The organism is Paraliobacillus salinarum, from assembly GCF_014083865.1.
Classification (GTDB): Bacteria; Bacillota; Bacilli; order Bacillales; family Amphibacillaceae; genus Paraliobacillus; species Paraliobacillus salinarum.
The window spans coordinates 1-57,671 of record NZ_JACEFA010000013.1 but is presented as its reverse complement, the minus strand read 5'-3'; the positions used below and the strand labels follow the sequence as shown (position 1 = coordinate 57,671).

At 35.5% G+C, this 57,671-nt stretch carries 56 protein-coding genes, 9 tRNA genes, 2 rRNA genes and 1 riboswitch (1 of these 68 running past the window's edge); of the genes, 13 read left to right on the top strand and 54 right to left on the bottom strand.

The window, feature by feature from the left end; translation table 11 throughout:
- A protein-coding gene (locus tag HP569_RS11735; protein WP_182201363.1) for a hypothetical protein crosses the window boundary here: on the bottom strand, positions 1-183 show its 5' portion. Its footprint begins 69 nt before the window's first position; 183 of the gene's 252 nt are visible here — the first part of the coding sequence; the start codon lies at positions 181-183; its stop codon lies beyond the left edge, outside the window.
- A gap of 257 nt (positions 184-440) precedes the next feature.
- Here HP569_RS11735 and pdxK point away from each other — a divergent pair, with 257 nt between their 5' ends.
- A complete protein-coding gene (gene pdxK, locus HP569_RS11730; RefSeq protein ID WP_182201362.1) occupies positions 441-1,235 on the top strand; it encodes a pyridoxine/pyridoxal/pyridoxamine kinase in 795 nt (264 codons plus the stop codon).
- Positions 1,236-1,332: 97 nt separating this feature from the next.
- Positions 1,333-1,788 (top strand): DUF2188 domain-containing protein, encoded by a 456-nt coding sequence (locus tag HP569_RS11725; RefSeq protein WP_182201361.1) that lies wholly within the window; start codon positions 1,333-1,335, stop codon positions 1,786-1,788.
- Between the two features lie 107 nt (positions 1,789-1,895).
- Here the strand turns inward: HP569_RS11725 and deoC are convergent, their stop codons facing one another.
- The 8 genes from deoC to HP569_RS11685 all read right to left on the bottom strand — a co-directional run bounded on the left by deoC (position 1,896) and on the right by HP569_RS11685 (position 8,802).
- Positions 1,896-2,567, bottom strand: coding sequence for a deoxyribose-phosphate aldolase (gene deoC, locus HP569_RS11720; RefSeq protein WP_182201360.1), 672 nt, complete (start codon positions 2,565-2,567; stop codon positions 1,896-1,898).
- Between the two features lie 41 nt (positions 2,568-2,608).
- Complete coding sequence (cdd, locus tag HP569_RS11715; protein ID WP_182201359.1) at positions 2,609-3,016, bottom strand: cytidine deaminase; 408 nt, start codon at positions 3,014-3,016, stop codon at positions 2,609-2,611.
- 25 nt (positions 3,017-3,041) lie between these two features.
- Positions 3,042-3,860: a purine-nucleoside phosphorylase gene (locus HP569_RS11710; RefSeq protein WP_182201358.1), complete on the bottom strand. Its 819-nt coding sequence runs from the start codon at positions 3,858-3,860 to the stop codon at positions 3,042-3,044.
- 13 nt (positions 3,861-3,873) lie between these two features.
- Positions 3,874-5,055, bottom strand: coding sequence for a phosphopentomutase (gene deoB / locus HP569_RS11705; RefSeq protein ID WP_182201357.1), 1,182 nt, complete (start codon positions 5,053-5,055; stop codon positions 3,874-3,876).
- A gap of 21 nt (positions 5,056-5,076) precedes the next feature.
- Positions 5,077-5,241, bottom strand: a complete 165-nt coding sequence (locus HP569_RS11700) for a XapX domain-containing protein (protein WP_182201356.1) — start codon at positions 5,239-5,241, stop codon at positions 5,077-5,079.
- Between the two features lie 67 nt (positions 5,242-5,308).
- Positions 5,309-6,613 (bottom strand): pyrimidine-nucleoside phosphorylase, encoded by a 1,305-nt coding sequence (locus HP569_RS11695; RefSeq protein ID WP_182201355.1) that lies wholly within the window; start codon positions 6,611-6,613, stop codon positions 5,309-5,311.
- 42 nt (positions 6,614-6,655) lie between these two features.
- Positions 6,656-7,852, bottom strand: a complete 1,197-nt coding sequence (locus tag HP569_RS11690; protein WP_182201354.1) for a NupC/NupG family nucleoside CNT transporter — start codon at positions 7,850-7,852, stop codon at positions 6,656-6,658.
- 224 nt (positions 7,853-8,076) lie between these two features.
- A complete protein-coding gene (locus HP569_RS11685; RefSeq protein ID WP_182201353.1) occupies positions 8,077-8,802 on the bottom strand; it encodes a GntR family transcriptional regulator in 726 nt (241 codons plus the stop codon).
- A gap of 194 nt (positions 8,803-8,996) precedes the next feature.
- Between HP569_RS11685 and HP569_RS11680 the strand changes: the two genes are divergently transcribed.
- From HP569_RS11680 to HP569_RS11670, 3 genes are all read left to right on the top strand, one after another.
- Complete coding sequence (locus tag HP569_RS11680; RefSeq protein WP_182201352.1) at positions 8,997-9,089, top strand: YjcZ family sporulation protein; 93 nt, start codon at positions 8,997-8,999, stop codon at positions 9,087-9,089.
- A 157-nt stretch (positions 9,090-9,246) separates the two neighbouring features.
- On the top strand, positions 9,247-9,531 hold the full coding sequence (locus tag HP569_RS11675) for a spore coat protein (RefSeq protein ID WP_182201351.1): 285 nt from the start codon (positions 9,247-9,249) through the stop codon (positions 9,529-9,531).
- 170 nt (positions 9,532-9,701) lie between these two features.
- Positions 9,702-10,160 carry a hypothetical protein gene (locus HP569_RS11670; RefSeq protein WP_246367123.1) on the top strand — a complete coding sequence of 153 codons (459 nt, stop codon included), beginning with the start codon at positions 9,702-9,704 and terminating at the stop codon, positions 10,158-10,160.
- Between the two features lie 51 nt (positions 10,161-10,211).
- Here HP569_RS11670 and HP569_RS11665 read toward each other — a convergent pair whose 3' ends face one another.
- Positions 10,212-10,406, bottom strand: a complete 195-nt coding sequence (locus HP569_RS11665; RefSeq protein WP_182201350.1) for a CsbD family protein — start codon at positions 10,404-10,406, stop codon at positions 10,212-10,214.
- 131 nt (positions 10,407-10,537) lie between these two features.
- Between HP569_RS11665 and HP569_RS11660 the strand changes: the two genes are divergently transcribed.
- Both HP569_RS11660 and HP569_RS11655 read left to right on the top strand, forming a co-directional pair.
- Positions 10,538-10,825 carry a hypothetical protein gene (locus HP569_RS11660; RefSeq protein ID WP_182201349.1) on the top strand — a complete coding sequence of 96 codons (288 nt, stop codon included), beginning with the start codon at positions 10,538-10,540 and terminating at the stop codon, positions 10,823-10,825.
- A gap of 86 nt (positions 10,826-10,911) precedes the next feature.
- Positions 10,912-11,406, top strand: a complete 495-nt coding sequence (locus tag HP569_RS11655) for a ferritin (protein ID WP_182201348.1) — start codon at positions 10,912-10,914, stop codon at positions 11,404-11,406.
- A 173-nt stretch (positions 11,407-11,579) separates the two neighbouring features.
- On the opposite strand, the gene HP569_RS11650 is transcribed toward HP569_RS11655, so the two are convergent.
- The 11 genes from HP569_RS11650 to HP569_RS11600 all read right to left on the bottom strand — a co-directional run bounded on the left by HP569_RS11650 (position 11,580) and on the right by HP569_RS11600 (position 25,152).
- Entirely contained in the window at positions 11,580-12,203 is a 624-nt protein-coding gene (locus tag HP569_RS11650) for a DsbA family protein (protein WP_182201347.1), read from the bottom strand.
- Between the two features lie 117 nt (positions 12,204-12,320).
- Positions 12,321-14,243: a family 16 glycosylhydrolase gene (locus HP569_RS11645; RefSeq protein WP_182201346.1), complete on the bottom strand. Its 1,923-nt coding sequence runs from the start codon at positions 14,241-14,243 to the stop codon at positions 12,321-12,323.
- Between the two features lie 78 nt (positions 14,244-14,321).
- Positions 14,322-15,152 (bottom strand): carbohydrate ABC transporter permease, encoded by an 831-nt coding sequence (locus HP569_RS11640; protein ID WP_220464468.1) that lies wholly within the window; start codon positions 15,150-15,152, stop codon positions 14,322-14,324.
- Positions 15,149-16,030 carry a carbohydrate ABC transporter permease gene (locus HP569_RS11635; protein WP_182201344.1) on the bottom strand — a complete coding sequence of 294 codons (882 nt, stop codon included), beginning with the start codon at positions 16,028-16,030 and terminating at the stop codon, positions 15,149-15,151. The genes HP569_RS11640 and HP569_RS11635 overlap by 4 nt, the downstream gene beginning before the upstream one ends.
- 98 nt (positions 16,031-16,128) lie before the next feature.
- Entirely contained in the window at positions 16,129-17,406 is a 1,278-nt protein-coding gene (locus HP569_RS11630) for an ABC transporter substrate-binding protein (protein ID WP_182201343.1), read from the bottom strand.
- Between the two features lie 151 nt (positions 17,407-17,557).
- A complete protein-coding gene (locus tag HP569_RS11625) occupies positions 17,558-19,072 on the bottom strand; it encodes a glycoside hydrolase family 31 protein (protein WP_182201342.1) in 1,515 nt (504 codons plus the stop codon).
- A gap of 157 nt (positions 19,073-19,229) precedes the next feature.
- Entirely contained in the window at positions 19,230-20,798 is a 1,569-nt protein-coding gene (locus HP569_RS11620; RefSeq protein WP_182201341.1) for a response regulator transcription factor, read from the bottom strand.
- A 12-nt stretch (positions 20,799-20,810) separates the two neighbouring features.
- Positions 20,811-22,586, bottom strand: a complete 1,776-nt coding sequence (locus HP569_RS11615) for a cache domain-containing sensor histidine kinase (RefSeq protein ID WP_220464467.1) — start codon at positions 22,584-22,586, stop codon at positions 20,811-20,813.
- A gap of 90 nt (positions 22,587-22,676) precedes the next feature.
- Positions 22,677-23,753, bottom strand: a complete 1,077-nt coding sequence (locus HP569_RS11610; protein WP_182201339.1) for a DUF5667 domain-containing protein — start codon at positions 23,751-23,753, stop codon at positions 22,677-22,679.
- A 16-nt stretch (positions 23,754-23,769) separates the two neighbouring features.
- Positions 23,770-24,270, bottom strand: coding sequence for a hypothetical protein (locus HP569_RS11605; RefSeq protein ID WP_182201338.1), 501 nt, complete (start codon positions 24,268-24,270; stop codon positions 23,770-23,772).
- 58 nt (positions 24,271-24,328) lie between these two features.
- A riboswitch (cyclic di-GMP riboswitch) is annotated at positions 24,329-24,412 on the bottom strand.
- Positions 24,413-24,597: 185 nt separating this feature from the next.
- Entirely contained in the window at positions 24,598-25,152 is a 555-nt protein-coding gene (locus HP569_RS11600; protein WP_182201337.1) for a TetR/AcrR family transcriptional regulator, read from the bottom strand.
- 331 nt (positions 25,153-25,483) lie between these two features.
- On the opposite strand from HP569_RS11600, the gene HP569_RS11595 reads away from it, so the two are divergent.
- The gene (locus HP569_RS11595) at positions 25,484-26,968 is read left to right on the top strand and encodes a glycine betaine uptake BCCT transporter (RefSeq protein ID WP_182201336.1); all 1,485 of its coding nucleotides are present in this window, start codon (positions 25,484-25,486) and stop codon (positions 26,966-26,968) included.
- Between the two features lie 92 nt (positions 26,969-27,060).
- Here the strand turns inward: HP569_RS11595 and HP569_RS11590 are convergent, their stop codons facing one another.
- On the bottom strand, positions 27,061-27,465 hold the full coding sequence (locus tag HP569_RS11590) for a hypothetical protein (RefSeq protein WP_182201335.1): 405 nt from the start codon (positions 27,463-27,465) through the stop codon (positions 27,061-27,063).
- Positions 27,466-27,683: 218 nt separating this feature from the next.
- Between HP569_RS11590 and HP569_RS11585 the strand changes: the two genes are divergently transcribed.
- Positions 27,684-27,977: an ArsR/SmtB family transcription factor gene (locus HP569_RS11585; protein WP_246367138.1), complete on the top strand. Its 294-nt coding sequence runs from the start codon at positions 27,684-27,686 to the stop codon at positions 27,975-27,977.
- Positions 27,978-27,990: 13 nt separating this feature from the next.
- Positions 27,991-30,198 (top strand): heavy metal translocating P-type ATPase, encoded by a 2,208-nt coding sequence (locus tag HP569_RS11580; protein ID WP_182201333.1) that lies wholly within the window; start codon positions 27,991-27,993, stop codon positions 30,196-30,198.
- A 118-nt stretch (positions 30,199-30,316) separates the two neighbouring features.
- On the opposite strand, the gene rsgA is transcribed toward HP569_RS11580, so the two are convergent.
- Together rsgA and HP569_RS11570 are read right to left on the bottom strand one after the other, a co-directional pair.
- Positions 30,317-31,399 (bottom strand): ribosome small subunit-dependent GTPase A, encoded by a 1,083-nt coding sequence (rsgA, locus tag HP569_RS11575; protein ID WP_182201332.1) that lies wholly within the window; start codon positions 31,397-31,399, stop codon positions 30,317-30,319.
- Positions 31,400-31,626: 227 nt separating this feature from the next.
- The gene (locus HP569_RS11570; RefSeq protein WP_182201331.1) at positions 31,627-32,448 is read right to left on the bottom strand and encodes a MerR family transcriptional regulator; all 822 of its coding nucleotides are present in this window, start codon (positions 32,446-32,448) and stop codon (positions 31,627-31,629) included.
- Between the two features lie 94 nt (positions 32,449-32,542).
- Between HP569_RS11570 and HP569_RS11565 the strand changes: the two genes are divergently transcribed.
- Positions 32,543-33,175 (top strand): GNAT family N-acetyltransferase, encoded by a 633-nt coding sequence (locus HP569_RS11565; RefSeq protein ID WP_182201330.1) that lies wholly within the window; start codon positions 32,543-32,545, stop codon positions 33,173-33,175.
- 77 nt (positions 33,176-33,252) lie between these two features.
- Here HP569_RS11565 and HP569_RS11560 read toward each other — a convergent pair whose 3' ends face one another.
- The 11 genes from HP569_RS11560 to HP569_RS11510 all read right to left on the bottom strand — a co-directional run bounded on the left by HP569_RS11560 (position 33,253) and on the right by HP569_RS11510 (position 44,252).
- On the bottom strand, positions 33,253-34,821 hold the full coding sequence (locus HP569_RS11560; protein WP_182201329.1) for a Vga family ABC-F type ribosomal protection protein: 1,569 nt from the start codon (positions 34,819-34,821) through the stop codon (positions 33,253-33,255).
- 339 nt (positions 34,822-35,160) lie between these two features.
- Positions 35,161-35,649 carry a MepB family protein gene (locus tag HP569_RS11555; RefSeq protein ID WP_425501867.1) on the bottom strand — a complete coding sequence of 163 codons (489 nt, stop codon included), beginning with the start codon at positions 35,647-35,649 and terminating at the stop codon, positions 35,161-35,163.
- A 74-nt stretch (positions 35,650-35,723) separates the two neighbouring features.
- Positions 35,724-36,251 carry a GNAT family N-acetyltransferase gene (locus HP569_RS11550; protein ID WP_182201327.1) on the bottom strand — a complete coding sequence of 176 codons (528 nt, stop codon included), beginning with the start codon at positions 36,249-36,251 and terminating at the stop codon, positions 35,724-35,726.
- A 26-nt stretch (positions 36,252-36,277) separates the two neighbouring features.
- On the bottom strand, positions 36,278-37,561 hold the full coding sequence (locus HP569_RS11545) for a histidine--tRNA ligase (RefSeq protein WP_281366461.1): 1,284 nt from the start codon (positions 37,559-37,561) through the stop codon (positions 36,278-36,280).
- Between the two features lie 349 nt (positions 37,562-37,910).
- Positions 37,911-38,891 (bottom strand): tRNA dihydrouridine synthase, encoded by a 981-nt coding sequence (locus tag HP569_RS11540; RefSeq protein ID WP_182201326.1) that lies wholly within the window; start codon positions 38,889-38,891, stop codon positions 37,911-37,913.
- 183 nt (positions 38,892-39,074) lie between these two features.
- A complete protein-coding gene (locus tag HP569_RS11535) occupies positions 39,075-40,088 on the bottom strand; it encodes a C45 family autoproteolytic acyltransferase/hydrolase (RefSeq protein WP_182201325.1) in 1,014 nt (337 codons plus the stop codon).
- A gap of 93 nt (positions 40,089-40,181) precedes the next feature.
- Positions 40,182-40,607, bottom strand: coding sequence for an N-acetyltransferase (locus HP569_RS11530; RefSeq protein WP_182201324.1), 426 nt, complete (start codon positions 40,605-40,607; stop codon positions 40,182-40,184).
- Between the two features lie 106 nt (positions 40,608-40,713).
- A complete protein-coding gene (gene phnE, locus HP569_RS11525; RefSeq protein WP_182201323.1) occupies positions 40,714-41,526 on the bottom strand; it encodes a phosphonate ABC transporter, permease protein PhnE in 813 nt (270 codons plus the stop codon).
- A 12-nt stretch (positions 41,527-41,538) separates the two neighbouring features.
- Entirely contained in the window at positions 41,539-42,354 is an 816-nt protein-coding gene (phnE, locus tag HP569_RS11520; protein ID WP_182201322.1) for a phosphonate ABC transporter, permease protein PhnE, read from the bottom strand.
- Positions 42,344-43,129, bottom strand: coding sequence for a phosphonate ABC transporter ATP-binding protein (phnC, locus tag HP569_RS11515; protein ID WP_182201321.1), 786 nt, complete (start codon positions 43,127-43,129; stop codon positions 42,344-42,346). The genes phnE (HP569_RS11520) and phnC overlap by 11 nt, the downstream gene beginning before the upstream one ends.
- 112 nt (positions 43,130-43,241) lie before the next feature.
- Positions 43,242-44,252, bottom strand: a complete 1,011-nt coding sequence (locus HP569_RS11510) for a phosphate/phosphite/phosphonate ABC transporter substrate-binding protein (protein WP_182201377.1) — start codon at positions 44,250-44,252, stop codon at positions 43,242-43,244.
- Positions 44,253-44,476: 224 nt separating this feature from the next.
- Here HP569_RS11510 and HP569_RS11505 point away from each other — a divergent pair, with 224 nt between their 5' ends.
- A complete protein-coding gene (locus tag HP569_RS11505; RefSeq protein WP_182201320.1) occupies positions 44,477-46,051 on the top strand; it encodes a bifunctional metallophosphatase/5'-nucleotidase in 1,575 nt (524 codons plus the stop codon).
- Positions 46,052-46,229: 178 nt separating this feature from the next.
- On the opposite strand, the gene HP569_RS11500 is transcribed toward HP569_RS11505, so the two are convergent.
- The 3 genes from HP569_RS11500 to glmS all read right to left on the bottom strand — a co-directional run bounded on the left by HP569_RS11500 (position 46,230) and on the right by glmS (position 49,495).
- A complete protein-coding gene (locus HP569_RS11500) occupies positions 46,230-46,718 on the bottom strand; it encodes a DinB family protein (protein WP_182201319.1) in 489 nt (162 codons plus the stop codon).
- A 66-nt stretch (positions 46,719-46,784) separates the two neighbouring features.
- Entirely contained in the window at positions 46,785-47,363 is a 579-nt protein-coding gene (locus HP569_RS11495; protein WP_182201318.1) for a hypothetical protein, read from the bottom strand.
- 329 nt (positions 47,364-47,692) lie between these two features.
- Positions 47,693-49,495 (bottom strand): glutamine--fructose-6-phosphate transaminase (isomerizing), encoded by a 1,803-nt coding sequence (gene glmS / locus HP569_RS11490; protein WP_182201317.1) that lies wholly within the window; start codon positions 49,493-49,495, stop codon positions 47,693-47,695.
- Positions 49,496-50,090: 595 nt separating this feature from the next.
- Between glmS and HP569_RS11485 the strand changes: the two genes are divergently transcribed.
- Positions 50,091-50,957 (top strand): SDR family oxidoreductase, encoded by an 867-nt coding sequence (locus HP569_RS11485; protein ID WP_182201316.1) that lies wholly within the window; start codon positions 50,091-50,093, stop codon positions 50,955-50,957.
- Between the two features lie 75 nt (positions 50,958-51,032).
- Here the strand turns inward: HP569_RS11485 and glmM are convergent, their stop codons facing one another.
- The 16 genes from glmM to HP569_RS11405 all read right to left on the bottom strand — a co-directional run.
- Positions 51,033-52,382, bottom strand: coding sequence for a phosphoglucosamine mutase (gene glmM, locus HP569_RS11480; RefSeq protein WP_182201315.1), 1,350 nt, complete (start codon positions 52,380-52,382; stop codon positions 51,033-51,035).
- A gap of 92 nt (positions 52,383-52,474) precedes the next feature.
- Positions 52,475-53,710 carry a CdaR family protein gene (locus HP569_RS11475; RefSeq protein ID WP_182201314.1) on the bottom strand — a complete coding sequence of 412 codons (1,236 nt, stop codon included), beginning with the start codon at positions 53,708-53,710 and terminating at the stop codon, positions 52,475-52,477.
- Positions 53,703-54,527, bottom strand: coding sequence for a diadenylate cyclase CdaA (cdaA, locus tag HP569_RS11470; RefSeq protein WP_182201313.1), 825 nt, complete (start codon positions 54,525-54,527; stop codon positions 53,703-53,705). The genes HP569_RS11475 and cdaA overlap by 8 nt, the downstream gene beginning before the upstream one ends.
- A 211-nt stretch (positions 54,528-54,738) precedes the next feature.
- The gene (locus tag HP569_RS11465; protein WP_182201312.1) at positions 54,739-55,350 is read right to left on the bottom strand and encodes a zf-HC2 domain-containing protein; all 612 of its coding nucleotides are present in this window, start codon (positions 55,348-55,350) and stop codon (positions 54,739-54,741) included.
- Between the two features lie 15 nt (positions 55,351-55,365).
- Entirely contained in the window at positions 55,366-55,929 is a 564-nt protein-coding gene (gene sigW, locus HP569_RS11460; protein WP_182201311.1) for an RNA polymerase sigma factor SigW, read from the bottom strand.
- A gap of 557 nt (positions 55,930-56,486) precedes the next feature.
- Positions 56,487-56,562, bottom strand: a tRNA-Ala gene (locus HP569_RS11455).
- A gap of 35 nt (positions 56,563-56,597) precedes the next feature.
- A tRNA-Lys gene (locus tag HP569_RS11450) sits at positions 56,598-56,673 on the bottom strand.
- A 6-nt stretch (positions 56,674-56,679) separates the two neighbouring features.
- A tRNA-Gln gene (locus tag HP569_RS11445) sits at positions 56,680-56,754 on the bottom strand.
- Between the two features lie 45 nt (positions 56,755-56,799).
- Positions 56,800-56,885, bottom strand: a tRNA-Tyr gene (locus HP569_RS11440).
- Positions 56,886-56,904: 19 nt separating this feature from the next.
- Positions 56,905-56,980, bottom strand: a tRNA-Thr gene (locus HP569_RS11435).
- A 3-nt stretch (positions 56,981-56,983) separates the two neighbouring features.
- A tRNA-Val gene (locus HP569_RS11430) sits at positions 56,984-57,059 on the bottom strand.
- 3 nt (positions 57,060-57,062) lie between these two features.
- Positions 57,063-57,137 (bottom strand) — tRNA-Glu (locus tag HP569_RS11425).
- Between the two features lie 19 nt (positions 57,138-57,156).
- Positions 57,157-57,228: transfer RNA gene (locus tag HP569_RS11420), tRNA-Thr, on the bottom strand.
- Positions 57,229-57,231: 3 nt separating this feature from the next.
- Positions 57,232-57,306: transfer RNA gene (locus HP569_RS11415), tRNA-Asn, on the bottom strand.
- 61 nt (positions 57,307-57,367) lie between these two features.
- Positions 57,368-57,483 (bottom strand): 5S ribosomal RNA (rrf, locus tag HP569_RS11410).
- Between the two features lie 65 nt (positions 57,484-57,548).
- Positions 57,549-57,671 (bottom strand): 23S ribosomal RNA (locus HP569_RS11405); the annotation flags it as partial.

Here is a 57,671-nt window from a genome sequence, read left to right as displayed (position 1 = left end):
TCCGACTATTGATCCAATTAAGCCAAAGTATAATGGTTTTGGGGGTTCATTCGGCGCAATAAAATATGCACCTAAAGTAAAAACACTAGTAATAATTAATGCTAAGACTAAATCCTTAATATTTACTAAATCTGCCCATACTTCAATATTTTCTTCTTGTATAGGTTGGTTTTTTTCTTCCATTTCCTTCACCCCTCTATTTGAAAAATAATAAGAACAAACTGAAGTTTTATTATAATGTTATTAGTTAGTGCAAGCAAATATAATTGAGTGATATCGATCACAATTTTACCATGACATAGCCTCATTCTTGAAATGGTTTGCACTTTTACTTTTATATTTAAAAGCAAAGCTAATAGTTATTCTAATTTTTCATCTTCTCTCTAGTGTGATAAAGTATATTTAAATATAAATTTCTGTTCGATTTGGAGGGCACTATTTTGAAAAAAACACTAACACTAGCTGGTTCTGATTCTAGTGGAGGAGCTGGCATTCAAGCAGATTTAAAAACATTTCAAGAGCATCAAGTTTATGGCATGACTGCACTAACTTCTATCGTTTCTATGGCACCAGAGAATTGGAGCCATCAAGTAACACCTATAGAAGTAGCAACAGTTGAAAAGCAACTGAAAACGATCCTATCTGTTGGCATTGACGCTATGAAAACAGGTATGCTTGGATCAGTTGATATTATAGAACTCGGTGCAAGAGAAATCAAAGCACATGGCATTGATAAAGTCGTTATTGATCCAGTGATGGTTTGTAAAGGTGACGATGAAGTATTACAACCAGAAAATACAGATGCGATGCGCGAGCTGTTATTACCATTGGCAACTATTACAACACCTAACTTATTTGAGGCAGGTCAATTAGCACAGACAGGGCCACTAAAAACAATTGATGATATGAAACACGCTGCTGAAAAAATTATTGCATTAGGTGCACAAAACGTAGTAATCAAAGGCGGTAAAGCATTAGATCACGATAAAGCCATTGATTTGTTTTATGACGGTAAAGAACATACAATTCTGGAGCATGAAAAAATCCATACAAATTATAATCATGGCGCTGGTTGTACATTTGCTGCTTCAATTACTGCTAATCTAGCAAATGGGAAAACAGTTAAAGAAGCTGTCATTTCTGCAAAAGATTTTGTTCACGAGGCTATTAAGCACGGTTGGAAATTAAATCAATTCGTCGGTCCAGTAAAGCATGGCGCATACAATGATAAATAAATTTTCTGAAAACGAAGTCGATTGGCTTCGTTTTTTCAATAAAGTATAGTTTATCAATAGTGTTTAAGGGTAAATCCTCTAAAAAGGAGGAATTATAATGCCTTGGGACACTACCGATTATCCAAGCTCTTTAAAACATTTAGATACTGCCGTTAGAAAAAAGGCCATATCTATAGCAAACGCCATGGTGAACGAAGGTTACAGTGAATCACAAGCAATTCCAATCGCTACAGCCCAAGCAAAAGAATGGCATAAAAACGCTAGCGAAAAAGAAAGAAACAGTGTCTTACAATCGAGTGATGAATCCTTAATAGAACGAGATCGCGAACCAGAAAATGCCCGTCCTGAATTAATGAAAAAAGGAGAGCATGTCGTTCCGCACAAAGATGGCTGGGCTGTAAAGACTCAGGCAGCAAAAGTACCATCAAATGTTTATACAAACAAAAACGATGCGATTAATAGAGCAAAAGAAATTGCTAAAAATAAAAAAACAAGTGTAATTGTACATTTTAAAAATGGACAATTAGAATATAGACATGATTACTCAAAATAATTTAAAAATAGTTAATAATATAGCAAGGTACCGTTGTAGAAGGATTAACAAGACCAATCCACCTCTAAAACGGTACCTTTTGTACTTTTTAACTTTATAATTGAAGTTTAATAATCACTTGTTGATGTTTTCCCTTGTACGATTGCAACACTTGCACTAGCACCAATACGAGAAGCTCCCGCTTGTACCATTGCTTCTGCAGTTTCTTGATCACGTACTCCACCAGAAGCTTTTACTCCAATATCTTTTCCAACAGTTTGACGCATTAAGCGAATATCCTCTACCGTTGCGCCACCCGTGGAGAAGCCAGTGGATGTTTTTACATAATCTGTACCTGCTTCAACAGCTAATTTGCACGCTGTTTCTTTTTCTTCATCGGTTAATAAGCATGTTTCGATGATCACTTTGACTAGCGCTCGACCTTTAGCAGCCTCAACGACAGCTTGGATATCCGATTTAACTAGCTCTTTGTTACCATCTTTTAATGCGCCGATATTAATAACCATATCAACCTCTGTTGCACCATTATCGATCGCATCTTTCGTTTCTAATGCTTTCACATTAGATGTAGATGCCCCTAAAGGAAAACCGATAACCGTACACACAGCTACATCTGAACCAGCCAACAAATTAGCCGCTTCCTTCACCCATGTTGGATTTACACACACAGAATAGAAACCATGTTCTCTGGCTTCCTGACATAAGGTTGTAATTTGTTGTTTTGATGTATCTGGTTTAAGTGCAGTGTGATCAATTTTATTTGCTAATTGATTTGCCATTTTAATCTCTCCTGATATTAGATTTACTTTATTATTATTAGTTATTTAGCATTGGATAGGTCATCTGATACAAAAGCACCTGGTAATAACTCACTTACTGTTGTCTCTTGGATGTCGCCATGTAAATTTGTTAAAACGACCTTCATATCAGGTGCACATAATTCCGCCAGCACTTGACGACAGGCACCACAAGGGGATACAGGTCGATCGGTATCAGCAACAACGACAAGCAAATCAAATGAACGAGCACCTGAAGCATATGCATGGAATAAAGCTGTTCGCTCTGCACAATTCGCTAAGGAATAAGCAGCATTTTCAATGTTACAGCCATGAAAAATTTCACCATCAGTCGTTCGTAATGACGCACCTACTTTAAATTTTGAATAGGGTGTATAAGCCATTTCCCTAGCCTTCTTTGCTTCTTCAACTAGCTTTTCTTGGATTGCCATTGTATTTCCTCCTCAGCTTAGCATTTTAACTCATACGAGCTAACACATCTTTAACAAAACGTAAAAAAGAATCTCTTACTTTCTCTGTTGTTTCAATTACTTCATCGTGTGATAGTGGTTGGTCTAAAATACCTGCTGCCATGTTTGAAATACAAGAAACACCTAAACAATTCATTCCTGCATGTCGTGCCACAATAACCTCTGGGACTGTCGACATACCTACTGCATCTCCGCCAACTTTTTGGAGCATACGAATTTCTGCTGGCGTTTCATAGCTTGGGCCAGTATTCCATACATAAACGCCTTCTTTTAAGTCTAAGTTCATTTCTTTAGCTACATCACGTGCAACTTCTTGTAATGCTCTATCATACGCTGTAGACATATCTGGGAATCGAACACCTAACTTAGATTCGTTTGGTCCAATTAGCGGATCCTGTCCTGTATTATTTATATGATCAGTAATTAACATTAAGTCACCTGGATTTAAAGCTGGGTTTACACCACCAGCTGCGTTTGTTACAACAAGCTTTTCTACGCCTAATGCTTTCATTACTCTTACAGGGAAAGTTACTGCCTCTAATCCATAGCCTTCATAATAATGAAAACGGCCTTGCATTGCAACAACCGGTACACCCATTAAAGTACCACTTACAAGTTGTCCAGCATGTCCTTCAACAGTCGAAACTGGAAATCCTGGTATAGTTTCGTATTTAATTTTTACTGGATTTTCAATTTCATCAGCAAGCATTCCTAAACCAGAACCTAAAATCAAACCTACTTTTGGTGAGATACTTAATTTTTCAGTTATATAAGAAGCTGCTTCTTGAATGTTTTGTATATTCATTTGTTGATCCTCCTTATTTAATGTCTTTTAAAAAGCTAACACCATGTTCTGGCATTTTTATTTCAAAGTTATCTGCAATCGTTGCACCTATATCTGCAAATGTTTTTCTTATTGGAAGCTCTTTTCCTTCCGTAATCCCTTTATGGTGAACAAGCAATGGTACATACTCACGAGTGTGATCTGTTCCATGATGAACAGGGTCGTTCCCATGATCTGCAGTTATGATTAATAAGTCATCTTCTCTTAATTTCTCTAACACTTCTGGTAGTCTTTCGTCAAATGTTTCCAACGCCTTTCCATAACCTTCTGGATCTCTACGGTGACCATATTTCGCATCAAAATCTACTAAGTTAAGGAAATTTAACCCTTTAAAATCTTTGTCAATAGATTGAATGAATTTCTCCATGCCATCATCATTATCTTTTGTACGAATAGCTTCCGTTACTCCTTCTCCGTCATATATATCTGAAATTTTCCCAAGAGCAACGACATCATAATTATTATCCTTCATCTCATTCATTACTGTACGTCCAAACGGTTTAAGTGCATAGTCATGACGATTAGAAGTTCGTTCAAAAGCGCCTGGTTCACCAACAAATGGACGAGCGATAATGCGACCGATCATATATTTGTCATTCTTAGTCAAAGCACGCGCGATTTCGCATATTTCATATTGTTCCTCGATTGGAATTATATCCTCATGAGCAGCAATTTGTAATACAGAATCGGCTGATGTATAAACAATTAATGCACCAGTTTCCATATGCTCTGGACCTAATTCATCAACAATCTCTGTACCAGATGCAGGCTTATTCCCTATAATTTTACGACCTGTTTTCTCCTCCAACTGTTGTAATAAATCATCTGGGAATCCATCTGGGAATGTTTGGAATGGTTGATCGATATGAAGGCCCATGATCTCCCAATGACCGGTCATCGTATCTTTTCCATTTGATGCTTCTTGCATTTTTGTGAAATGTGCAAGCGGCTTCGCTGCCTTATCAATCCCTTTAATTTCCCGAATATTACTTAAGCCTAATTCTCCTATAGTCGGCATATTAAGTCCCTTCATTGCTTCAGCAATATGACCAAGTGTGTCCGCACCAATATCATTAAAGTCTGCTGCATCAGGTGCTTCCCCTATTCCCACTGAGTCCATAACTACTAGAAAAACTCGATTAAAAGGTTTATTCATTCTTATGACTTCCTTTCTATTTTAAATTAAAGTTCGTATCCAATCTCCAATAAAGCCACCTAGATATATCCCTACAATCCCCAGCACTCCTGTTAAAACAGGTGGTGCTGGTAATGGTAACTTTAAAAATTTGAATAAAACACCTACAATAATACCAGCAACTATACTTAAAATAAGTTCTTTCATCGGCACTCTCCTACCTTATTATATTGTACCTACAGCATGGTGCGATGTCCAACCTTTCTAGATGTCTTTACGAATGAATGACGCTATAGATCAATTCATTTGTTATAGGTGATTTTCCATCAATTGTATATGCTTGTTGAATCTTCTCTATCACTTCATCTACATTCTCTTGATTGCTGTGAATCGTAACAATTGTTTCGCCCTCTTGCACTGCATCACCAATTTTTTTCTTCAACACAAGACCAACTGCCAAATCAATTTCAGAATCTTTTGTCATACGTCCTGCACCAAGCATACTAGCAGCGACACCAATTTCATCTGCAATAATTTCAGTTACATACCCAGATTTCTTAGCTTTAACCTCAATTTGATTAGCGGCTGTCGGTAGTCTACTTGGATCATCAACTATGGATGCATCTCCACCTTGTGAAGCAATAAATGTTTTAAACTTTTCAATAGCTTTACCTGAACGCATAACATCTTCTAACAACTCACGTGCATGTTCAATAGAGTCTGCTTTATCAGCTAAATAAACCATTTGACTGCCTAATGTTAAGCAAAGCTCATGTAAATCAGCTGGACCATTTCCTTGAAGCGTATCAATTGCTTCTTTTACTTCAAGTGCGTTTCCAATTGCTAATCCAAGTGGTTGATTCATATCAGAGATAACAGCAATTGTATTACGGCCAGCACCATTACCTATCTCAACCATTGCTTTTGCTAAAGCTTTTGCATCATCCAAATCTTTCATAAATGCTCCAGAGCCTGTTTTTACATCCAATACAATTGCATCCGCTCCAGAAGCAATTTTTTTACTCATAATCGAGCTTGCAATTAAAGGTATAGAGTTAACAGTTGCAGTAACATCGCGCAAGCTATATAGTTTCTTATCAGCTGGCGTTAAATTTCCGCTTTGACCAACAACAGCAATTTTGTTCTCGTTGACCAATTTATTAAACGTTGGACCATCTAGTTCAACTTGAAATCCTTCAATCGATTCTAATTTATCTATTGTTCCACCTGTATGACCAAGTCCTCGACCAGACATCTTAGCCACTGGAACACCTAACGCTGCGACTAGTGGTGCTAAGATTAATGTTGTAGTATCTCCAACACCGCCTGTACTGTGCTTATCTACCTTAATCCCATCAATATCGGATAGATCAATCTGGTCACCCGACTCTACCATTGCCATCGTTAAATTTACGCGTTCATCTTTTGTCATATCTTGAAAATACAATGCCATCGCTAAAGCTGAAACTTGATAATCTGGTATTTCATCGTTTGTGTATCCTTCAACAACAAAATCGATCTCTTCTTTTGTTAATGCTTTTCCATCTCTCTTTTTTGCAATAATATCTACCATTCTCATGTTTATCTTCCTCTCTTATAAAGAAAATATTTTATTTAAAGTTTAAAAAAACATACCAGCGACAGCTGCACTTAATAACGAAGCTAACATACCAGCAGCTACAGCACGAAGACCTAGAGTAGCAATATCTTTACGACGATTTGGAGCTAAACCTCCCAAACCACCTAGCAAAATGGCCATCGAGCTTAAATTAGCAAATCCACATAATGCAAAGCTCACTATTAAATTCGTCTTTTCAGATAGTGAACCCATCTCAGAAGTAAAAGAAGCATAAGCAACAAATTCATTTAAAACCAACTTTTGTCCAATAAAACTTCCAGCAGTTATTGCTTCAGACCAAGGAACACCTATTGCAAATGCAACTGGAGAGAAGATATAACCTAGGATTCCTTCTAAAGTTATACCGCCAAATATACCTAAGATACCGTTTACTAAAGCAATTAAAGCTATAAACGCTAGAAGCATTGCCCCTACATTTAGGGCTAACTTTAACCCATCACTGGCACCTTTGGCAGCAGCATCAATCACATTAACCGTTTCTGTGTCTTTTTCTAGCTCAACTTCATCTGTCGTTTGTGATGTTTCCGTTTCAGGCATCATCATTTTAGCCATAACTAACCCTGAAGGTGCAGCCATAAAACTAGCAGCTAATAAATATTCAAGCGGCACACCTAATAATGAATAACCAACTAATACAGACCCAGCTACAGAAGCAAGACCACCTGTCATTACTGCAAAAAGTTCTGACTTAGTCATTTTTTCCAAAAATGGACGAACAACTAACGGTGCCTCTGTTTGCCCAACAAAAATATTAGATGCTGCAGAAATTGACTCGGCTTTACTAGTCCCCAATAGCTTAGATAATCCACCACCTAATATCTTAATAAACTGTTGCATGATCCCTAAGTAATACAAAACTGATATAAGCGCTGAAAAGAATATAATAATTGGTAACACATGAAAAGCAAATATCGTTCCAAATTCATCGCTATCTGCTAATGAACCAAATAAGAAACTAATTCCTTCATTTGCATAATTTATTATATCCTGCACGCGTAAAGTAAACCATTCTAATCCTTCTTTTCCTTTTTCCCACTTTAATACAATAAAAGCAAAAGCGATTTGAATGGATAAACCACCAATGATCGTTCGCAATCGTATTGACTTTTTATTTGTTGAAAAAAGAAACGCAATGGATAACACTACAGCTATCCCGAAAATACCCCATATTAAATTCATGCTGTACACTCTCTTTCTCTCTGTAATTTCGACATCTTCATTTATTTTATCCCTTTTATATGCAAGTAAAACATCCAAACAAACCCCTTGATGTAATCCCTTACAAGCTATCTACTCTTATGATAAAGGTTAGACGTCCAACAAGTCAATTGTTTTCATGAAAAATTAAAACTTTTATAACAAAAAAACCTGATAACATTTTTTATGTCAACAGGTTTTTATAATTATAGAACTCTTTTCCGAAATACGTTAAAGCTCACTTGATCAGATCTAAAAAAGTTTAAAGAATATAAAATTGGTTTATCACTTGTATCAAAATGAATTTGTTTTAGAACCAATAAAGGAATACCTGACTCACACTTTAGTATACGCGAGATTTCTTTGTGATAACCAACCGTTTTTATATCCGCTTTAGCATAACTAATTGTAATTCCTGCATTACGGTGTAAAGAATCAAAAATAGACTCTCCTTCTAACTCAAATCCATCTTCTAATAGTTTGGCGGGAATTTTATCTATACAATAAACCAAAGGATCTTGATTAGCTGTTCTAACACGTTTGACGAGCATTACTTTTTCATTTGAGTCCATTTGCAATTCAGTAACATCATCTAAATGTGGGTCAACTAAACCAGAAAAAAGCAATTCTGTTCCCGGTTCTTTCTGCTCACCTTTTATCATATCAGTAATGCTGAATAACTCTTCTAATCCCCCTGAAAAAATTGGCTTTTTATTTACGAAGGTACCCACACCATGTTTTCGAATAATAATATTCTCTTCTTCTAATATTCGTAATGCTTCTCTTAATGTGTTTCTTGATACGTGTAATTCTTTAGCGAAATCAGTTTCTGAGGGTAAACGTTCGCCTGGCTCCAATTCGCCTTCTTTAATTTTTGTCTTTATTTGCTCAATCACAACGAGATATCTTGGTGTTTGATAGTTATAAACCACTCTGTTTCCCCCTTTATTTACATATTTCTATTCGAATACGCTTTCATGTTTGTTTTATTATAGCACGGATTACCGATCTAATTAAGCTTACTAGTAAATAAAATTATATTGGAACATTTGCCCAATCAGAAAAATAGCCAATAGCATAGGATGTACTGTAGATTTACAATAATTCGTTACGGGAGGAAATCAAAATGAGTCATTGTGGTGGATATGATAATACGTTTGTTTTAATTGTGGTGCTGTTTATTCTTCTCATTATTGTCGGTGCTACTTTCTACGCATAAACCAATACAATCAAGAAGAGATTTTTTTACATTCTCTTCTTGATTGTTTTTATAGGACATCAACCCAAGAGTTTTTGCCTATCTCGCATAAGATATACGGAAACTTTTAATTAACCATTATGTTACTAATATAGAAGGATTCGAAAGGAGAAATAAAATGTATCGTTATAACAACTTGCACGATCTGCCTTATCAACAAGGTTATCGAAGAAGACCGGGATTCGGATTTGGCGGTCCCTACTCAGGATTCGGGGCATTTCCGGGTCCAGGATTCGGACGCCCAGGTTTTGGATTTGGTTTTGGATCACCACTAATAGGTTTTGGTGTACCATTCTTGACTGGCGTAGCAGCAGGATCATTATTAGCCCCAGGTTATGGACCACCAGGATATGGACCAGGCTACGGACCGGGTTATGGTTATCAATCTTACCCTTATTATTAAAAGGTTTCTCTGAGCTTTGTTAACGCAACAAAGCTCATTTTTAATTTATTTGCATATGGGTAAACACACAATTTAACAGGTACAAGTTAAATTTTCATGCTTAAAACATAGGATGTGATAAGAGTCCAATAGGCTTTAATATAAAATTATTTCTGCAAGGAGTAGATACCATGTATTCAGACCATTCATATGGATATCATTACATGCACGATCAAAATGATTGTTATCATTGCCCACCTCAGGAATCTAATGATATATATAACGAATTAAATGACCAACGACAATTGTTTCCGTGGCTTCCGACGTTCGGAGGCGGACCAGGTGGACCAGGCTCTCCACCACCATTTCCACCTCCAGGCCAAGGTTCACAACCGGGACCACCGACGGGGCCACCACCAGAATTCACGCCATCCCAGACACAACAAGCACAAACTTTTGCGGTGGATCCAGGAAGTATTCGAGGATGCTTATATCGTTACACCTATGTTTGGCTTAGAGGTTTTCAACAGTTCTGGTTTTATCCAACGTATGTAGGAAGAAGATCTGTTTCAGGTTACCGATGGAATGGATTTAGGTGGGTTTATTTCGGCATCGACCTACGTGAAATTCAATCATTTATCTGTGTCTAAATTTTTCAAAAAAGGTGGCATGATCATCAACTGATCTGCCACCTTTTTTACTTAACGATTAACGTTATCCTCAGATTCCTTTTTCTCAGCTACTTTATCTTGCATTTTACCTTTTGCTTTATCTTTCTTTCCTTCAGCTTGAAGTTTAGGATCATTTGTTGCGTTTCCAATCTGATCTTTCGCTTCTCCTTTTAACTTGCTAACCGCACCTTTCACTTTATCGCTTATGCCTTTTTGTTCATTCATCAGTTTACACTCCTTTTTTAAGTGTTGGTATATGTTTACCACATAGAAAAACAAATAAAACATTTGATAATAATAAAATGATTCTAGCTAACAATAAGGTTAACTTACATATAAACAGGGAGTGTTCTATTGTGGAGGAGTTTCCGATTATTCATACGAATTTCTGGGATGCAATACTTGCTGTACCAATTGTCGTCATACTTACACAAATCATTAAAGTATGGTTACATATTAAGCCTGTTCTTGTTCCAACAATAGCAAATATCATAGGCTTACTTATCTCTATATTTTTTGCGCATAAAAACAATATATGGGCTGGTATTTTTATGGGTTTCTTTTATGGAAATGCCAGTGTCGGTGTCTATGCATCACTTAAAACAAGTCTAATAACATTTAAAAAGAAACGACTGCAAAAATAATTCTTCTCTTTTCTTAGGTCATGAAAGAACACACCGTTTGAATAGGGCATAACCTAGTATAAATACAACAAACAGGAGTGTGTTAAATGGTTAAAGATGAAGTGCAGCAATTACTGAATCAATTAATTCAAATTGAGCAAATATCGACCACATTATATTTAGCTATGTCGGCCTATATGGATAGAAAAAACTACACAGGTATGACCAAATGGTTAAAATTACAATCTGACGAAGAACGTACACATATGTTAACGTTAATTGATTATTTATCCGGAAAAGATGGTGTAGTAAAGATTGGTGAAATTCCAGCACAAGCAAGCAACTATGGGACTCCGTTAGAAACGTTTGAAAAAGTACTTGAACACGAACGATATGTTACAGATGCTTATCGTCAAGCTTATGATTATATTAAACAAATTGATCCACAAACAGCTGTCATTGTTCAAGACTTTCTCCGCGAGCAAATTGATGAGGAAGCACAAGCCTTAACAATTGTAGAACGTCTAAAACTAGCAGGGAACAATTCTTCAGCCATCCTACTTATAGACCAAGAGCTTGGTCAAAGGCAAGCTAGGGTATAAAGAGAGCACTTAGTATTTTGATATAAAAGGAGTAGCACGGAGCCTATTCAAAGTATTAAAGACAAAAAATAACATAAATATCCCACAAGGAGCAAAATGAGGTATCTATTCTTCCTACGCTTAGAAAAAAAGAACCAAGTCCTGTAAAACAAGAGCTTGGTTCAAGCGTTATTTTATTCGTTAATTAACGATTCAATTTCTTTAACATTAAAGGGTTCTTCTACTTTCACTCCGTTTACAAACACACTTGGAACGGATTCAATCCCTAAACCACGAGTGTATTTTCGAGTAACATTAATAGGATCCATTTCATTGTCTTGAAGCATCATATCCTGATCAAGATCGTATTCCGAAATGATATCTTTAATGTATTGTTCTGTTCCCCAAATTCCGTCTTGGCTTTGCGCATCGCTCATAACTCTCCTAGCAATCTCGTAATATTTTTCTTTATTATAGCGAATGAGATTTTGATCAAATTGAGACAGTCGTAGAGATGCATCGTTCAAATAAACCATTGATTGCATTCTAAATTTAGCCTTACCAGTTTCGATATATTTCTGCTCCAATTCAGGTAGCACTTCGCCCATCCAATTCTTGCACGCTGGACATGAATAATCAAATGCTAAAAAGATTTCATTATTAGCATCCTCTTCTCCTAAATATACGGTTTTTTGGCCATCAATTGGGGTAGTTTTGAATTTTTCCACAGAAGTCGTGCTAATACCTAATAGAATTGCGGCGCCAATAACAACAAAAGCAAAAATCGATCCTATTATAATTAATGGTTTTTTCTTCACTCATTTCCCCTCCAAACATGCTCGTTTATTATAACCCTACTTTACTCCATAATGAATATTTTTTCCACTAAAAAATGGGACACTGGGGTCAGACCCCAATGTCCCATTTGAAAATATTTAATTAATATTAAAAGAAATTTCTCGCATAGCTATTTTATTGCCCCATGTGAAGCCTGCATCAGTAATAATTATTTTTATCTTTGATGTATTAACAGAATCAATATTGACAGCTAAAGTCTCACCGGCCTCTGTTTTTCCTGCATCAGTCCATGGAATAGTATATTCCTTATTCAAAGTAACCCACTGATTTCTACTTGAATCAAAGGATGCTACCTTAAATTTTCTAATTCCTTGATCTTGACCATAATTGGTTGTAAATGTAATAGTATCCAATGTAACTTCTTGCTTAAAGTCATACATTATATTTACTTCTTTATCTGTAGGCAGATAACTATTAGCAAAAACGAACTCGCCACTATTGCTTGCTAAATTACCATCAAAAAGCTTAGATAATTCAGCTTGATTGTTATCGATTCCTAAATTCTCACTTGAATATGGTGGAGGAGGAGTTACTTCCACATGTAACACTGGATTAGGAATGTTAGATCCTTCTTCTACATGAGGAAGGATACCGTTCTTAGTAATTGATTCTCCATTATTTAACTTTACTAAATCCTCTTCTGTAATAGGATCCCATTTCACAAATTCTTGTGTAACGATGCCATCATTCCAAGTTACATCAACATAAGAAAGTGTATCTGGCAAATTAGGTTCTGTGTATACTTGTCCTTCCTGTCCATTTACAGCTGAAGTATATTCTGTTAACTTTGCCTGTCCTTCCTGAACGGTTACTGTTGAATCTTCAATATGAGAAATCACTAATTCATTCTCAGGTAGTTCTGGCTGGTTCTCTGGTAGTTTCTTATATACTCTAACATAGTCAATGTTAAAAGAGTTTGGATATGGCATCCACTCCCAAGGGCCAGTCCATCCTCCAGCTCGCTTTTCATAAAGAGAGAATAATTGAATCATAGGATAGTCTATATTCACATTTTTACTACCTACTTCTACACCATCAATATAAAATACTAGTTTATCAGGAAAATCTCCAGATCCAGTCCCTTCTTGCCAATCTAATCCAAAAGTATGCCATTCATCATGGAAATTCGCATTATAATCTGTAAAATTCTCTCCTGAATCTTTAACATTAAAAGCATCCCCATCATTCCAATTATGGTAAGCCCGAGGTACTTTTGTAGCATTATTTCCTAATATCTCAAAAATATCAATTTCTGCAGAGTGTTCATTTCTGTCTTCAAAACCTAATAACCACCAAGCCGAATGTCTAGATGAGCCAGCTTGACCCTTTGATCTAATTTCATAATAACCATACTGATTAATGTGCGTTAGTTCTGTTTCAACTGGATTTCTCACTACATTTGCACCAGTCCAATTATGCAACGCATTTCTATTACCTGTTGTAAAGCCACTTACTACTGTTTGTCCATCAAATTCTGTTGCCCAAGGTTGCGTTTCTTCTTTTATTTGTAAATTCATTACTCCATTTTCTAAGTTATACGTCGGGCTAGCATGTTGGGGTGTTTTTGTCCAAGATGACAAATATTTATCTACCCAGTTAGCAGGGTTTAAATTGCCATCAATATTATTAAATTCATCATTAAATATAAGACGATACCCTTCTTTTTTTATTGGATTTGAAGGTATATGTCTCCCCCACTTTGCTATTAAAGTGATGTCTTTATCAGTTGAAAATGGAAAAATAACTTCATACTTGTTATTGTCTCCATAAAACCACCCTAGAAAATCATAGCCTTCTTTATTTAAGTCGGTAAAAGGGACTTGTTCTTCCTTCAGTGTTTCTCCTGTCAATAGATTAATCTGCTTTTCTAGTTCTCCGTTGTTAGGATTGAATGTAATTACATTGTCTGTCGCACCCAAAACACGTTCTGTTAATCCTTCTGCATTACTAAGAACGAATAAAATAATAGATACTAATAGAATCTTCGTGATTTTTTTCATTATCATCTTCCTTTTCAAGTAATGGTAATGACGTATAATCTCATTTATTCATTAATATTATATTAAACCTTATAGTAATTAACCTTTTACAGACCCTGCTACTACTCCTTCTATTACACGTTTTTGCATAAAAATGTAGAAAATGACTAGTGGTAATGTTGACATAACAAGCATTGGGAAGAACGATGTCCAGTCGGTTGAAAATGGACCAACGTTTCTATAAACCTGTTGTAACAACACCTGTTTTTCTGGTGATTGTATAAATAATAAAGGAGTCAAAAAATCGTTCCAAATTGCTAACGTATTTAAAATAACAACTGTCGAAACAATTGGTTTTAACAAAGGAAATATAATAACCCAAAAAGTTTTAAATGTGCCACAACCATCCATGAATGCAGCTTCTTCCAACTCAATTGGAACTGTGCTAATAAATCCACGCAATAAAAAAATTGATAATGGTAGATTTATACAAAAAACATTAACCAAAATAACACCTAAATGTGTATCCATTAAATTCAAACCAGAAATAATCTGATACAATGGTACAACAGCAATTTGAAAGGGAATGATTAATCCCACTAGAAAGATAGAATACATTACTTTAAAGATTTTCTTTTGACTTCTTGCAATTACATAGGCCGCCATCGTAGCGAAAAACACTAATAAAAGAACAGCAACAATAGTAATAATCAAATTATTCTTTAATGCTTGAAGGTAGTCCATTGCCTCTAAGGCTTTCGTATAATTTGAGAAATCTAAGGCTTTTGGCAAACCTAAAGGGCTAAGCGCCGCTTCTTCTGGAGATTTAAATGTTGTGACAACTAAATAATAAATTGGCACAATCATAATAATACAAATTATCGTCAATCCAATGGTATATAGCGATTTTCCAAGTATATTCTTCTTCATGATATTTTCCTTTCCCATTTATTTAAAAATGCAATTACTATCCTTGATAAGATGAATACCGCAACAAAAAATACTACTCCTAGAGCTGATGCATAGGCATTTCTTCCACTATTAAATCCTTCTCTAATAAGCGTAGTCATTATTGTCTCCGTTGCATATCCTGGCCCACCTTGTGTCATCGCTAAAATTACATCAAAGACTTTCATTCCATTTATTAAACTCAAAAGGATATTAAATGAAGCCGCTGGATACAACAAAGGCAAAGTAATTTTAAAGAATTTACTCATTTTGCTAGCTCCATCAATTTCCGCCGCTTCATAAAGTGCTGTGTCTATGCTTTTCAGATTCGCTATATAAATTACCATCAACCAACCGCTCCACTGCCAAACTTGTGTAGCTATTACTGAATACAGCGCAATATCTTTATTACCTAACCAATTAACCGGATCTCCACCGAAAAATTGTACAATGTTATTTAATAACCCATAATCCGCTGATGTCATAATATATTGGAATAGAAATCCTACCACTAGAATACTTAAAACTGCAGGTAAAAAAACTAATGATTTAACAAAGTTAGCTGACTTTGTTTTCTTATCTAGAAACACGGCCAATACGATAGCTATAGCATTTTGAACAACAAGCGTAATTAGAGCATAGATAATTGTATTTTTAATTCCGGCCAATGTTTTTGAGTCTTCAAAAAGCATTTTAAAATTATCTAATCCAACAAATTGAAGATCAGCGTTATATACAGACCAATTCGTTAAACTATAAAAGAAACTCATTGCTGTAGGAACAATATAAAGAATGAAAAACCCAATAAATGTTGGAAGAATCATCAACATAAAAACTCTTTGACGATTTTTGTTGTACATATCTGTCCCCTCAATTCTCTGTTTTACGTTTAAAATTTAAGAACAGTTGTACAGAAAACGATTGCAAAAACATGTTTTCTGTACAACTGATCATTTATTTAGTTTAGTGTGTTTCTTAAATTATCATTGGTTTCATCTGCATCTTGAAGTGCTTCTTCAACAGTTTTTGCTCCAGCTAGAACTTCTTGTAGTGATTTTCCATAAGCTTGTACAATTGGATTTCCTGAAGTCCAAACAGCTGTCCATGGCGCATAAACATTACCTGCTTTAAACGCCTCTTCACTATCTGTATAAATCTCTCCCAAATCTACTTCAACACCTTTTAAGAAAGAACTTCCAGCATTGTCTTCAACAAGTGCTAACTGCGCTTCTTCTGTCGCTGTTACCTCTAATACTTTAAGTGCTTCATCAATGTATTCAGAATTTGCATTAATTGCTAAAGCCGACCCTGGTCCACCTATTAACCAACCAGGACCTTCTTCTTTTCCTGGGATTGGAAACATACCAAGTTCTATATCTGGATTTTTCTCAAGAATAGTTGGCACCGCCCATGGTCCACTTTCCCACATTGCAGCCTTTCCAGTTGCAAATTGATCTAATGCTTGATCATAACTTAAACCGAGCATATCATCTGTTAGAATTCCTTCATCAATAATTTTAGACCATTCCTCTACAGCTGGAAGCCATGCCTCCGCTAACTTTGCTTCCCCTTCATTAAACTTATTATCAAATTCACTATTTGCTTCATCCGCATAGAATTCATTGTTTACTAACCCAATACTTTGTTTCATCATTGGCTCCCAAGATTGAGCACCCATTATTTGTGGTTTCACACCATTTTCATCTAACTTTTTACTTATAGCAATTAACTCATCCCATGTTTTAGGAACTTCTACACCATTTTCTTCAAAGATTTTTTTATTATAAAAGATACCTTCGAACCATGATTGTAATGGAGTTGCATAAATACCACCATCTATCGAATATGGCTTAAGACCTGCATCTGCATATTTAGAAGTGAAATCTTTATCTGAAAGATCTAGTAAATAGTTAGCTTTAGCTAGAAGTTTTGCTTCGCCACCCACTTCAATAATGTCTGGTCCTTCTCCAGCCTGTAGCTGTGCGTTTAAAACATTGTTAAAATTATCAAGTGCAACAAATTCAAATTCAATATCAATATTAGGAAGTTTTTCATCTAACATTTTTAAATACGTTGTTCTTGTAGATTCTGCATTATAAGCCATCATTCTAAGCTTCACTACTTCATCTTCCGAACCAGAATCTGTTTCCTCACTTCCTGACTCACTCGAACAACCTACCAATGCACCAACAAGCATAATCAAACTTAACAAAAATGCAAACGTTTTCTTTTTCATTTAAAACCCCTCTTTCTTTGTGATACATATATTGTAACCGCTTCATTAAAGACAATAAATAATCAATATTACGCTCTTAATGCGAAAAAAATACTATTTATTTAAGTAAATAAATAGTATTTCTTCATCAATAGTCATTTATATAACTATATTACGATTTCACCCGTTCTATTGTGATAGGAATACCTGGTGAACTAGCAAAATATAGATATTCACCTTTACTCTTTAATGTTTCTTCTCCATACTTCCATTCTCCTATTGGAATATAGACTTCTCTACCCGTTGCGCCTTGTTCATATACTGGTGCAACAAGTACATCGTCGCCCAACATGAATTGATCAATAATTTGTTCTACAGGCTCATTCGGAAAACAATAGGTCATATAACGAATAATAGGTTCGCCTGTTTCTTTTGCATGCGTTACTAAATCCTCAATAATAATTTGATATTTTTGTCTAAGTTGAACACTTTTTCTTATACTTTCAAAGCGCACCTCATCTAAAATGCGATAAGGAGCAGCTGAAAATTGCATCGCTGGCATTAAACACGCAATCTCACTATGTCGAACAAAAAGTTCAGCATCTAGTAAATGATCTGATCGATCTATAAAATTAAGGTATTCTCCACCGCCAATCATATCCGGACAGCTAAATGGATGACCTGTAATACCTTGTAACAGACTATTAGGAATTAAAGCATTAATTCCAGTATCTCCCCATGAATGTTCCTTATCACATAAACGTTGCAATAATGACATTCCACCTGCTTTGGTAGTAACACGGTATTCGTTTAGCGCATATTTTTCTCCAAACTTAGCCCACAGTAAAGATTGTTCATCAGGAGTAACATTGCCATATGTTACATTATCTTCATGATAGTAAAGGCTATCTCCCCCGTCGAACTTGAAGCCATCTATCCCTATTCCACTTAATTTTTCTAATTGTTTTTCCATCCAAGCTACCGAATTCGGATTAGAAAAATCTAAAGCAGCTGAGTATCCATTCCACCACTCCGTAATAAACGGTTTACCATTTTCATTTTTTATTAGTAAATCTTTATCTCTTGTTTCACGATATTCAACCGTGTCAGGTGTTATATATGGACTGATCCAAAGCATGACCTGAAAGCCTTTTTCATGTAGTTTGTTAATCATACTTTCTGGATTAGGAAATTTCTCTTTATTAAACGACCATTTTCCATAATAATCTGACCAACCATCATCTATCATTAGTACACCAGCTGGTAGATCATTGGTAAGAATATCTTCTGCATACTTTAAGATATCGTTTTCATTTTGATCAAACGTTAACTCAATCCAAGTGTTATAGATAGGATTTCTGAATAATTCCATACTTAAATGGTTACCCTGAAACGGAAAATGATCAGCCATTGCAGCTAAATAGGCACCTTTTAAATCCTGTTTACCCTCTACTAATTCTACACCCTCACCAATTTCTATTATCCCTTTTTCAAAGGTAACAACAAATCCTTTATCCGCCCAAATATATCTGCCCTTTGTTGAAAGAAAAAGTGGCATTACTTGATTTGGTGTTTGATTTAAAAATAAATCTACCTTATACGTATCTTCTTTTCCAATAGGCTGATTGATTCCTTCGTGTACATATCCACCATACCAATACTCATTTTCTAGCATTTTTATTTTCATTTTGTTCCCTCCTAGAATGAATAGCGACAAGAAAAAATTAATTCTTAGTTACTGTTCTGTCGATATACAGCAACATGATTACATTAAGATTCTCCTTCACTATAAAGAAGGTTATAGAATAAAAAAAGTAAGTAAATTATTCATTTCTACAAGTTTATTACTGTTTCTGTATCTGCACATGTTTGCGATATTCATTTGGTGTCATTTCTTCATATTTTTTAAATAATTTCGAAAAATAACTCGGATTATCATAGCCCACCTGAAAAGATATCTCATAACTCTTCATATCAGTCTCTAGTAAAAGCTCCTTGGCTCTCTTTAGCCTGAATTCGGTCAAGTAATGCCATAAACTAATACCGACTTCTCGTTTAAATAAATAACAAAAATAATTTTTACTAATTGAAATTTCATTACAAATATCTTCTAAAGAGAGACTTTTATTATAATTATTTTCTATAATCGTTATACCTTCCTTAACCAGATCACTATATGGCTGCGTGTTTTGCTCATGTTGATTTAGAACATCTGTTATTAATTCCCACATGTAATCTTTAAGATTGTTTATTGATTTCAAATCTAATACATCTTGATATGAAATGTCGGACAAATAGTCCATTTGTTTACTATTACTAGGTATACTTTTCTTTAAAATCATAATAATTTCAAAACAAATTTCATAAATAAGATCTAGTTCAAAAGGGTTAATTTGTTTAGATAAGTGAAAAATCTCATTTAATAGCCTCTCTGCACCGGCAATATCCCTTGCTTTTAAAGCTTCTTCCACTTCATTCATTAATGTATTACGTTGAATTTGCTTAAAATCTTCTTCTTTACAGTTGTAACCGTAACCTAATATATCTTCCTTATCTACATAAAAATTATATCTACACAAAAGCTTTGTTTGCTTATATTTTATTGGTAATTTTTTAAAATCACTTATTGTGTCACTAAAACACACTTTCACATTTAAGTTAAAGTCATCCTTTAATGTCGTCATTATTTCCCTACTAAGCTGAATAAGCGTTTCTTGATTAATATCAGAGAGCAAGGCTATCCATGAGTTACCATCGAATTCAAAAAAAATATTTTGATAGTCATTAAGCTTATTGTTCATAACACGAGTAATATAGCCCATCTGTAAAGATTCAATATTTTGCATATTAACGAATTCGTCAATCGTATTATAATACAGTTCAAAAATTAAAATATAATAGCTTTTAAAATTTAAATTTAATCCTTTTTGAAGCTTTAAGATATGATTTTTATTCACCCCTGTTTTCATGTAATTCCAAAGCTCAAGTTTTCTGATTTGCAATTCACTTTGAGTAATCATACGCTTTTGTTCTTCTTCAACGTCAATTTTTTCTGCGACTCTTTTTAAAGCTTCATTTAACTCTTGTTCATCGATTGGTTTTAGTATATAGTCTGAACATCCCATCTTCATAGCTGCTTGTATATTCAAAAAATCACCATACGCACTGACTAAGATTATTTTTGTTTGTTTATTACTCTCTCTAACTTTTTTGATAAACTCCATCCCAGTCATATTAGGCATTTGTATATCAGTAATAACAATATCTGGTTCACACTTTAAAAAGACATCATATGCTTCCATGCCATCCTTTGCATAACCAACTAACTCAAAATTAAACTTTTCCCAATCAATTAAACTTTCCAACATACGAATAGTAAGCAATTCATCATCCACTAATAAGACTTTTAACATTTTGGCCCCCCTCTATCTGATATATGGAAGATTAATAATAACGGTCGTTCCTTTTTTATTCTTAGATATAATTTCTAAGCCATATGCTTCCCCAAACTCACTTTTAATTCGTTGATTTACGTTCAACAACCCAATACTTTTATGTGATGAATAGGAATCTTTATAGCGCAATTCTCCATTTATAAATGTCACAGCATTGTCTTCCATTCCTTTCCCATCATCTGTAATAAGAATACAAACTTCCTCACCTTCTTTTTCAACAGAGATGTTTAAAAATCCTCTCTCCCGATTCTCAAATCCATGTTTTAAAGCATTTTCAATGATGGGTTGAATAATTAATTTAGGAACCTTTACATTTTTTAATTCCTCGTCACAATCGATGGAATAAAAGAACTTCCCTTCAAAGCGAACATTTTGGATCATAATATAGTGCTCTATATATTCTAACTCTGTTTGCAGAGCTACGTGTTCATAGGGTTGATAAACAGAGTATGATAGCATTTTACCTAATAAGGTGCTTAATTTTGAGATTTTATCACTTTCACCATTGATTGAGAGTGCTTTAATTGATTGTAAAGCATTGTTAAAAAAATGAGGATTAATTTGATTTTGTAACGATCTAATTTGTGCTTTTGAAAGTTTTTTCTGTTCTTCCAATACCTTGTTTGAAAGTAGTAGCATATTTTGAATCATGTTGTCTGCTGACCTTGAAATCTTAGATATTTCCTCACTACTTTTGTCTTCAAACTTAACTGAATAATCACCTTTAGCAACTTTATTAAAATCTCCAATTAGTTGGTTCACAGGATTTAAGATTGTTTTAGAAATAACACCTGAAACGATTGCAATAATCAGCCCCGATATAATAATCATTGATATAATAAACAAAAGTACAGTTATCTTCGTGTCTTGTATTCCCTTAAGACTTTGAATACCTACAATGTTCCAGCCAGTTGTATTTGTCGTATTTCTTACAACTAAGAGATCATGTCCTTTTCGCCCATTACTATCTATCAAAAAATATTTCTCATCATTAGCTATTTTTCTTTTTATTGCTTCTAACTGTTGATTTGTTACACCCTCCATTTTAGGTAGATGAATCCATTCTGAACCATTGGTAATTGCCAGCTGCGCCCCATCTTTTCTTGTATTTTCTAATAAAATAGATGAGATATCTACATCAGATAAGAGATAAGAACTATTTTTAAAATCAAAGGATTGCTTATTTAAGATTGGAGTGACCATCGATATCGTTTCTTTTCCCTTATTATTTTTTAAGTAGTCCGTATTATGATAATCAGAAAAAAAGCTATCGAAGGAAGCGCTTTCTTTTTCCCGCATTTTTTTAAACCATTCTTGTTCTCCAAAATTATAATTTTCATTAACCGTTTCTTTATAAGAATAGATTCCTTTTTCATTACTACTAATAACTACAGCGTTTGTAACATAAGGAAACATTTTGAGATGCTGTAATTTTTCATCTACATTCCAGTGATTATATAATTCTATCGAATAATCTATTTCTTCAACTTGATTTCTATAGGCCACTGCAGTTCTTACATCTTGATCACTAACTATAATTTGAGCCACATTTTGCAAACTACTAAAATATTTGTCTAATAAACTAATATTGGATTCTACTGTTTGCTTCAGATATTGATAGCTCTGCTCCTGGTATTTTTCATTACTATAATGCATAATACTAAGACCCAGCAATATTATCGCCGAAAAAAAGATAAGTGAAAAATAAACCTTCATTTTATATTCTAAAGTATTTTTCTTTTTCATTAAATGATTCCTTTCCATTTAAACCTTATATAATCTATACTATAACATAAGAATGGGACACTGGGGTCAGACCCCAATGTCCCATTTCCATTAATCTTCGTCTTCTTCGTCTTCCTCATCATCATCGTCTTTGTCTTTTTTCTCTTCGGCTTTTTCTTTTCTTTCTTCCTCACGTTCTCTTGCTTCTTCTTTGCGCTCTTCTTCTCTTTCTAGACGTTCTTCTTCACGCTCTTTTGCAGCCTCTGCACGTTCCTCTTCTCGTTCTTTAGCCTTCTCTAAGCGCTCTTCTTCACGCTCTTTTGCTTTTTCTAAACGTTCTTCTTCTCTTTCTCTAGCTTCCTCTTCTTTTTCCTCTTTGCGTTCTTCCGCTGCTTCTTTTCGTTCTTCTTCACGTTCTCTTGCTTCTTCTAATCGCTCTTCAGCTTTCTCTACTTCATCTTCCTCGCGCTCTTCAGCATCTTCTAGTTCATCTTCTTTGCGGTCTGCTTCTTCTTCTTTCCGTTCTTCCTCACGTTCTTTTCGCTCTTCTTCTCTTTCTTTTTTAGCCTCTTCCCTATCCTTCTTTGCTTCTTCTTTAAATTGCTTAGCTAATTTTTTCATTTCACTTTTAAACTCTTCTTTGGTAATTTCTCCTGAAGCAAATTTAGCTTTTAATTCAGCTCTTTGTTCCGCACGTTCTTTCAAATTATCCAATTTTTCAATCACATAAGAGATATTAATCTTAGCTTGTTCTGGTAAGTCATCTCTGTCTAACAAAGCATTCAATGTCTCAATGCGTTCTTCTAATCGGTCTGCAAGCGTACTTTCAACCTCATCTATATCTTCTGAATCATTGTCATCATCCGTTGATTCTGCTTCAGTTAAATCCGCATCTGCTTGATTTGTGCTTGCTTGTGATTCTTTAATTAATTGCTCTACTTTATCCATATCTCCATTTTCAATAGCTACTTCGACTTCTTCCATTCTTTCTGTTGCATATTGATCCTGAAGAATTGCTTTACCTACTTTATTCTCTGTTAAATCATATTCAATTTCTTCCATTAAACGCGTTGTATCATATAATTCTGCTTCAGGGTTGATCACTTCTTCTGCTTCATCTGCAAAAGCTTGTCCACCACCTACTAACAATCCTACACTTAATACCAAACCAAATAACTGTTTTTTCATTGCCATCTCTTCCTTTCTATAATTGTTTAATATGTTTTAACAAGCTCTTCACACTAGGTTTCGCTTGTTCATATGCTGATTCAGGTGACATAAAAATAATAATTAAATTAATAGAGCTATTATGTTCTTTAAAATACACATCTGTAAGGATAGCATCCTCTAACGTTGATTGATAGGATAGCCGATTATTGTCTTCAGAAATGATTTTAATATTCTTTGTGCTAGCTTTTAATTCCTTTTTAACAGCTGCAAATTTTCGATCACTCGAAACAGAAGAAATAATTGCTTGAGACTTCCCATTACGAAGGATGACATTAAGATTATCTGTGTTTGCATCAGACTTTAATTCCCAATCATCATTTTTCTCTACCACAATATCATATGTTGCATTTTTATAAAGAACATCTTTACTTGTTGTTTCAGCTTCTACATCTTGTGATGACTCGTCTGTGTTACAACCAACAACTAATAATAAAGCTAATATTGCTAGTAAAATAATGATTAACTTTCTATTCATGATGAACCTCCTCTCACAAAAAAGCACACTTCCGCTAACAAGGAAAGTGTACTTGTTTAACGGTAACTGGCTGGCATAGACTGATTCCTTAGCCCCTAAAGTTTTGCGTCCCAACCTTTCAGTAGGTTTGCCTTTATCTTTTTTTATAGATAATGATTGTTTATTCTTTTTCAAATTTTAATATATTCTATACAAGTTAATAATAACAAAAAAATGATTATTATAGTACAGGTAATTTAGCATTTTTTAGTCTACCTATTTAGTAAAGTTCACTTAAAAACAGAGTTTAATTAACTACATATAAGAATCTTTTTTCCATTTTAATCATCAATCCGTTTCTTCTACCAATTTCCTAGCAATCTCAAGTGAATACGCTGTCGCTTTTTCTGCTCCAACTAGTGTTGTCATGGAAGTCGCTCCCTCAAGCAATAGAGTAAATTGATGGGCCAAGTCTTGCTCCATTTTTTCATCTTTTATTTGAGCTATTTTTTGAAAATAGTTTAAAAGTTTAATCTTGTGACCTCTTGCAATGTTTTCAATCTCGTTATCTGCCCCAGCATAATCTGCTATTGCCCTTAAAAACATGTCCCCTTTGTAAGACTCCTTTTTTAACCAACAACCATGTGCTTCAACAGCCTGAATAAAAGGAGAATCACTATCAAATGTGATTTGCGAATCTAAATAAGACCAATAACGATTTTCTCGCTGTTTAAGAACTTCTTCGACTAACTTTTCCTTGGAGGCAAAATGATTATAAAGCGTCATGTTTGCCACATTTGCTTCTTTAATTATTTGCTTTAGCCCCACACCACGGAATCCATACTCATAAAATAATTGTTCAGCTACTTTAAGTAGCATATCCTTTTTTTCAGATCGACTCATCTAACCATCGTCTCCTTTAATATGTCACTCCACTTATGTATTTCAGAATACCGTTTGCTATTTTCTTAGTCAAACTTCGGGTTACGTTAGCAGTCTATCTATTCACTATTTAGACAAACTTGATAGTGTCTTATAGTTGATAACCTATGTATCTTATGTTAAAAATAGAAAGGTCGTTCTATATATTTAATGGATTGCTTTGTATTTTTTTTGGTTAAACTATTTTGAAAAAGGAGGATTTTCTCTATACAACAAAATGGTTGTAACCAATTTATTCTATTAAATACAAACAACTACGAATCAAACAACATGTTAAAGAGAGGGCTTCTTTATGACTCAAATTGGAAAAGTTTTTTGGATATCATTAATTATATCAGGTGTTTTTGTACTGTGGGGCGTTGTTGCGCCAGAAAATCTTGAAACAATTACTTCGAACATTCAATCCTTCCTAACCTCACAATTTGGTTGGTTTTACATACTTTCTGTTGCTATCTTCTTACTATTTTCTATCTACCTGATGTTCAGCCGTTATGGAAGTATCCGCTTAGGGAAAGATGGAGATAGACCAGAGTATAATACAATCACATGGTTTGCTATGTTATTCAGTGCAGGTATGGGAATCGGAATTATATTCTGGGGAGCCGCAGAGCCACTTGCTCATTTCGCCGCACCTCCAAACGCAGAGCCAGAAAGTATTGAGGCAGCTAAATTCGCTTTAAGATCATCCGTTTTTCACTGGGGGTTACAAACGTGGAGCATTTACACAGTGATCGCATTATCTGTTGCCTACTTTAAATTCAGAAGAGGTGCTCCAGGTCTTATCAGTTCAACTTTCCAACCGTTAATAGGTGATCGAACAAATGGATGGATTGGTAATTTAATTGATATTATTGCAGTATTTGCTACTATTTTTGGTGTTGCAACCTCACTAGGGTTAGGTGCTTCACAAATTAGTGGAGGTCTGTCTTACATATCAGATATTAAAAATAACTTTACAACACAGCTGATTATTATTGTGATTGTAACTATCTTATTTATGCTTTCTGCTTGGACAGGTTTAAGTAAGGGAATCAAGTACTTAAGTAATACGAATATAGTATTGGCAATATTACTTCTTGTACTTACAATTATTTTAGGGCCAACTACTTTTATATTTAATACATTAGTTTCTACAATAGGTGACTATTTAAGTGCTCTTCCATCCCTTACATTTAATACAGCACCTTTTGACGAGAATACTAATGGTTGGGTTCAAGATTGGACTGTCTTCTATTGGGCATGGTTCATTGCTTGGTCTCCGTTCGTAGGTACCTTTATTGCCCGTGTCTCAAAAGGGAGAACCATTCGCGAGTTTATTTTTGGTGTTCTATTTATTCCCACAATCTTTTGTGCGTTATGGTTTGTTGTTTTTGGTGGATCTAGTCTATTCCAAGAATTAAATGGCATTAACACGGGTTTAACAGAGCTAGCAAAAGAAGAAACTTTATTTGGTTTATTTGAAGGATTTCCTTATGGTTCTATATTAACAATTGTTTCTATCTTATTAATTAGTACATTTTTCATAACATCTGCGGACTCAGCAACCTTTGTATTAGGTATGCAAACAACAAATGGAAGCTTGAACCCACCAAACAAGATAAAGATGATTTGGGGCGTTATTCAAGCAGCAACTGCAGCTGTTTTACTTACTTCTGGAGGACTGGAAGCTTTGCAAACTGCCTCTATCGTTTCAGCATTTCCATTTGCCTTTATATTGCTGATTATGATTGTATCGCTTGTCAAAGCACTAAGGGAAGATTATCAAGAAAAAATTTAAATATAATGAAAAAACTACACCCCTAGAGTTAAAGTACAAAAACTAACTTTAGGGGTGTTTTGTGTTTACTGATTCACTTGTTAGCATTGTAATTACTGAATCACTTCATTTATTAACGGCTCTCCACCTTCATGTATATCTAATAATTTCAATCGCTTTTCATCTTTTACATAAACAGACTTATAATGTTTTTGTCCATCTTTAGAATACAATATTACGCGCGAACCTTCGTTATCCGTCTCTACCATCATTTCATATTGGTCAATCTCTATTTTATCGCTTATATATGTTATTTCTGGAAAATTGGATAGATCTTCATTTGATTCACCGTCATTGGCTTGTTCTGCATCTTCACTATTATCTTGATCCGTTACCGTTTCTTCATCAGTATTTTGGCTATTCGAATTTTCGTCTGCTTCGTCTTGCACACCAGTATTACAAGCAGACAATAGAAGTAACGCTATGAGAATAAATAATACATTTTTGAATCCGCTCATTTTTACCCCTCATTTTCTTTTAACGCTAGTTTAAATAAATACTCATTGTTTATCAATTTTTTGACGTTACAATCGCAACAAATGAACCGTAATGACTAATTTAATAAAGTATTTGACACACATATTAGTCATTGCTAATATAATAACATCAAAACATATTAGCACGAACGAATATGAAGGAGGAAACTTCCTTGGTTAAAATTGATAGTCAAACGAAGATGAAATTCTTGCATGGATTTTCACATAAAACAAGGGTTCAAATACTTGAAAGTGTAAAAGAAGAAGAAAAAACTGTTTCACAAATTGTTAACGATCTAAATGGCAATCAATCAAACATATCTCAGCATTTGGCATGTTTAAAAGGCTGTGGGCTTATTGTAGGTAAAAAAGACGGAAAATATGTTTACTATAGTGTACGTAATCAACTTGTACGTGATTTATTAACGATGTTTGACGTAGTACTTGAAGATATTCAAAACGATATTGCTTATTGTGAAAAGCATATTGATTAATGGGGTGAAACAAATGAGCGATAACTGTTGTGATTCTAATAAAGAAGCAATTACTTCCGAAGATAACAGAAGTTGTTGTAGTCGAGACGTTGACAATACAACTATAAATGAAGAGGAGCCACAAAATACGCGAAACAACAATGCGAGAACCTATAACGTGATTGGAATGGACTGTAGTAGCTGTGCTAAAAGCATTGAAAATCATTTAAATACACTTCCTGCTGTTCATTCTGTTACAGTAAATTTTTCTACTGGAAAAATGCAGATAGCGCATGAAAACAGTGATGATAAAGTTATTGAAGAAGTAGGCAAGCTTGGTTATAAAGCATCTTTAATAACGAATGACAATACATCAGTAAAACATAAAGAAGGCTATGGTTTAATTACTTTTACTGGAATCTTAATTGGTTACGGATTTATGGGTTCATACAATGGTACATCTTCTTTATTTATTACTATGCTGTTTGCTATTGCTATAATTATCAATGGCTACAAGCCAGCGAGAAGTGCTTATTATGCAATAAAAAGTCGATCATTGGATATGAACGTTCTAATGACAGCTGCTGTAATCGGCGCTGCATTTATTGGTGAATGGTTCGAAGGTGCAACAGTAGTATGGTTATTTGCCTTAGGTAATGCTTTGCAAAATCGCTCCATTGAACAAACAAGAACATCAATCCGTAATCTAATGAACCTAGCACCATCGGAGGCTTGGGTGAAGGTAGGATCAGAACTTGTTAAACAGCCAGTGGGTGACATTGCAGTAGGACAACAAATAGTGGTTAAACCAGGTGATCGTATTCCATTAGATGGTGAAATCATACAAGGCGAAACTAGTGTCAATCAAGCACCTATTACTGGAGAGTCGATCCCTGTTGATAAGTTAACAGGAGACACGGTCTATGCAGGAACAATTAATGAAAGTGGATCAATTGAAATAATAGTTACTAAACTTGTCGAGGACACGAGCCTATCAAAAATTATTCACTTGGTTGAGGAAGCGCAGGAACAAAGAGCGCCAACGCAAGCATTTATTGATAAGTTTGCTAGTCTTTACACACCGATTGTTTTCATAATTGCATTAGCGACCATTGTGATACCACCTGTGCTTGGCTTTGGCACTTGGGACGAATGGATTTACAAAGGGCTTGCATTATTAGTAGTTGCCTGTCCATGTGCATTAGTTATATCCACTCCTGTAGCTATTGTTTCTGCAATCGGAAATGCTGCAAAGAATGGCGCTTTAATAAAAGGTGGAACGTTTCTTGAAAAAGCAGGAATCATTGATGCGATAGCCTTTGATAAGACAGGAACACTAACAGAAGGAAAACCGAAAGTCGATAAAATTGAGCCCTTAACTATCTCAAATGAAGACTTGATTTCCTTGGCATTAACACTAGAAATGCATTCCACACATCCAATTGCCAAAACTATCGTTTCACATGCAAAAGAGCACGATATTCAAAGTAAAGATGGAACATTATTTAAAAACATCGTTGGTAAAGGTGTGCAAGCGACCATTGATGAAGAAGTTTATTATGCAGGCAACATAAAATTGTTTGAAGAATTGAATGTACTTTCAGATCATCTCAAGAAAAAAATAAACAACATACAAAATCAAGGTAAAACAGTAGTAATCATAGGGACAAAAAATGAAGTAATGGGTATCATCTCTGTTGCAGATTCCATTCGATCTACTACTTTAACAGCATTAAAACAATTAAAGCAAGTTGGAATCAAGCAATTAGTTATGCTAACTGGCGATAACGAAGGCACAGCCAAGACGATTTCAAACGAAACAACTGTTAATCGCTATTTCGCAGAATTATTACCTGAAGATAAAGTAGATGCCATCAAAAAACTACAGCAAGAGGGCCACAAGGTTGCTATGGTTGGTGATGGTATTAATGATGCACCAGCACTTGCTACTGCCGATTTAGGAATTGCCATGGGAGGAGCAGGAACAGATACTGCAATGGAAACTGCTGATATTATCTTAATGGCAGATAATCTAGAAAAATTACCACATACCGTTAAGCTAAGTAGAAAAGCATTAACGATTATTAAACAAAACATTTGGTTCTCTATCCTCATTAAATTAATCGCACTAGTATTTATATTCCCAGGCTGGCTGACACTTTGGATGGCTGTTTTAAGTGATACGGGTGCAGCATTGCTAGTTATTTTAAACGCACTTAGATTACTAAGAGTTAAATCTTAATCTGGAATGAGAATAGCTAACGAAAAAAGGTTCCGAGCATTATAAAAAATGTACGGAACCTTTTTTAGGTTATTAATAGGATTTCATGCGCATTCATTTTCTAATTGGCATATTTCAATTATCTTTTCTTTTTATTTTGTTCTTTAATGAATTTTTTGGCGTTTTTCATGCCACCCACAGCACTAAACATTTCGTTTGCTTTCTCTTTTTCAATCATTTTAGCATTCATGCCTTCATACTTTGTTTCTTTTTTCAGCTTCCAGTAACTTTCTAGCCGTTCATGAGATAATTCACCATCTTTAATGGCTTGCTGGACTGCACAACTAGGCTCATTCTTATGCGTACAATCATTGAATTTACAATGTTTCGCCAGGTGATCAATATCAGCAAAGGATTTTTTCAAATCCGCATGAAAAATACCAAGCTCTCGCATGCCAGGCGTGTCGATCACCACTCCCAAATTCGGAACCATAATCAGTTCACGTCTTGTGGTCGTATGTTTACCCTTATCATCATTTCTTAGCACGTTGGTTTCTAAAATATCCTGACCAATCAAACAATTAATTAAGGTCGACTTCCCAACACCTGATGATCCTATTAATGCTACTGTCTTGCCATTAGAAAGATATTTTTTTAAGGATTGGTAACTGTCATCGGACGTGCTTGTTGTAACAAGAATATCCACACCGATTGCAATGGAAGATACCTCATTAACTTTTGCCTCGATATCCTCACATAAATCTGATTTTGTAAGAACAACAACAGGCATTGCACCACTATCCCAAGCAATAGAAATATATCGCTCTAATCTCCGAAGGTTAAAGTCGTTGTTTAACGACATACAAATAAAGACGGTATCAATATTTGTAGCAACTACCTGTATATCTCCCTTTGTCCCTGCAGCTTTCCTTGCAAAAGTGCTTTTACGTGGCAATATATGATGAATAATTCCATTGCCTTGTGAATCATTTATTCTATCCATCATAACGAAATCTCCCACAGCAGGGTAGTCAGAAGGATCTTTTACACTATAATGAAACTTCCCTGATATCTCAGCAGCCATTTCACCATTTTCCGTAATCACCTTATAGACATTTTTATATTGCGATGACACACGGCCAATATAAAGGTTGTTATGTTTATTAGACTCCTCGATAAATGCTTCAGTAAGTCCTAAGTTTTTCATGTTAATTGTATTCAATTTCATTTCCTCCTAAAGTTTAGATAATAAACGTTTGGGAGGTTAGATGCAGACTATTTTGTGCATACCTCCCCGTTTATTACAATCTCAGCATTTCGTTTGTTATACATAAATACAACATCTCCTTTCCTTCCTTATACGGTTTACTATATCATAAAGCTCCACTATATTAAGTTGATAATGTTTTCTATTTATGATCAAATAGCACCTATAATCAATTAAATCTTTTAGAATTTTTCACATCGAATAGAAATTTGTGTAATGTAATCATCCATACTAGCAATTGTCATTTCATTTATTCCTTCTTCATAAGCATAGCCAGTCAATTTCCAGCTATCATTTTTTGCAAAAGAAACAATTTTTTCATATACATTAGGTAGTTGCTCCCAATTTCCTTTAGAAAAAATTCGAATGTAAGTTCCAGCCGGCTTAATAGAAAGACGGTTATTTCTTTCTCCACCATCTATTACACTATAATAGTAATTATAACTATGAAACGCTTTCTCTAAGATTTTCTCTACCGAAATCATGGTACCATATCTTTGATTAAACAACCGATAATCTTTTGCCTTTTGCATATGTTCATTCAAGATAGCTAAGTCATCCTCGTCAAAAGAGCTGGTGAGAGGAGAGCTTAAAAGTACATAATCTTCAGAACATGTAATAATCTCAATGGTATCAAGTATGACGTGTTCAGAAAGCGTAATTTGCTTCTCTTTTTCTAACAATAATTGTCGCAGTTGTGTCAGACGCTGAATCGTCGCATCAATGTCAGTCATTTTCATCTGCAAAATATTGCGAAATGCATCTGCAGAACGATTATTCATATATGCATCGATTTCTTCAATCGACATGTTTAACTCTCGCATCGCTAATAGCATTTCAAGGATGGGACTTTGTGAATAAGTGTAATAGCGGTAACCATTCTCACCTTTGTGAGCTGGAGAAAACAATCCAATATCATCATAATAATGTAGTGTGCGATTATTGATATCATGCATCTTTGCAAATTGCCCTGTTGTAAATAGTTTCGTATTTTTAAATGCCACAATTATTCCTCCATTTATTCCGTTGACCTTACAGTGACTGTAAAGATTATACTAGTTAACATAAACAATAAAGTCAATTATATGGAGGAACACAATGAAACAATCAACGTTAGAATACCGACCATTTCAGACATCTGATTATCCTGCACTCGAGGAGATTATTTTAAAGACTTGGAAATATGATCGTATGGGAAGTTTAGAAACCGCTAAAAAAATAGCAAAAGTCTATCTTGCTAGTTGTTTAATCAATCAAACATTTACATGCGTTGCTGTTTCCGACGGCAAGCCAGTTGGTGTTGTTATGGGGAAAAATAAGCAAACGCATCGTAAGCCTCTGCGCTTCCGTATCAGGCAGTTTTTTGCAATCGTACAAATAGGGTTGTCTAAGGAGGGACGTAAATTAGCTAAGATTTTTTCAAGAGTTTCCGACATTAACGAGAATCTTTTAAAAAATGTTAACACCTCATTTGACGGAGAACTAGCCTTTTTCGTTTTAAGTGAAAATGTGCGCGGAAAGGGAATTGGAAAACAGTTATATCAACGCTTTTTGGACTATATGGCGTCAGAGAATCTAAATACCTTTTTCTTGTTTACAGATACATCTTGTAACTATAAGTTTTATGAGTATCAAGGATTGCAACAACTTACTAACCAATCACTTTATATTCAACAAAAACAAGAAAACATGGAGTTCTTCATATATGGACAAGTTGATGAAAAGAAGTAGGGTCACAATCGCCTACTTCTCTTTATTAGTACTTTGATCATTTCAATTTTCACCCAACAAAATTAAATTAGAAAAACTTATTTTTCTAATTCCCTTTTTTGTTTAAGGAGCCTTTGAAATTCTTTTTCTAATTCTTCAGATGGCTCCAGACTTAAACGACTTAGCACTTCAGATATTTTCGTTTCAAGTAGCAAATAATCATCATGGGGTGTATCTTGTTTTTCTCGTGATTGGCTCTGTTTGTACGCTTGGTAGTTACCTTCAAACACATGTATGGTCTGATTACGAACTTCTAATATTCGGGTTGCAATATTCTCGACAAATTGGCGATCGTGAGAAACGAATATTACACTACCCTCGTACGCTTGAAGCAGCGATTCCAATTCCTCCACAGCCTCTATATCTAGAAAATTCGTTGGTTCATCTAGAATCAATGTATTAATATCACTCACAAATAGTTTCGCGAGGGCGACTTTCACCCTCTCCCCACCACTTAAAACATCTACCCGTTTATAAACATCCTCGTTAAAGAAACGTAGTCTTGCCAGTACTGTCCGAATCAATGTCTCGCTTTGCTTTGACGAAGACTGGACATTTTCTAGAATCGATTTTTCATCTGCTAAGATATTTAGATTTTGACTAAAATAGCCTATCTTTACTGATGGAGAAACGGTAATACTAGATTTTTGATTTATAATCTTCCTAATCAGTGATGTTTTACCGCTTCCGTTCGGGCCAATGATCGCTAATTTATCGCCACCTTGCACATGGAAGCTTGTTTTGTCCCATAGAAGACGTTCGTTCACTCTACCCGATACATCCTCTGCACGAATGATTATTCGATTTTTAAACGTTTCTTCGTTTGGCACGTGCATCTTAAGTGACGGAAGTTCTTTCACTTTTTCAACCTTTTCGAGTTTCTCTAACCTTGTTTCTAAAGATGCGGCTGTCTTTTGTAATTTCTTTTGTTTCTTTGCGAAATATGGCTTAGCTCCTGCTATTTTCGCTTCAGACTTACTCACTTTTTTTGGTGTTTTAGTCGCTCGTTGTGCTTTCTTTTCTTTTAATTTTATCGCTTCTTCTAGCTGCTTTTTTTCCCTTTCATACTTTTCATAAGCGAACTTCCTTTGTCGCTTCTCTATATCTTTTTGATTAACATAATCACTGTAATTCCCTTTATATTCCGTTAATTTTCCTTCTTCTATTTCCCAAATCGTTGTACAAAGTGCATCTAAAAACGCTCTGTCATGCGAAACGATGACACATGCGCCTGGCCATCCTTTCAATTTCTTTTCTAACCATTCAATGTGATCTGTATCAAGATTTGTCGTCGGTTCATCTACAAGTAATAGTTCCGCATTTCCAGAAAGCATTTGTTGAATATATTCTTGCGTGACTTCTCCACCACTTTTGGTTGTACCTGTTGGTTTTAGTTGTGGCAATAGTTCACTTGAAGTATGCTCCGTCATTTTCATTTCTTCTGACGTAATCTTCCCACTTATGATTTGAAGTAACGTTGTTTTCCCACACCCATTGCGACCAACTAAACCAATACGGTCATCATGATGAATCTGCAGGTGATTTATATCCAGTAATAACCGATCTCGAACATAATGCTTTATATCTTGTACTTCGAATAAAAGCATCGAAACAACCCCTTTCTCCGAGTTTAGGGGAAACAAAAAGCCCCCATCTGCAATCAGAATAGGAGGCAATATAATATATAGGTGTACACCAAAAGAGACTACTCCCTTGGGTCCAACTACAAAAAGCCAATCCTATCCTGAAAAACGACAATGAAAGACATAATAAAATAAAGCAGGAATTATCTGCACATAGCCTTACATTGTTTGTTTTCATAAATAGGATTAATACTTCATGTAATTGGGTCACCCTTCCATTTCACTAAAGTTACTTTTAACGATACATCTAACTATAGATAATTGTCAACTGTACTTTAAATTTTGATTCATTAATTTAATCTTTTATGTAAAATACAACGTGAATACTTGTTGCGTATCAATTCCTTCAGACATATCGATGAAATATTCTTTTTGCCATTGTTGCGTCTTCATTGCGTTATTGTTTAGATCTGTTTCCCACGAAGGGTAAACTCTCGTTGCCATTTTCCCGTTAGAATTTTCATTTCTTAAAATCCCTTTTTTAAATAACACTGTCTTCGGAAAAATGAACTGACCTTTTCTTTCTTTATCTATGACTGTAATGATTAATTTATCGGGCATTTCATCAAATGAATATGCTTGATTTTTATTGTCACTCCCCTTTTTCCAAAAAACAACAAAGTATCCTTTCTTCTTTGGTGTTTTCTTAGCCAACCGGCTTCTAAATGTATAATTTTGAATACTAAATGTACAACCATCATATTCCTTATTTTGATTCTCTTCTTTGAGATTCTTTACATAATAATTATCCGTACCAGCGAATAACTGCCCTATTAATTCTAATGACTCCAAATACATACCCTCCTCTATATTTATTTGAATAAAATTGCTTTTCAGGACCATAAATTGGTAAACTTTTTTTTTATTTATCTACCATTCCATTCGTCCTCTAAAATACTCATCTCCACCAAGCTCCAATATTCATCACCGTTTTTAAAATTATCTCTTTGTAACCCCTCTTTTGTGAATCCTACCTTTTCGTAACAAGCAATTGCGGATGTGTTGAAATCAAATACACCAAGGCTAACCCTGTGTAATTTGAGCTCATTAAATGCCACTTTTAAAATTTCCGTCAACATGTTTTGACCAATCCCTTTTCCCCTAGCATTTTCATCTCCTACAATTACTTTAGCTACTCTTGCTGATCTATTTTTTCTATCAATATTTTTTAATGAAATATGTCCAACTACACGTTCAAGTTCTTTATCAAAAACGCTATAAATAAGAACATTAGAATGTTCTTTATTTGCATCTCTCAAATAATCTTCTAGTTGTTGTTCAGTTAAAGGAAAGTTAAAGTTAGGACCTCCCCACTGAAATAAAAAATCAGGTGTGTTGAACCAACTAATAAGCTGATTGAAATCTGATTGCTGAAAATATTTTAATTCGATCATTTGAAATCTCTCCTTTTTATTTAAGATCACGTAAATAAGTATGGCTCGACCTTTTCATCTCCAGAATTCATGTCTTTAATCTTAACCTGGTTGTTTTTGATTTCATCTTCTCCAATAATGATTACGTTACGAATATTTGCTTTATTTGCTTTTTCAAGTGCTTTTCCTAATTTTTTATTACCCATCTCATATTCAACTTTATAACCTTTTCGTCTTAAATCATTCGCCACCAGTAATGACTCCTTCTGCGTACCTAATGGAATGATATAATAATCTACATTCGAGCTTTCTTTTAATTGTTTATCAGATATAAACATAGCCGCATAAATAACATCTAAACCAAATGATATTCCTACAGTTGAAAAGCGTTCATTTGTACCGATTAGTCCACCAATTGCGTTATCATATCTACCGCCACTGCCAATGCTTGATTGAATCGTTTTGTTAGATAAGAATATTTCATAAATCGTACCTGTATAAATCTCTAACCCTCTTGCTAAAAACGGATTAAATACACATTGCTTATCAATACTTAGACATGCAAGATACGATTGTAATTCTATCAATTCACTTAAACCTTCTTTGACCTCTTCGTTCTGTTCAGCAAATGTTTCAAAATAACGTAGGTTTACATTTCCTTCATCTGTTAGAAACTGCTTGACTAACGTAATCGTTTCAGTTGATAATCCTTGTTCATCGAGTTCAGAAATCACAGCTTTTAATCCCACTTTATCTAGTTTATCTAAGATCAAGATGATTTGATTGATTTTTTCAGAAGTAGCACCGAACACCTCTAGCATTCCCTTTAATAATTTTCGATTGTTGTACTGAATCGTTACCTCTAAATCTAGCTTCTTAAATACATCCAATGTCATAACCATTAATTCAGCTTCGGCTATTTGCGAATCTACACCAACAATATCCACATCACATTGGGTGAACTCTCTAAATCTCCCTGCCTTTATCGGCCCATCTCTAAACACTTTACCTATTTCATATCTTTTAAAAGGCATCTTTAATGTCGGATTCATTGCGATTACTTTCGCAAACGGTATCGTGAGGTCATATCTCAAGGCCAAATCACGTTCACCTCTGTCTGTTAGAGTATACATCTCCTCTAGTATTTCCGCACCTCCACCATACTTAGAAGCAAGTAATTCAGTGTAATTTAAGATAGGCGTTTCTAAAGGTTTACACCCATATTGAATAAAAACGTCCTCCAATGTTCTTCTAATATCCCTTCTTACAACCTCAGCATTAGGCAGATAATCTTGTGTACCCTTCACATTTTGATAATTCATTTTTTTCACGGCTTTTTCCTCCTCGATTTTTTATGAAAATAAAAACCGCACTTGATTTAAGTGAGTCCTTAATTAAATACGGTTTAATGAGAAATAGCCTTCCTATTTGCGATTTTTATTAATCGAATAGCAAAGCTACTTTTTATGATGATGTAATTGTGGTAATACATTCGTTGTCTTCTTACATGAACACATATGCACTCACCTCTAAATTTTATTAAATATATCATATTGCCCAACCGCTTTCAATCTTTTACTGAAAGAAGTCATAAAAATACCCCCTTTCAGATTGAATACATCTAAAAGGGGGATTGCATGTGGTTATCTATTTAAAAAAATCATGACTTTATATTACTACTTACAATTCACTTACATCACCATACTCAGATTCAAAGCGATCAAGCAATGCACGTACTTGATCTGTTGACTCGGTGTGCATTAATTCATTTCTTAAATGACTTGACCCTCTAAATCCTCGGACATATATCTTAAAAAAGCGACGTAAAGGTTTGAACGGACGAGATTCTTCAGCAGTATAATTATCAAAAAGATCCAAGTGTAACCTTAATAAATCAAGCAATTCCTTACTACTATGCTCTTTTTTCTCTTTTTCAAAGGCAAAAGGATTAGTAAAAATACCACGTCCAATCATCACGCCATCCACACCGTATTTGTTAGCTAATTCTAAACCAGTTTGACGATCAGGAATATCGCCATTGATTGTTAAAAGAGTATCTGGTGCGATCTCATCACGTAGCTTCTTAATCTCTGGAATCAACTCCCAATGGGCATCTACTTTACTCATTTCCTTTTTTGTACGCAAATGGATAGAAAGATTAACAATGTCTTGCTCCAATATGTGTGTGAGCCAGTCACGCCATTCATCTACTTCTGTATAACCGAGCCTCGTCTTTACACTAACAGGTAGTCCTCCTGCTTTGGCTGCTTGTATTAGCTCTGCTGCAACTTCGGGACGGCGGATAAGGCCACAACCTTTACCGTTACCTGCCACGTTTTGCGCAGGACAACCCATGTTAATATCAACACCGCGGAACCCCTCTTTCGCCATACCAATACTCATTTGTCGAAAATATTCCGGCTTATCACCCCATATGTGTGCCACTAGCGGTTGCTCATCTTCGGTATAAGTTAAGCGTCCGCGAACACTTTGATGTCCATCGGGGTGACAATAGCTTTCCGTGTTTGTAAACTCAGTGAAGAACACATCTGGTCTACCCGCTTCACTTACTACATGACGAAAAACAACATCTGTTACATCTTCCATTGGTGCTAATATAAAAAACGGTCGTGGTAAATCACGCCAAAAATTATCTTTCATAACTAAATTTCAATCCTTTCATTATCGACACATTAGGACAAAATCCTATTATTATACAAAAATAAAAAGCAAAGATATCTTTGCCTCTTGTATACTTATACCATGCTTGAGCACCTTTTTTCAATCTATTTTATTTGGTAACTTATAAGTGAATTTTATTCGAAATTAAATACATATTAAATCTTAGGCGTCATTTAAATAGCCGTTTAATTCTTTTTGTTCAATATTTTTACCTTTTATCCACTCAGTGAAATCAAATTTCAATACTTCTCCATGAGGAATGGCAGTTAAAACTTTTCGCTCATCGAATAGGTAAGCAAAGGTATGGAGCGTTCCAAAGAATGCTTTATATGCTTCGTTATATAAAGGTGTGTCAGAGTCTCTAAAAGTATTAAAGAATGCTAAAGCACTTCTATTTTCTAACTCACTATTAGATAAAAAGTCCAATCGTTTCTTACTCCCAGCCAAATGCTCTCGATTTAAGCGACTCATTTCTTCCTTTTGAAAATGATTTGTACAAAATAGCATATTTTCATCTCTTCGCACCTTAATCTCAAATGGAGACTCTTCTACAACAGCTGTGTTACCCTCAGCATCTCCAATAGAAAAATTATAACTCCAAGAATGAGGCAGTTGTTTAATTTTATCTATAGCTTCTTCTGTATTTTTACATGTATCAAGTATTATTCTTATGACACTCGCCGCAGTAAATCCGTTTTGCGGTTCTTTACTATTAACAAAATGCAAAGCTATAGCTAGCCCTTTCTCGTTAACCCCTTCCAAACGACCTGTTACATGCAAACTGTGCCCAACGCTTGCGTAACCTTCTTTCGGCTGTACAAAAACAAGGCGAGCATCATATAACTCAGGTGAGAAATCATAATTCCTAACCAACATTTTATTATTCACAACAGAGGAACAGCCCATGCCTTTAATTTCAGGCGCACCATAGCCACTAAATAAAGCTGCTCTCTTAAATGGAATAGCCAACGCATCAGCTAATCCATACATCTCATCCAGTAAATGAGGGGCATGAATAGAATATAGTTTTTTTAATTCAGTTAGGTCTATTTCATCTTCATCTACTATTCTTGAAAACATGTCAATCAAGGAGGTATTTATTTGTTTCCCTTGTTCGTAACCAATATCATAAGCAGTGCCTCGATATTGTTCTATTGCTATTTTTAAAGGTTTCATAGTTATCCTCACTTTCATCATGTTTTATTCCGCAACTTGCGCGATAAAGTTATAACCCTCATTCACTAGCCTTAATAGTAATGAAACGTCCGTTTATTTCTTCCATTCCATTAAGTATTCTTGCTCATTGGTTTGCTCATCTGTTAATTCTATTTTTATAATAAATCCATTATTCTTGTAAAAACGAAGTGCAGATGTATTTTCTTTATATACTTTCAATTCAATCACATTTTTTCGTTCTTTGATAAAGTCTAACAGCGCTTTTCCAGCACCATGATTTTGGTGTTCTATATCAATGAAAAGAGCCGCTAAGTAATTGTCTACCATTGAGATAAATCCTACAATTTTTGATTCATTTGTTATGACATGTGTTTCTGACATTGGTATGTACTTTTCTTTCATATCTTTCATTTGCGCTTTCCAATAAGACTCATTTATAAAATGGTGTGCTTGTAATGATCCTTTATACCAAATATCAACCAAGGTATCTATATCTGTATCTTTATATATTCTTATCATAAAATTCCTCTTCCTTCCAAGAACATGCATTCTTATAATAACACAAAAAACGTTCACTATAGTAGCAAACGTTTTAGCTTTCAATTTTATATTTTCAAGGTATCTTTTAACCATTCACTAATTTAGAACGCAACTTATTAGAAATAAACTCAATAATAAGAATTAAAGCGACTAATCCAATCAAGATGGAACCAACTTGTGGCCAGCGGTAGCCTTGCATTGCAAAAATCAACGGCGCACCGATACCACCCGCACCTACTAAACCTAAAATAGATGCTTCACGCATATTCATATCGAATCGATAAATCATTACCGATAAAAATAACGACATCAGTTGTGGTAAGATGCCAAATCGAATCTTCTCAAATGTAGTACAACCCATCGAAGTCATTGATTCTAACACTTTAGTGTCCAAGTCTTCAATGGCATCAACATAAAGCTTCGCTAACATACCTATAGATGTAATACCAATTGTTAATACCCCAGCAAACGCACCAGGACCAGTCACACGGATTAACATTAACCCATAAACCAATGACGGAATAGTTCTAACAAAAATCAAAAATAATCGTGTTAATGCACTGACTGGTTTAGGTACAATATTTGATGCGGATAAAAAAGCTAATGGAACAGCTAAAATTGCACCAATAATTGTTCCAAGAAACGCAATCGCTAGTGTTTCAAGTAATAAGTACATTACACCTTGGTTTGTTACACTAAATAAGAATTCTAAATCAGGATTCAACAAACCCGAAAATATGTTTTGAGCGATCACCATTCCACGTTGATCAAGCGCTAAACTAAGCTCAGATACAGACCAAAACATTAACACGGAAAGGATGATGGCTATTGTCCATGCATATCCTCGATGCTTTGGCTCTACTTGAAGTTGTTTCTCTACTGCAGTTAATGTTGACATAAGCACATCTCCTTACACGAGTTTCCTTCTGAAATATTCACTAGTTGACTCAATTAGGTAAACTGTCACCACAAGCATAATAATAATCATGCCCAAGCTTGAGTAATCACGCCAACCAATTGTTTCATTAATCAATCGGCCAATCCCGCCAGCACCTACATAACCTAAAATCGCAGCATAGCGTACATTACCTTCAAAGCTATAAAGTGACGTTGATAAATAATTAGGAAGTATTTGAGGGAAAACAGCCGTGCGAAATGCTGATATTTTACTCATTCCCATTGCTTCCATCGCTTCAAAGCTTCCCATATCAACATTTTCTATTGCTTCATACATTAATTTTCCAACATAAGAGGTAGTAAATAAGAAAATGGCAACTGTCCCAGCTGTTTGAGGCAGTTGAAAAATATACGTTGCAATCAACGCTGTTACTAACGTTGGCATCGTTCGAACTATACTTAAAAATGTTTTCACAATCGAAACAATGACTCGCTGTTTCATAATGTTTACAGAAGCAAGTATGGCAAGTGGTAAAGCAACCACCGCTCCGAGGACTGAACCAAACAATGACATTTTCAACGTTGACATTAGTTCGGGCCAAATACCAGATATATAGCCCAAGTTAGGTTGTAACATTTGAAAAACAATGGTAAAGAATTCATTAATGCGCTGAACCAACTGAACCATATCAAAGTTTGTAACGATTGCAGAATAATACATCGCTATCGCAAGACCGATTAGAACCAATGGTGTCTTGGAACGTTTCTGATAGACAACAGAACCATTAGATAAAACAATCTTTTTGGACGGAAAAAGTCTATCCCACATAGTCCTTACTCTCCTCTCTGGCAGAGTTTAGTTCCTCCACATTACCTTCATAAATCATCTTTAATGTCTCGTCATCAACCGCTGAAGCAGCACCATCATAGACGATTTTTCCAGCACGAATACCGATAATTCGATCTGCATACTCCAAAGCCACTTCAACATGATGAATATTCATTAGAATGGTAATATTCATTTCTTTGTTTATGCGAGTAAAATCATTCATCACTCGTTTTGAAGTTACTGGATCAAGAGATGCAATTGGCTCATCTGCTAATATAACATCTGGATCTTGCGCTAACGTACGTGCAAGTGCAACCCGTTGTTGTTGCCCACCTGATAGTTGATCGACACGCATGTATGCTTTATCTAAAATCCCAACTTGATCGAGTGCTTCAAGTGCTTGTATTTTTTGTGCTTTTGTATAAATACCTGTGAACGTGCGCCAAATTGGGTTATCTGGTGCAAAAGCTACTAATACATTTTTTAAAACTGTTGTTCGGTTTACTAAGTTAAAAGATTGAAAGATCATGCCGACTTTACGTCTAAACTTTCTAATGGCTTTTCCTCTTAAGTCACCAACATTTATCTCATCCACAAGCAGTTCCCCGCCTGTTATATCGTGCATACGATTAATACAACGAATTAAAGTAGATTTACCGGCCCCAGATAAACCAATTACTGCGACAAATTCACCTTTATCAATTTGAAGATTAATATCTTGTAACGCCTGTGTTCCATTCGGATAGACTTTTTCAACATTATTAAACTCTATCATTCGATACCCTCATTTCACCTCAAAGTGTTCTTATCTTGATGAAGCAGTAAAAGCGAGACACACAATTAGATGAGTGCCTCACTTATAATACTCTCATAAAATTTGAAATTAATTATTTCAAATTACGCAAGAAGTCTTGTGCATCACGTTCTCCATCGTATTTGGCTGATTCAGCTTTTTGATAGCCTTCATGACTATAAATGCTAATCACTTCTTTTCCTTCTTCTGTTTTCGCGATATTAATGAATGCTTCTTGTAAAGCTTTCTTTAATTCATCATTCATAGTTTTAGAGTTTTTACTTACAGAGACTGTGTCGTTATAAATTGGTTGTGTGACACCGATAACGTTTGTCTCATCCCAAATAGATGCTTCACGAGCGAAGTCGCCAGTCCAGTTTTCTACGTTATCTCTTCTAGCATCGGCATATATGGTAACAATATCTACTTGTTCTGCAGCCAATTTAGCAAACGTATCACCGTAACCATTTGATTGAACAGACTGATCTAAGTCAGTAATACTCTTTCCAAACTTTTCTTGTAACCATAGAGTTGGGTAAATGTAACCTGATGATGAAGATGTTGATTGTACTGACCAACGAGCACTATTCACATCTTCCCATGTTAATTCTTCGCCATTGTTTACTTTTTCAGCTAGTTCCTGTCCTTTTTCAGACGGCCCAGCAACCATTAACCCGCGATAATACGTTGCTTGTTCATCTTCCAAACCTTCTGTAGGCTTGTTTTCATTCCAGTCAACTGGATTTTCAGAGTCATTCGATAGTGCAGCACGTGTCGCTGTTAAAATAACTTCAGCACCATCATCGTATAATACATATGTACCACCAGGAATTAATCCAACATCCGTTGTACCTGAAGATAACGCTTCTCCAACCGCTTCATAAGTAGTACCTACATTAATCTCTACATTGTTAACTTCTACACCTTGATTAGCTAATTCTTCTTTCAGCAAATTTTTTAAAGGCTCTGTTGCTGTTACAATTTCATCTGGGTCACGTGACGGAACAAATGATACCTTTAAAATATCTATCGCTTCGCTACCCTTGTCAGCTGCATCTTCCGCATCCTGCTCACTATCACTACACCCCCCGATTAAGATTGACATTAAAACTAAACCTAACAAAACTAATAATCTCTGTTTCAATTTCTTTTCCCCCTAACAAGATATTTGATCGAAAGTAACTTTCAGGTGCAGTATAGCATGGATTCATCGCTTTACATTGTTAATTTATTGCTAAAAATTCTTAACATTGTAAACCCTTGCCTACCAGGAAAAATAGTGCTTATACTAAAAGGACATAGGTGAACTAGAAGGGATGGCAATACTTTATGGCAAACATACAATCATTAATAATTCTTGCAACAAGTGACATCCACGGTCATATCTATCCAACAAATTATCGTGGTAATTCCAATCAACCACTCGGATTAGCAAAATTAGCTACAATCATTGAACAAGAGAAACAGAAATCAGCGAACACACTTTTGATCGATAACGGTGATATTATTCAAGGTTCTCCATTAATGTATTCCTATCATCATTCCACACTATCTACCAATCCGATTATTGAGGCGATGAATCAGCTTAGTTTTGATGTTGGTGTGCTCGGAAACCATGAGTTCAACTTTGGTAGATCCGCAATTGATAAAGCAGTTGGCGCCTCAGATTTCCCATGGCTCTCAGCTAATGTTTTAGATCAGGCCAGTAACCAGCCAATTTACGGTAAGCCTTACGTAATCAAAGAAACCGATAGCGGAATAAAAGTTGCAATCCTAGGGGTAACAACGCATTACATACCCAATTGGGAAAAGCCAGATCATATTAAAGGCGTACATTTTTCTGATGCCTTTGAGACAACGGACTATTGGGTAACATTTATTCGCGAGCATGAGGCAGTTGACGTTTTAATCGTCAGTTATCATGGTGGTTTTGAGCGTGACTTAACAACAGGGGAACCAACTGAAAAGTTAACCGGAGAGAACCAAGGCTACCGAATCTTAACTGAAATTGACGGGATTGATGTACTGTTAACTGGTCACCAGCACCGGAAGATCGCACAGATACACACCGAAAAAGCTGTTATCCAGCCTGGTGTGAACGGCGAGTCTTTAGGAAAAGTAACGCTAGATTTATCCAAAACAAACGATACTTGGACGATTAATCACAAGCATGCTGAATTAATTCCGGTCACAGATGAAACACCTGTATCTAATACTATCTCACTAATTGCTTGCGAAGCTCATCAACAAACCGATCTATGGCTAGACAAACCGGTTGGCTATGTGGATGGAGATCTGTCCGTCACCAATCCATTTCAGCTTCGATTAGCAACACATCCATTGATTACTTTTATTAACACTATTCAAGAGGACGTCGCACAAGTAGATATATCATTAACCAGTCTCTTTCACGACCAAGCTCCTGGGTTTTCAGGAGAAGTTACCATGCGTGAGATTGTCAGCAACTACATTTTCCCTAATACATTGACGGTTCTTGAACTAATAGGTAAAGATATTAGACAAGCACTTGAATTATCAGCTAGTTATTTTAAATTAGATGAGGAAGATCATTTAACGATTAATCCAGACTTCTTATATCCAAAACCAGCGCCATACAATTATGATATGTGGTCTGGAATTGACTATCAGCTATCCATTAGTCAACCGATCGGCAAACGAGTTACAGCTCTTTACTATCAAGGTCAGCCCATTAAAGAGGATGATACATTTCACGTGGTGATGAATAATTACCGTGCCAGTGGTGGTGGAAACTTTGATATGTTTAAAGATAAGCCGGTGATCAAAGAGATCCAAACCGATATGACGGAGCTGTTGGTCGAGTACTTTACAGAACATCCGGTTGTTGTTCCTCAGTATAAAACAAACTTTACTGTGACTCGCTAGATGCTTGTATCTACGCAAAGTGGAATCAAAGGTTTGGTAGTGCATCATATAGATATGTTGTTTTAACACTATCATTTAATTAAGCTTTTAATTACTAACTTGTTAGGCTTATATAAACGGCGAGCTTGTATCGCTACAAACAATGAAAGCCCGCTCTAGGAGTGGGCTTTTAATATTCTTAAACATAAAGATCAAACATAGTAACATCATAGCCAAGCTGTTTTAAATAGTTGAAAAATTGAGCCCGGTGATGAAATAGGTGAGAAACTTCCTCAACGAGCCAATGTGCTTGAATTTCACCTTCTTCAAGGTAAAATGGCTTTGTCTTTTTAATCAATAAATCCTCTTCAGATAAAGAAATTATATAAGACTTATACGCTTCAAACCCATTATGCATTGCTTTAATCATTTCTGCTGCTGATTCTAGTACATCATATTTTTCTTCTAATTTTTTAATTGTTTCTCCATCTTCCCCCTGAAAAATATGAAGATCTACCTCTGGAATGGATACGATATGTTTAGCAAGTTCTTTTAGACTCCTCATATTATCTGCCGGCTGATACTCCCAATCCTTCACTTGTACTTTTTTTAGTAAGCCTTCCATCGATCGAATACCTAATTCTAGTTCACCTAATAATTGATTTCTCAAAATATCTACCGCATTCATTGCTCTCACCCTTCCATTTATGATTGATTTCATACTATCATAGATATCATGACAAATTCTGTTACTTTAATCTAGGTTTTGGCACTCTATTTTTTTAAATAAACTAAAAAGTATACTAATAAATAATGAAAAGCTTATAATCAAAACGAAAGTAAATATATTAAAATACAAATTATTTAAGTGTATGTCCTTCCACCATTCCCACCAACTATTCATTGAATAATTTAGTTTTCTTTCTATACTATTTACAAAGTTAAGCTGTAAATATGATGAAATTAATATAACGATTAATGTAAAAAACAAGCTTAAGTATTTAATTAACATACTTTTATGTTTCCATCTGATGTAACCTTGATTAGCAATTAATATACTAAAGGATAAAAACAGAATCATAGATAATCCAATGTAAGGAATATGCGGATTCCCATTCCCGGAAGCTTCAGTAGGCGGAATAGTCAAAATGCTAAAGATTATAATGAAATTTAACATATTATAGAAAAATAAAATTAGAAGAGTTACTTTATCCTTTTTAGAAAGCTGGTCCTCTCCCCACAATTGATAAGTCTTTATAGTTATAACTAGACCAATAATTAAAAAGCCATACAACGCTACAAAGATAATCGAATCAGGTAGTAATCCAAACATCTGCCCCCTCCTTTATAATTTCATACTAATGTACTAATGTATACTATTAATTATAAACCAAAATAACCTATTATTAATCGAAAGTATATAAAAACTAACAATTTTTTCAATTCGTGCTAACTAATAAAAACACATTTATGTGATAACATAAATGTGTTTTTTCCTTTTCCATCCCTGATCTCTTCTAGTTTTCTACCCTTCTGTAACAATTTCATTAAAAATATATGAAGTTATTTAAAAACACTCCCCCCTTTTATAAAAGGGAGAAGTGTTTAAAAAATGCTATATTTAATTGGTGAATGATTTAAAAAACTGAATACCTACTTCCCTTACTCCACTGTCACACTTTTTGCTAGATTACGCGGTTTATCCACATCGCAATCTCGGTGTAATGCTGCATAGTAAGCTAAGAGTTGCATTGGTATAACACTTACTAACGGTGTCAGTAATTCATGTACCTGAGGCAATACAAAGGCATCATTATCTTGATGTAAACCTTCCATACTGAAGATACATGTTTTCGCTCCTCGTGCTGCCACTTCTTGCACATTACCACGAATCGAATAATTCACATTTTCTTGAGTAGCAATAGCAATCACTGGAGTACCTTCTTCAATCAAAGCAATCGTCCCATGCTTTAGCTCTCCACCTGCAAATCCTTCTGCTTGAATATAAGAGATTTCCTTTAATTTGAGTGACGCTTCTTGCGCGACAAAGTAATCAACGCCACGGCCAATAAAGAAAGCATTGCGTGTTTCGGTAAATAAATCTATTGCAATTTGTTGAAAGGTATCTTTTTGATCGGTTAGCGACTCCATTACACTTGAAACAATGGCTAGCTCTTGTAATGGGTCAAAATCTAACGTCATTCCTTTTGCTTTGGCGGTACCAACTGCTAATATCGTTAGTACTGCAATTTGTGCAGTATATGCTTTTGTGGAAGCAACTGCAATTTCTGGCCCTGCATATAAATGCAAGGTATAATCCGCTTCACGAGAAAGGGTTGATCCTGGAACATTGGTTATGGTGAGCGCTGAATGCCCTAATTCCTTAATGCGTACTAATACTGCACGGCTATCTGCTGTTTCACCGCTTTGTGATATAAAAATAAACAATGGTTTGGCAGATAGCAATGGCATATTATAAGAAAATTCACTAGCAATATGCACTTCTACCGGTATATTAGCTAATCTTTCTATCATTTGTTTGCCAATTAAACCTGCATGATAACTTGTGCCGGCTGCAACAATATAAATGCGATCTGCTTCTAACATCGCCTTTTCTACAGAAGCATCTAATTTAATGTTACCTTGTTGATTTTGATACGCTTTAATGATTTTACGCATGACAAATGGCTGCTCGTCGATTTCTTTTAACATAAAGTGCGCGTAAGTTCCTTTTTCAATATCAGCAGCATCTATTTCTGCGATATATGGCTCTCGCTCAACTGCTATGCCGTCTAGTTTTTGAATTTCCACGTAATTACGATTAACTAGTACGACTTCCTTATCATGGATTTCTAAATAACGATTGGTTTCTTTTAGTGTTGCCATCGCATCACTAGCAATTACATTAAATCCTTCACCTAATCCGATTAATAATGGACTTTTATTCTTTGCTACATAAATTGTATCTTGATCTTCTGCATCGATAAGCGCAATAGCATAAGAACCCTTTAACAAAGCTACCGTTTGACGAAATGCTTCTGCTACATCCTGATACTGATTATAGAGCACTTCCATCAACTGTATAATCACTTCTGTATCTGTTTCGCTTATTAAATTTACATCTGATAAATAGTCATCCCGAAGCTCATAATAGTTTTCAATTACACCGTTGTGAACAAGGGTGAATCGACCAGAAGAGCTCTGGTGTGGGTGTGCGTTTTCCTCACTTGGTTCGCCATGCGTCGCCCAGCGAGTATGACCAATTCCAATAGAAGATGCAACCGTCGTATCTACTTTTTCCCGTAAAGTAGCGATACGACCTTTCGCTTTAAACAAATGCAAACCATAATTATTAAGTGTTGCGATCCCAGCAGAATCATAACCTCGATATTCTAACTTCTCTAGTCCATTTAATAAAATTTCTTTCGTATCATTTTGTCCAATATAACCAACAATTCCACACATTTCGTTTTCCTCCTAAAATATGAAAGAGGCAAACAAACGAAACCTGTTATACATCGGGGCGTTTATTTGCCCCTTTCTCATGATGTTATTATCATCATCTACCATTATCCTTGTACAACGAGTCGCCTCATTGTTTTCGAATAATAGCCTATCGGTTGGAGATGTGTGCAACCGGGAGGTACCCGCCGACTTAATTCGAATGAACCTCCACCTCGTCAACTATTTTTCACCGCTCGAAAAATAGTTCAGGCGCTTGTATTACTTTTCGTTTAACGATCCACCTTTCTATGCTTGAATGAACATTCTTTTGAAAAAGAACAATTTCTATTTTAACCGAGAAAGTTTTTGCTAGCAATCTTTTTTTTACATGTCATTCGTATCTTTTCAATCATTTCTCGGCATTATAATATATGACATCTACTCACTGATCGTGAGTGTAATCATTGCTATTCAACTGTTTCAATCACGAAACAATATAACGGAAATTTTTAAATCCTATAACAATTTCTAGAAAACAGTTTTATTTTCAGAAAAACAGGATAGAACAGTACTAATAATTCAAATAAGAAACAAAAAATTCATAAGGAGGATTATTATGAAACCAACTGAAATGCAAAAAGGAGCAACACCGAAGCAAAAACAAAATAGACAGCCTGGTATTGAATCTGAAATGAACCCTTTACCTCATCAGCCTTTGGATTACAAAGGATCAGATAAATTAAAAGGAAAAGTAGCATTAATTACAGGTGGAGACAGCGGCATTGGCCGTGCTGTTGCTATTCTATACGCTAAGGAAGGTGCAAATGTAGCTATTTCCTATTTAGATGAGAATAGTGACGCCGTCGAAACAAAAAAACTTGTTGAAGAATATGGCGGTGAATGCATTCTATTACCAGGAGATATTAAAGACCCAGATCATTGTGTCTCTTTAGTAGAAAAGACAGTTAATTATTTTGGGAAATTGAATATTCTTGTTAATAATGCTGCCATTCAATACGTGAAGGAGGACATATTGGATATTCCCAATGAACAATTTGAAGAAGTGTTTCAAACAAATTTCTTCTCACAATTTTACTTAACAAAAGCTGCGGTTAAACATATGCAGGCTGGTGATTCTATTATCAACACTTCTTCCATTAATGCTTATAAAGGTAATGGCATTTTAATTGATTATACTGCAACAAAAGGTGCAGTAACTGCCTTCACACGTAGCATTGCACAAAACCTTGCTCAAAAAGGCATACGCGCTAATTCTGTTGCTCCAGGCCCTGTATGGACCCCTCTTATTCCATCTAGCTTTGACGAGGAAGCCGTTGAATCATTCGGTCAGGAAGGGCTAATGGGAAGACCAGGACAGCCATCAGAGCATGCATGGCCATATGTGATGTTAGCATCAGATGAATCATCATATATGACAGGACAAGCCATTCATATCAATGGTGGCGCTTGGACATCTTCATAAGTAGGGAAAAGTAAGAATAAACAGATAATAAAAAGGATAGCTAGTCTACTTAAAGACTAAACTATCCTTTTTCAGCTATTCCTTCATGCCTAATAATGCTTCAATTGTTTGTACGACTTCATCCGCTACCTCGTTACATCTCTCAATGGAAGGTGCTTCTACCATAACACGAACTAATGGCTCTGTTCCTGATGGACGAACTAAAACGCGACCATCGTCACCCATTTGTTCTTCTGCTTTGGCAATAACTTCTTGAATTCGCGGGTGTACAAGCGCTTGTTGTTTATCAATTACTTTAACGTTCTTCAATACTTGCGGGAACTTCTCCATCTCACCAGCAAGTTCTGACAGCTTCTTACCTGTCTCTTTCATGACATTCACTAATTGAAGCGCTGTTAGCATGCCATCACCTGTCGTAATATAATCAAGGAAAATAATATGCCCAGACTGTTCACCCCCAAGGTTATAACCGCCTTTGCGCATTTCTTCCATCACATAACGATCGCCTACAGCTGTCTTATCACTTTTCATACCTTCTGCTTCGATCGCCTTATAGAAGCCAATGTTACTCATTACGGTAGATACAACCGTTGAGTGGTTCAGTAATCCTTTACTGTTTAAGTATTTAGCACAAATATACATAATTTGATCGCCATCTACAATGTTACCTAGTTCATCAACTGCAATAATACGATCTCCATCACCATCAAAGGCTAAACCAACATCTGCTTCTTTGTCTAAAACAAATGCTTGTAGCGTTTCTGGATGTGTGGAACCGACACCATCATTAATATTCAATCCATCAGGTGATGAACCGATTGTCGATAAGTCCGCTTCTAAATCAGCAAATAAATGTGTTGCTAAAGTAGATGTTGATCCATGTGCACAATCTAAGGCAATATGTAAACCATCAAAATCATTATCTACAGATTGCTTTAAGTATTGAATATACTTTTGTCCGCCTTCAAAATAATCGTTAATTTGACCAATATCTGCCCCAACTGGTCGAGGTAACTCATCAACATCTCCATCAATTAATGCTTCAATTTCCAGTTCTTGAGAATCAGTTAATTTGAATCCATCAGGACCAAAAAACTTGATACCATTATCCTCAACCGGATTATGTGATGCAGAAATCATGACACCAGCTTCTGCACTCATCGCCTTTGTTAAGTACGCAACTCCTGGTGTCGAAATAACACCTAGTCGCATCACCTCTGCTCCAATTGATAAAAGTCCTGCTGTTAATGCATTTTCTAACATACTTCCTGACACTCTTGTATCTCTTCCAATAAGCACTTTTGCTTTAGCTGTCTCTTTTGTTAGTACATATCCTCCAAATCGGCCTAATTTAAATGCAAGTTCTGGAGTTAGTCCTTGGTTTGCAACTCCTCGAACTCCATCTGTACCGAAATATTTACCCATAATGTACCTCTCCTTTGTTCCTAATTAAACACGTTATGTAAGCTACTGTGTTAATAGTGTGGTCTTTCACTGTTAGTTTCATACTATAATAGTTATTCAATACGTATCATCACTGTTTTACTAGATATGTCAATCTTTAAACCATTTGGAGCATTGATCTTAATTGGAAGTTCATGTTCTCCCGGATTTAACCCAGATGCGTCAACAAATAAAGAAAAGTCAGAAGGCTCTAGCTTTTCCAATTCAGATTCATAACCAGTTACTTTAAAATCCACAGCTTCATCTGTATTTTTTACAAATGAAGCATCATATGGATTATCTACATCTTGTATATCAATCGAAACATCCTCAAACGTTCTTTCGATTTCTCGATCTACTTTAATATCTACTGTTATGGTGTTGGGATTAACTAATTTAGCAAACCCAGGTTGCTTTAGCTTCACTTCTATTGAAGTATCTTCTTTAATTTTACTCAAATCAATTGCTTCTGTTTCAATCTGGTCAAGACCTTCTAAGTCATCTTCTGGTGCAAAAACTTGTACCTCTTCCTGACTAGGTGTAATCGATGAGATCTTAATGCCGTCCGGAGCCTTTCCTTCCGTTTTCACACTTATTGGAACACTTTTATTTGGATTGTCAACATTGATCGTTACATCAACCGTTTCAGGCTCTACTCTAGCACTTAACTCATTACCTTCACTATCATACACTCGAATTTTCACATCATTGATTGTTACTGACTCTTGAATCCCTTCCACATCGACAAAAACTTTTACTACTGAGATACGATCAATTACACTTTTGGAACTCGTTATTTGAACAGTTGAAGGTTCTACAACTGCCTCTAGAAGTTCATATCCCGGAGCTAATAACTCCTCATTTGTATAATCTACTTTTACCTCAAACTCAGCTGTATCTTTTTCTTCAATAGTTACTTCAATAGATTCAGGATCGACCGTGACATTTAATCGATCTGAAATACCTTCATACTCCACCGGAACTGTATATGTCCCAGGCTCTAGATCCTCCAAATCAACAAAAACATCAAAGTTTCGTTGTGTTGCAGTAGACTGAACGACGCTCACCGTTCCTTCTAATGTAACATTAGCAGTGTCTGGCACACCACTCACTGCATATTTATCATCTAACTTTACATCAATCGGCATATTATTCACTACTTGTGTTTCTTGCGAGCTACTAAATAAATCTAAACGTAGCGCATCTCCATTAGTATCTTGGTTATCAAAACGAATGACTGTAAAGATAAGCACAGCCAAAATTAAGGAAAGCACACGAATAACCCAAGGTTTATTCAACCAATCATTCATTGTTTTTTCCCCTCCAAGTCCATGATTTTGTCGTAGGGGACTTCATAAAGTAAACTTCTAAATCCTTACGTAGCATATCCATTAACTTTTCTTGATCTAAATCTCGATGTAACTCTCCATTTTTTGTATAAGAGATTTGTCCCGTTTCCTCTGATACAATAATTGTTAGTGCGTCACTTACTTCACTGACACCCATCGCTGCTCTGTGACGTGTTCCTAGTTCCTTAGAAATAAACGGGCTCTCTGATAACGGAAGATAACATGCTGCAGCAACAATCTTATCTTGTTTAAGAATTACAGCACCGTCATGCAGCGGCGTGTTAGGAACAAAAATATTTGTCAATAATTGATGTGTTAATTGACCATCAATAGGAATTCCTGTTTGAATAAAGTCTCCCATGTTCGTATCTCTTTCGATTGTAATTAGAGCACCTATTCGACGCTTACCCATGTAGTTACATGATTTAGTAATTGCATCTATTACGTGATTTAAAATCTCTTCTTCAGAATTCTTATTGCGGGTAAAGAAACTGCCACGCCCTATCTGTTCTAAGGCACGTCTTAACTCAGGCTGGAACAAAATGATAATCGCCACTGGTCCCCAAACAATAACTTGTTCTATTATTACTTGTACGGTTTGCAAATTCAGAAAATAACTTATAAGGTAAAAACCCAATACAACAAAAATACCCTTTAGTAACTGAATCGCTTTCGTACCACGGATAAGCATAATTAATTTATATAGAACATACCAGATAAGGGCGATATCCACTACAATACGCAAAACCTTAAAAATATCTACTCCCCCATCAAGCATGGTTACACTTCCTTCTTCTCATTGATTATCGTCCCATCTGTTAAATAATGACTTAGTACATTATAGCATAAATAAAACAATGTTGATAAACATTACTTTAACAACACATGTTTCATTATAACAAAAATAGTTACATTTAAAGAATAGGACGAACAATTTTTTAAAAAAAGAACAGAGAAATGAAGTGATTTCTCTGTTCAACTATAATTAGTTAGTTTGCCCAATCAATGATACTTTTTGAGAATTTTTTCATATGATACCACATCCACTCGAACACTTGATTTACTTGTTCTATTTCACCACTAATGTTACCTGCAGAAGCCATTAAATGCTCGCCATTAATTAGAGTGACATTGCCATTTACACTACCGTCAATCTGCAAGTCAACATTTTTCACAACTAGATCCCCTTCAATCGTAACTCCTTCAGGTACAATCACTTTTCCATCTTTAATGACAACATCTTGATCATTCGAAACAGATAATTGTCCTGGTTGATCCCAAATTGAAAAAATACTTCCAAACATTAGAATGAAAAATATTGCGGCTGCAGTTAATGCGGGGTGTGCTTTAAACCATCGCATATACCCCCATCTTCGTTTTTCCTGTGGTAAATTAGCCATGACATTTTGGGTGAAATCCGACGATGGTTGCATCACACTGGTACTTCTAATTAATGTATCCGTACGAGTTAATTCGTGAAAATATTTTTGACAATCTTCGCATTGTTGAAGATGTAATCTTAAATGCTTTTCTTCCTGCAAAGTTAACTCTTCATCTAAATATTTGTGCATTAAATATATCATATCTTTTCTACAATTCATTGTATTCACATCCCTTTATACATCACGAAGTTTTTTCCGAAGAGCTTCTCTTCCCCTATAAACTCTAGTCTTAACTGTAGCAATTGGTATGTCTAAGATCTCACTAATTTCAGCCAAAGACAGTTCATCAACAAAACGCAAAGCAACCACAGTACGATATTTAGTAGGTAAACTCATGATTTGTTGTTGGATATAAGATTGCAGCTCTAAACTCTCCAGTTCCTCTTCGGGTAATGGCTGTTCTTCTGCTAGTTGAGAATACATTGTTAAACCATCCGTACCTTTTACTTCTGCATCTAAATAAAAGTCAGGTTTCTTTTTACGAATACGATCAATCGTAACATTCGTTGCAATTCGAAATAACCATGTGGAAAATTTTCGCTTATCATCGTATGACTGTATATTTACATATGCGCGAATAAAAGCTTCTTGCGCTAGATCCTCCGCTTCATGTGTGTTCCCAATTAAACGGAAGCAGATTTGATATACCTTGTCTTGATAACAAGCTACGATATCTTCAAAAGCTGATTGATCGCCTTTTTTTACTTGTTTTATTTTTTGTTTAATCTTTAAGTCCATATTATCAACAACCTCCGCTTACGTTGCGGTTTATTTATTTACGTTTATAACTTTTAAAAGGTTTCATTTTTATTATAAAGATTTAAATTTATGTAGCAATAGGTTTTATGACAAATTTTTCATTTAATGTGTATACAAGCTTTTGGTTGTTTTTTTTGGGGGGGTGATGTGTTGTCGCTCGATAGCTTATACATACACTTTTTTAGTGCATTTACTTCTATTTGTACTAATAATTACTTTTATATAAAGATATCTATAATTTTATTTGTTACCGAATGGTCTAAGTTACCGTATTTTAGATTTTCTATCTCCACAGGCTCTTAAAGCTGTTCTAAGAGCTCGTTAGTGTCTATAATTTTCTAAAACGGTAACTTAAAACCTTTTTAAGAACCTGTTTGCAACTATAATCGTCGCAAATGGTAACTTAGCTGTCTTAAATGAACAGGAAACATGTATTATATTTCATTTTAATTTTCACCAACTAAATCTAACAAAAGAGTCCAAAAAAAAGAACTGAACATTATCTATAACGTCCAATCCCCTTAACACATTATGTATGGTGGAGCCTAGCGGGATCGAACCGCTGACCTCCTGCGTGCAAAGCAGGCGCTCTCCCAGCTGAGCTAAGGCCCCGCATTGTGTTTGTTTTAATTGTATTAGTATGAAAATGGTGAGCCATGGAGGATTCGAACCTCCGACCCTCTGATTAAAAGTCAGATGCTCTACCAACTGAGCTAATGGCTCACAAAATGGCTGGGCTAGCTGGATTCGAACCAGCGCATGACGGTACCAAAAACCGTTGCCTTACCGCTTGGCTATAGCCCAATAAAATAACAGTGTTTTATCACTGTTAATACATTAATATAAAAATGGTGGAGGGAGTAGGACTCGAACCTACGAACCCGATGGGAGCGGATTTACAGTCCGCCGCGTTTGGCCAACTTCGCTATCCCTCCATATTAGTAAAGGTAAAACTGGTGCCGGCCAGAGGACTTGAACCCCCAACCTACTGATTACAAGTCAGTTGCTCTACCAATTGAGCTAGGCCGGCATATGGTGGAGGATGCAGGGCTCGAACCTGCGACCCCCTGCTTGTAAGGCAGGTGCTCTCCCAGCTGAGCTAATCCTCCAAATGGTGACCCGTACGGGATTCGAACCCGTGTTACCGCCGTGAAAGGGCGGTGTCTTAACCGCTTGACCAACGGGCCAGTTAAAATTTCATCACAGAGCTTCCAGCCGGACTTGAACCGGCGACCCCTTCCTTACCATGGAAGTGCTCTACCGCTGAGCTATGGAAGCATATGGCTCCACAGGTAGGATTCGAACCTACGACCGATCGGTTAACAGCCGATTGCTCTACCACTGAGCTACTGTGGAACAATAAATAGTTTGTTGAACTTGTTGCTTCACAAAGCTTATTAAAGACTTTAAAAGACTTGCCTAGCGACGGCCTACTCTCACAGGGGCAAGGCCCCAACTACCATCGGCGCTGAAGAGCTTAACTACTGTGTTCGGCATGGGAACAGGTGTGACCTCTTCGCTATTGTCACTAGACATTTGTTTTTGAAGGATGTACCTTCAAAACTAGATAAGACAGACAAGTATTCATATTTTTAAATATAGTTAAGTCCTCGATCGATTAGTATTCGTCAGCTGCACGTGTCACCACGCTTCCACCTCGAACCTATCTACCTCATCGTCTCTGAGGGATCTTACTCTAAAAGATGGGAAGTCTCATCTTG

Bases quoted from the DNA above. Each gene is read 5' to 3' on its own strand.
- HP569_RS11725 (WP_182201361.1), top strand. From the start codon at position 1,333: ATGCCTTGGGACACTACCGATTATCCAAGCTCTTTAAAACATTTAGAT.
- deoC (WP_182201360.1), bottom strand. From the start codon at position 2,567: ATGGCAAATCAATTAGCAAATAAAATTGATCACACTGCACTTAAACCA.
- cdd (WP_182201359.1), bottom strand. From the start codon at position 3,016: ATGGCAATCCAAGAAAAGCTAGTTGAAGAAGCAAAGAAGGCTAGGGAA.
- HP569_RS11710 (WP_182201358.1), bottom strand. From the start codon at position 3,860: ATGAATATACAAAACATTCAAGAAGCAGCTTCTTATATAACTGAAAAA.
- deoB (WP_182201357.1), bottom strand. From the start codon at position 5,055: ATGAATAAACCTTTTAATCGAGTTTTTCTAGTAGTTATGGACTCAGTG.
- HP569_RS11700 (WP_182201356.1), bottom strand. From the start codon at position 5,241: ATGAAAGAACTTATTTTAAGTATAGTTGCTGGTATTATTGTAGGTGTT.
- HP569_RS11695 (WP_182201355.1), bottom strand. From the start codon at position 6,613: ATGAGAATGGTAGATATTATTGCAAAAAAGAGAGATGGAAAAGCATTA.
- HP569_RS11690 (WP_182201354.1), bottom strand. From the start codon at position 7,852: ATGAATTTAATATGGGGTATTTTCGGGATAGCTGTAGTGTTATCCATT.
- HP569_RS11680 (WP_182201352.1), top strand. From the start codon at position 8,997: ATGAGTCATTGTGGTGGATATGATAATACGTTTGTTTTAATTGTGGTG.
- HP569_RS11675 (WP_182201351.1), top strand. From the start codon at position 9,247: ATGTATCGTTATAACAACTTGCACGATCTGCCTTATCAACAAGGTTAT.
- HP569_RS11670 (WP_246367123.1), top strand. From the start codon at position 9,702: ATGTATTCAGACCATTCATATGGATATCATTACATGCACGATCAAAAT.
- HP569_RS11665 (WP_182201350.1), bottom strand. From the start codon at position 10,406: ATGAATGAACAAAAAGGCATAAGCGATAAAGTGAAAGGTGCGGTTAGC.
- HP569_RS11655 (WP_182201348.1), top strand. From the start codon at position 10,912: ATGGTTAAAGATGAAGTGCAGCAATTACTGAATCAATTAATTCAAATT.
- HP569_RS11645 (WP_182201346.1), bottom strand. From the start codon at position 14,243: ATGAAAAAAATCACGAAGATTCTATTAGTATCTATTATTTTATTCGTT.
- HP569_RS11640 (WP_220464468.1), bottom strand. From the start codon at position 15,152: ATGAAGAAGAATATACTTGGAAAATCGCTATATACCATTGGATTGACG.
- HP569_RS11635 (WP_182201344.1), bottom strand. From the start codon at position 16,030: ATGTACAACAAAAATCGTCAAAGAGTTTTTATGTTGATGATTCTTCCA.
- HP569_RS11630 (WP_182201343.1), bottom strand. From the start codon at position 17,406: ATGAAAAAGAAAACGTTTGCATTTTTGTTAAGTTTGATTATGCTTGTT.
- HP569_RS11625 (WP_182201342.1), bottom strand. From the start codon at position 19,072: ATGAAAATAAAAATGCTAGAAAATGAGTATTGGTATGGTGGATATGTA.
- HP569_RS11620 (WP_182201341.1), bottom strand. From the start codon at position 20,798: ATGTTAAAAGTCTTATTAGTGGATGATGAATTGCTTACTATTCGTATG.
- HP569_RS11615 (WP_220464467.1), bottom strand. From the start codon at position 22,586: ATGAAAAAGAAAAATACTTTAGAATATAAAATGAAGGTTTATTTTTCA.
- HP569_RS11610 (WP_182201339.1), bottom strand. From the start codon at position 23,753: ATGAAAAAACAGTTATTTGGTTTGGTATTAAGTGTAGGATTGTTAGTA.
- HP569_RS11605 (WP_182201338.1), bottom strand. From the start codon at position 24,270: ATGAATAGAAAGTTAATCATTATTTTACTAGCAATATTAGCTTTATTA.
- HP569_RS11600 (WP_182201337.1), bottom strand. From the start codon at position 25,152: ATGAGTCGATCTGAAAAAAAGGATATGCTACTTAAAGTAGCTGAACAA.
- HP569_RS11595 (WP_182201336.1), top strand. From the start codon at position 25,484: ATGACTCAAATTGGAAAAGTTTTTTGGATATCATTAATTATATCAGGT.
- HP569_RS11590 (WP_182201335.1), bottom strand. From the start codon at position 27,465: ATGAGCGGATTCAAAAATGTATTATTTATTCTCATAGCGTTACTTCTA.
- HP569_RS11585 (WP_246367138.1), top strand. From the start codon at position 27,684: ATGAAATTCTTGCATGGATTTTCACATAAAACAAGGGTTCAAATACTT.
- HP569_RS11580 (WP_182201333.1), top strand. From the start codon at position 27,991: ATGAGCGATAACTGTTGTGATTCTAATAAAGAAGCAATTACTTCCGAA.
- HP569_RS11565 (WP_182201330.1), top strand. From the start codon at position 32,543: ATGAAACAATCAACGTTAGAATACCGACCATTTCAGACATCTGATTAT.
- HP569_RS11560 (WP_182201329.1), bottom strand. From the start codon at position 34,821: ATGCTTTTATTCGAAGTACAAGATATAAAGCATTATGTTCGAGATCGG.
- HP569_RS11550 (WP_182201327.1), bottom strand. From the start codon at position 36,251: ATGATCGAATTAAAATATTTTCAGCAATCAGATTTCAATCAGCTTATT.
- HP569_RS11540 (WP_182201326.1), bottom strand. From the start codon at position 38,891: ATGAAAGATAATTTTTGGCGTGATTTACCACGACCGTTTTTTATATTA.
- HP569_RS11535 (WP_182201325.1), bottom strand. From the start codon at position 40,088: ATGAAACCTTTAAAAATAGCAATAGAACAATATCGAGGCACTGCTTAT.
- HP569_RS11530 (WP_182201324.1), bottom strand. From the start codon at position 40,607: ATGATAAGAATATATAAAGATACAGATATAGATACCTTGGTTGATATT.
- phnE (WP_182201323.1), bottom strand. From the start codon at position 41,526: ATGTCAACATTAACTGCAGTAGAGAAACAACTTCAAGTAGAGCCAAAG.
- phnE (WP_182201322.1), bottom strand. From the start codon at position 42,354: ATGTGGGATAGACTTTTTCCGTCCAAAAAGATTGTTTTATCTAATGGT.
- phnC (WP_182201321.1), bottom strand. From the start codon at position 43,129: ATGATAGAGTTTAATAATGTTGAAAAAGTCTATCCGAATGGAACACAG.
- HP569_RS11510 (WP_182201377.1), bottom strand. From the start codon at position 44,252: ATGTCAATCTTAATCGGGGGGTGTAGTGATAGTGAGCAGGATGCGGAA.
- HP569_RS11505 (WP_182201320.1), top strand. From the start codon at position 44,477: ATGGCAAACATACAATCATTAATAATTCTTGCAACAAGTGACATCCAC.
- HP569_RS11500 (WP_182201319.1), bottom strand. From the start codon at position 46,718: ATGAATGCGGTAGATATTTTGAGAAATCAATTATTAGGTGAACTAGAA.
- HP569_RS11495 (WP_182201318.1), bottom strand. From the start codon at position 47,363: ATGTTTGGATTACTACCTGATTCGATTATCTTTGTAGCGTTGTATGGC.
- glmS (WP_182201317.1), bottom strand. From the start codon at position 49,495: ATGTGTGGAATTGTTGGTTATATTGGACAAAATGATACGAAAGAAATT.
- HP569_RS11485 (WP_182201316.1), top strand. From the start codon at position 50,091: ATGAAACCAACTGAAATGCAAAAAGGAGCAACACCGAAGCAAAAACAA.
- glmM (WP_182201315.1), bottom strand. From the start codon at position 52,382: ATGGGTAAATATTTCGGTACAGATGGAGTTCGAGGAGTTGCAAACCAA.
- HP569_RS11475 (WP_182201314.1), bottom strand. From the start codon at position 53,710: ATGAATGATTGGTTGAATAAACCTTGGGTTATTCGTGTGCTTTCCTTA.
- cdaA (WP_182201313.1), bottom strand. From the start codon at position 54,527: ATGCTTGATGGGGGAGTAGATATTTTTAAGGTTTTGCGTATTGTAGTG.
- HP569_RS11465 (WP_182201312.1), bottom strand. From the start codon at position 55,350: ATGAATTGTAGAAAAGATATGATATATTTAATGCACAAATATTTAGAT.
- sigW (WP_182201311.1), bottom strand. From the start codon at position 55,929: ATGGACTTAAAGATTAAACAAAAAATAAAACAAGTAAAAAAAGGCGAT.